Annotated in this window: 36 protein-coding genes, 2 CRISPR repeat arrays and 2 riboswitches; of the genes, 31 read left to right on the top strand and 5 right to left on the bottom strand. The window is 49.0% G+C overall.

Annotated features, from left to right (window positions below; genetic code table 11):
• The first annotated feature begins 109 nt into the window (after positions 1–109).
• The 4 genes from E0L13_RS08795 (at position 110) to E0L13_RS08780 (ending at position 4,981) form a co-directional block, all read left to right on the top strand.
• Positions 110–1,009 carry a LysR family transcriptional regulator gene (locus E0L13_RS08795; RefSeq protein ID WP_095629651.1) on the top strand — a complete coding sequence of 300 codons (900 nt, stop codon included), beginning with the start codon at positions 110–112 and terminating at the stop codon, positions 1,007–1,009.
• A gap of 129 nt (positions 1,010–1,138) precedes the next feature.
• A riboswitch (FMN riboswitch) is annotated at positions 1,139–1,275 on the top strand.
• A 99-nt stretch (positions 1,276–1,374) separates the two neighbouring features.
• A complete protein-coding gene (locus E0L13_RS08790) occupies positions 1,375–2,916 on the top strand; it encodes an FGGY family carbohydrate kinase (RefSeq protein ID WP_240924703.1) in 1,542 nt (513 codons plus the stop codon).
• A 278-nt stretch (positions 2,917–3,194) separates the two neighbouring features.
• Complete coding sequence (locus E0L13_RS08785) at positions 3,195–4,055, top strand: 3-hydroxybutyryl-CoA dehydrogenase (protein ID WP_087477468.1); 861 nt, start codon at positions 3,195–3,197, stop codon at positions 4,053–4,055.
• A gap of 143 nt (positions 4,056–4,198) precedes the next feature.
• Positions 4,199–4,981 carry a short-chain-enoyl-CoA hydratase gene (locus E0L13_RS08780; RefSeq protein ID WP_087477467.1) on the top strand — a complete coding sequence of 261 codons (783 nt, stop codon included), beginning with the start codon at positions 4,199–4,201 and terminating at the stop codon, positions 4,979–4,981.
• Positions 4,982–5,055: 74 nt separating this feature from the next.
• Here E0L13_RS08780 and E0L13_RS08775 read toward each other — a convergent pair whose 3' ends face one another.
• Positions 5,056–6,636: a DEAD/DEAH box helicase gene (locus tag E0L13_RS08775; RefSeq protein ID WP_168061842.1), complete on the bottom strand. Its 1,581-nt coding sequence runs from the start codon at positions 6,634–6,636 to the stop codon at positions 5,056–5,058.
• A gap of 166 nt (positions 6,637–6,802) precedes the next feature.
• Here E0L13_RS08775 and E0L13_RS08770 point away from each other — a divergent pair, with 166 nt between their 5' ends.
• The 3 genes from E0L13_RS08770 (at position 6,803) to E0L13_RS08755 (ending at position 9,961) form a co-directional block, all read left to right on the top strand.
• Positions 6,803–8,956 (top strand): UvrD-helicase domain-containing protein, encoded by a 2,154-nt coding sequence (locus E0L13_RS08770; RefSeq protein WP_168061840.1) that lies wholly within the window; start codon positions 6,803–6,805, stop codon positions 8,954–8,956.
• A gap of 153 nt (positions 8,957–9,109) precedes the next feature.
• Positions 9,110–9,601, top strand: coding sequence for an aminoglycoside adenylyltransferase (locus tag E0L13_RS08760; RefSeq protein ID WP_168061838.1), 492 nt, complete (start codon positions 9,110–9,112; stop codon positions 9,599–9,601).
• Positions 9,602–9,739: 138 nt separating this feature from the next.
• Positions 9,740–9,961 (top strand): hypothetical protein, encoded by a 222-nt coding sequence (locus E0L13_RS08755; RefSeq protein WP_168061836.1) that lies wholly within the window; start codon positions 9,740–9,742, stop codon positions 9,959–9,961.
• Positions 9,962–10,055: 94 nt separating this feature from the next.
• Here E0L13_RS08755 and E0L13_RS08750 read toward each other — a convergent pair whose 3' ends face one another.
• Positions 10,056–10,709, bottom strand: coding sequence for a methionine ABC transporter permease (locus tag E0L13_RS08750; RefSeq protein WP_168061834.1), 654 nt, complete (start codon positions 10,707–10,709; stop codon positions 10,056–10,058).
• Complete coding sequence (locus E0L13_RS08745) at positions 10,690–11,733, bottom strand: methionine ABC transporter ATP-binding protein (protein WP_087477462.1); 1,044 nt, start codon at positions 11,731–11,733, stop codon at positions 10,690–10,692. The genes E0L13_RS08750 and E0L13_RS08745 overlap by 20 nt, the downstream gene beginning before the upstream one ends.
• Positions 11,734–11,828: 95 nt before the next feature.
• A riboswitch (SAM riboswitch) is annotated at positions 11,829–11,926 on the bottom strand.
• A 406-nt stretch (positions 11,927–12,332) separates the two neighbouring features.
• Here E0L13_RS08745 and E0L13_RS08740 point away from each other — a divergent pair.
• The 17 genes from E0L13_RS08740 (at position 12,333) to rlmD (ending at position 36,457) form a co-directional block, all read left to right on the top strand.
• The gene (locus E0L13_RS08740) at positions 12,333–13,841 is read left to right on the top strand and encodes a HAMP domain-containing sensor histidine kinase (RefSeq protein WP_168061832.1); all 1,509 of its coding nucleotides are present in this window, start codon (positions 12,333–12,335) and stop codon (positions 13,839–13,841) included.
• Positions 13,819–14,508 (top strand): response regulator transcription factor, encoded by a 690-nt coding sequence (locus tag E0L13_RS08735; RefSeq protein WP_168061830.1) that lies wholly within the window; start codon positions 13,819–13,821, stop codon positions 14,506–14,508. Before E0L13_RS08740 ends, E0L13_RS08735 begins: the two co-directional genes overlap by 23 nt.
• Before the next feature lie 22 nt (positions 14,509–14,530).
• Positions 14,531–14,947, top strand: coding sequence for an EamA family transporter (locus tag E0L13_RS08730; protein ID WP_240924702.1), 417 nt, complete (start codon positions 14,531–14,533; stop codon positions 14,945–14,947).
• A gap of 186 nt (positions 14,948–15,133) precedes the next feature.
• Positions 15,134–16,066, top strand: coding sequence for an NAD-dependent epimerase/dehydratase family protein (locus E0L13_RS08725; protein ID WP_168061828.1), 933 nt, complete (start codon positions 15,134–15,136; stop codon positions 16,064–16,066).
• 1 nt (position 16,067) lies between these two features.
• A complete protein-coding gene (locus tag E0L13_RS08720) occupies positions 16,068–17,633 on the top strand; it encodes a glycosyltransferase family 39 protein (protein ID WP_168061826.1) in 1,566 nt (521 codons plus the stop codon).
• Between the two features lie 26 nt (positions 17,634–17,659).
• On the top strand, positions 17,660–18,484 hold the full coding sequence (locus tag E0L13_RS08715) for an undecaprenyl-diphosphate phosphatase (RefSeq protein ID WP_168061824.1): 825 nt from the start codon (positions 17,660–17,662) through the stop codon (positions 18,482–18,484).
• Positions 18,485–19,324: 840 nt separating this feature from the next.
• The gene (gene cas3, locus E0L13_RS08710) at positions 19,325–21,502 is read left to right on the top strand and encodes a CRISPR-associated helicase Cas3' (RefSeq protein WP_168061822.1); all 2,178 of its coding nucleotides are present in this window, start codon (positions 19,325–19,327) and stop codon (positions 21,500–21,502) included.
• A 249-nt stretch (positions 21,503–21,751) separates the two neighbouring features.
• Entirely contained in the window at positions 21,752–22,411 is a 660-nt protein-coding gene (gene cas5c / locus E0L13_RS08705; RefSeq protein ID WP_168061820.1) for a type I-C CRISPR-associated protein Cas5c, read from the top strand.
• Positions 22,408–24,171, top strand: coding sequence for a type I-C CRISPR-associated protein Cas8c/Csd1 (cas8c, locus tag E0L13_RS08700; protein ID WP_206081598.1), 1,764 nt, complete (start codon positions 22,408–22,410; stop codon positions 24,169–24,171). The genes cas5c and cas8c overlap by 4 nt, the downstream gene beginning before the upstream one ends.
• Positions 24,172–25,074: a type I-C CRISPR-associated protein Cas7/Csd2 gene (cas7c, locus tag E0L13_RS08695; protein WP_168061818.1), complete on the top strand. Its 903-nt coding sequence runs from the start codon at positions 24,172–24,174 to the stop codon at positions 25,072–25,074.
• Between the two features lie 247 nt (positions 25,075–25,321).
• Positions 25,322–27,352: direct repeats of the CRISPR family, unit length 32 nt; unit sequence GTCATCCTTTGTGCGAGGATGTGGATTGAAAT.
• A 453-nt stretch (positions 27,353–27,805) separates the two neighbouring features.
• Positions 27,806–28,614: a CRISPR direct-repeat array (repeat unit 28 nt; unit sequence GTTATCTGCCGAGTAGGCAGTTTAGAAA).
• Positions 28,615–28,875: 261 nt separating this feature from the next.
• Entirely contained in the window at positions 28,876–29,142 is a 267-nt protein-coding gene (gene rpsO / locus E0L13_RS08690) for a 30S ribosomal protein S15 (RefSeq protein WP_087478628.1), read from the top strand.
• Between the two features lie 136 nt (positions 29,143–29,278).
• Positions 29,279–31,417, top strand: a complete 2,139-nt coding sequence (locus E0L13_RS08685; protein ID WP_168061811.1) for a polyribonucleotide nucleotidyltransferase — start codon at positions 29,279–29,281, stop codon at positions 31,415–31,417.
• A gap of 9 nt (positions 31,418–31,426) precedes the next feature.
• The gene (gene dut, locus E0L13_RS08680; RefSeq protein ID WP_087478626.1) at positions 31,427–31,876 is read left to right on the top strand and encodes a dUTP diphosphatase; all 450 of its coding nucleotides are present in this window, start codon (positions 31,427–31,429) and stop codon (positions 31,874–31,876) included.
• A gap of 74 nt (positions 31,877–31,950) precedes the next feature.
• A complete protein-coding gene (locus E0L13_RS08675) occupies positions 31,951–32,508 on the top strand; it encodes an NUDIX hydrolase (protein WP_168061809.1) in 558 nt (185 codons plus the stop codon).
• A gap of 32 nt (positions 32,509–32,540) precedes the next feature.
• On the top strand, positions 32,541–33,713 hold the full coding sequence (locus E0L13_RS08670; RefSeq protein ID WP_168061807.1) for a phosphopentomutase: 1,173 nt from the start codon (positions 32,541–32,543) through the stop codon (positions 33,711–33,713).
• A 5-nt stretch (positions 33,714–33,718) separates the two neighbouring features.
• On the top strand, positions 33,719–35,023 hold the full coding sequence (locus E0L13_RS08665; RefSeq protein ID WP_168061805.1) for a thymidine phosphorylase: 1,305 nt from the start codon (positions 33,719–33,721) through the stop codon (positions 35,021–35,023).
• Between the two features lie 39 nt (positions 35,024–35,062).
• The gene (gene rlmD / locus E0L13_RS08660; RefSeq protein WP_168061803.1) at positions 35,063–36,457 is read left to right on the top strand and encodes a 23S rRNA (uracil(1939)-C(5))-methyltransferase RlmD; all 1,395 of its coding nucleotides are present in this window, start codon (positions 35,063–35,065) and stop codon (positions 36,455–36,457) included.
• A gap of 90 nt (positions 36,458–36,547) precedes the next feature.
• On the opposite strand, the gene E0L13_RS08655 is transcribed toward rlmD, so the two are convergent.
• A complete protein-coding gene (locus E0L13_RS08655) occupies positions 36,548–37,255 on the bottom strand; it encodes an SDR family oxidoreductase (protein ID WP_168061801.1) in 708 nt (235 codons plus the stop codon).
• Between the two features lie 169 nt (positions 37,256–37,424).
• Positions 37,425–37,637, bottom strand: a complete 213-nt coding sequence (locus E0L13_RS08650) for a nuclease (RefSeq protein WP_168061779.1) — start codon at positions 37,635–37,637, stop codon at positions 37,425–37,427.
• A 1,137-nt stretch (positions 37,638–38,774) separates the two neighbouring features.
• Here E0L13_RS08650 and E0L13_RS08645 point away from each other — a divergent pair.
• The 7 genes from E0L13_RS08645 to vsr all read left to right on the top strand — a co-directional run bounded on the left by E0L13_RS08645 (position 38,775) and on the right by vsr (position 51,228).
• Positions 38,775–40,724 carry a DUF2075 domain-containing protein gene (locus tag E0L13_RS08645; RefSeq protein ID WP_168061777.1) on the top strand — a complete coding sequence of 650 codons (1,950 nt, stop codon included), beginning with the start codon at positions 38,775–38,777 and terminating at the stop codon, positions 40,722–40,724.
• A gap of 1,388 nt (positions 40,725–42,112) precedes the next feature.
• Positions 42,113–43,585: an ATP-binding protein gene (locus E0L13_RS08640; protein WP_168061775.1), complete on the top strand. Its 1,473-nt coding sequence runs from the start codon at positions 42,113–42,115 to the stop codon at positions 43,583–43,585.
• Positions 43,585–46,413 (top strand): Z1 domain-containing protein, encoded by a 2,829-nt coding sequence (locus E0L13_RS08635; RefSeq protein ID WP_168061773.1) that lies wholly within the window; start codon positions 43,585–43,587, stop codon positions 46,411–46,413. Before E0L13_RS08640 ends, E0L13_RS08635 begins: the two co-directional genes overlap by 1 nt.
• Positions 46,397–47,407, top strand: a complete 1,011-nt coding sequence (locus tag E0L13_RS08630; RefSeq protein ID WP_168061771.1) for a PD-(D/E)XK motif protein — start codon at positions 46,397–46,399, stop codon at positions 47,405–47,407. Before E0L13_RS08635 ends, E0L13_RS08630 begins: the two co-directional genes overlap by 17 nt.
• A 1-nt stretch (position 47,408) precedes the next feature.
• The gene (locus E0L13_RS08625; protein WP_168061769.1) at positions 47,409–49,181 is read left to right on the top strand and encodes an AIPR family protein; all 1,773 of its coding nucleotides are present in this window, start codon (positions 47,409–47,411) and stop codon (positions 49,179–49,181) included.
• Between the two features lie 3 nt (positions 49,182–49,184).
• Positions 49,185–50,810, top strand: a complete 1,626-nt coding sequence (locus E0L13_RS08620; RefSeq protein WP_168061767.1) for a DNA cytosine methyltransferase — start codon at positions 49,185–49,187, stop codon at positions 50,808–50,810.
• Complete coding sequence (gene vsr, locus E0L13_RS08615) at positions 50,803–51,228, top strand: DNA mismatch endonuclease Vsr (RefSeq protein WP_168061765.1); 426 nt, start codon at positions 50,803–50,805, stop codon at positions 51,226–51,228. The genes E0L13_RS08620 and vsr overlap by 8 nt, the downstream gene beginning before the upstream one ends.
• Positions 51,229–51,257: the final 29 nt, after the last annotated feature.

Here is a 51,257-nt window from a genome sequence, read left to right as displayed (position 1 = left end):
TGCAGCAGCTCCAAGATTGAATTTTATGGGGAAAAATGATACGATTACGTATATATTTTAAGAATGGCCTTCAAGGTTCGAGGGATGTTTGCCGAAAGGGGAATGGGACATGGAACTGCGCGTGCTGAAGTATTTTTTAGTCGTTGCCAGAGAAGAGAATATTACGAAGGCGGCCAAGATGCTGCACATCACGCAGCCTACCTTGTCGCGCCAGCTCATGCAGATGGAGGAAGAGTTCGGTGTGTCCCTGTTCAAGCGCAGCAAGCACAGCATCATACTGACTGAGGAGGGCATGATACTGCGCCGCCGGGCCCAGGAGCTCGTCGACCTGGCCGAAAAGACGGCGAAGGAAGTGTCGCGGCAGGACGAGGTCATTTCCGGCGAAATCGCCATCGGCTGCGGCGAGACGAAGAATCTGGAGCCTATGGCCAAGGTCATGGCGGCCTTTCAGCAGGCCTATGGAGAGGTGCAGTTTACCTTGTATACGGGCATTGCCGACGACGTGAAGGAGCGCATCGAGCAGGGAACCCTCGATTTCGGACTACTCATTGAGCCCGTAGACGTGAGCAAGTACAGCTACCTGCGCATGCCTCTCAAGGACCGCTGGACCGTGCTGATGCGGCAGGATCATCCCATGGCGGCGAAGGAGGCCGTCGAGCCGCAGGATCTGGCCGGGCAGCGCCTCATCATGCCGGCCCGCTTGTCCGTAAAAAATCAGGTCGAAGCCTGGCTGGGGCGATGGCAGTCCGACGTGCGCCTGGCCGTGTACATGAATCTGTCGGCATACAACAAGATGGTCCTGACGGACAACGGCGTCGGCCTGGCCTTGGGGCTGGACTTCGACACGGTCTTGCCGGGCTTGTGCATGCGCCCTATGAAGCCGTTCATCGAAAACGGCAGCTACATGGTCTGGAAAAAGAACCAGTTCTTGTCGCCGCTGCTGGAACGGTTCATCGAGTTTACGGAAGTATATCTGCAGGAGCACTATGGAGCGCAGCGCGGTGAATAGGGCACCGGCGTCTGGACAAAGGCGTTTCACCGGGCGGGCTTTGCTTTTGCCGTCGTCTTACTTGTTTTTTCCATTCCATCGTAGTATGATATATATGTAAAAAATACATAATATATTTACATTAATATATTTAGTCTTTGAGGCAAGGTGAGAAAGGGAAATCCTTTCAGAGTCCTGACCGGCGGTGATAGTCCGCAACCTCCTGAGGGAGCTGACCCGGCGAAATTCCGGGACCGACAGTATAGTCTGGATGAGAAAAGACTTCGGGCGTGGCACAGGTGTGTTTGCCGTGCCGTTCTCAAGTGCGAAAAGGCTGGATGTATTCCGGCCTTTTTTTGATTTGCCGCAAGATAGAAGGGCAGGTAATGGATATGGAAAAGAAATATTATTTGGGATTTGACGCCGGGACGCAGAGCGTAAAGGTCGCCGTGTACAGCGAGGACATGGAATGCGTAGCTATGGATACGGCCAAGACGACGCTGTATTATCCTCACCCCGGCTGGGTGCAGATGGACGTAGACGAATATTACCGCCTCATCAAGCAGTGCATGGCGTCGTGCAGCCGCCAGCTGGAAGAGAAGGGGATTTCCCCAGCGGCAGTGCGGGCCATTATGGGCGACGGCATCATCTGCGGCATCGCCGGCGTCGACGCCGAAGGGAACGCCGTGACGCCGTACGTCAACTATCTGGACAGCCGCACGGCCGACGACGTAGAAGCGCTGAAAGAACTCAAGCTGGATATCTGGGCGGCCGAAACGGGCAACGCTGAGCCCAACGTCATGTTCCCGGCTATGTTTGCTCGCTGGTTCATGAAGCATATTCCGGCCTTTAAGGAAAAGGGCGTCAAGTTCGTCCACAACTGCCCGTACGTCCTCATGCATCTGGCCGGATTGCAGGGAGAAGACGCCTTTATCGACTGGGGCGCTATGTCCGGCTGGGGCCTGGGCTACAACGTCGTGACCAAGGAGTGGTCCGATGAGCAGCTGCGCATCCTGGGCATCGACAAGAAATACATGCCGCGTATCGTCAAGCCCTGGGACATTATTGGACATCTCTGCGAAGACGATGCTCTGGAAACGGGCTTCCCTGCCGGTATTCCCATTTGCGCCGGCGCCGGCGATACGATGGAATCCATGATGGGCAGCGGCATTCTGGAAGCGGGCAAGGCCGTCGACGTAGCCGGCACGTGCGCTATGTTCTGCGCCGCCACGGACGGCATCATTCCTGAATTGTCCGTACCGGGCAGCGGCCTCATCTTCAATTCGGGCACCTTGCCGGGAACGTATTTCTACTGGGGAATGGTGCGGACCGGCGGACTGGCCCTGCGCTGGTTCAAGGATTCGATTTGCCGCCGCGAAGACGACGACTACTATGCCGAGCTGGACGTGCTGGCAGCACGCCATACGGCCGGCTGCGACGGGGCGATGTTCATTCCCTACCTGACGGGCGGCAACGGCGATTTCCCCCATGTGCGCGGTACCTTCACGGGCCTGACCCTAGACTCGGACCAGGGGGCGATGTGGCGCTGCGTCCTCGAAGGCATCGGCTACGACTACATGGAAGTTACCGACCGGTACCGGGCGGCAGGCATCGACCTGACGACCCTGACCATTACGGAAGGCGGCAGCCGTGACGATTTGTGGAATCAGATCAAGGCTGACATGCTGGACACGCAGGTATCGACGCTGCGCGTCGCCGGCGGGGCCGTGCCGACAAACTGCATCGTAGCCGCCTACGGAGCCGGCGATATTGCCGACCTCAAGCAGGCTCTCCAGCGGCAGCTCGCCGTTCACAAGACCTTTATGCCGAATAAGGACAACACGGCCATGTACAGGCGGCAATACGAACAAAGACGCCATATCTTGCAGGCCTTAAATGTCGGCGAAGGGCAAAAAAATGAATTGTGAAAAATTACATAATCTGGTATGACCAACGTTCATAATATAACGTAGTAAACGGCGCTTTTGGTATCGAATGATGAAATAAAAGTATTGGACATGGTTTATGTATTAAAAAAACGTATACATAATATGCAGTTTTTTGGAAAAATCGCGTTTTTTCGGTAGATTTTTTTGGAAAACGTGATATACTATGAGTGTAAGCAGTGAAACTTATTTTAATATCGCGCGTGAGTTTTTGAAAAGAACTCGTGAAAAAAATCACGCGAAATAAGGAGGAGTTTAACATGTTTTGTAAAAAGGTAATGGTTATTGGCGCAGGCACCATGGGTTCCGGTATCGCTCAGGTATTTGCTGTTAACGGTTGCGAAGTCGTTTTAAATGATATTAAAGACGAATTCATCGCCGGCGGCAAAGCTAAAATTGATAAAGCCTTGACGAAATTGGTCAGCAAGGAAAAAATGACGCAGGAAGAAAAAGACGCCGTAATGGGCCGCATTTCCGGTTTCGTTACCCGCACGGCCGACAACATGAAAGACATCGACCTCGTTGTTGAAGCTGCTATCGAAGATCTGAAAATCAAATCGGCTATCTTCAAAGAATTAGACGAACTCTGCCCGGAACACACGATCCTGGCCAGCAACACGTCCTCTTTGTCCATCACGCAGATCGGCGCAGCTACAAAACGTCCGGACAAAGTTATCGGCATGCACTTCTTCAACCCGGCTCCGGTCATGAAATTGATCGAACTCATCAACGGCATCGCTACTTCTGAAGATACGTTCGCAAAAATCAAAGAAGTATCCGAAGAAATCGGCAAATCCCCGGTTAAAGTTGCAGACTTCCCGGGCTTCGTAGGCAACCGCGTCGTTATCCCCATGATCAACGAAGCTATCCAGGCTTTGATGGAAGGCGTAGCATCCAAAGAAGATATCGACTCCGTATGCAAACTGGGCTTCAACCATCCGATGGGCCCCTTGGCTTTGAGCGACTTGATCGGCAACGACGTTGTCCTTCACATCATGGAAGTTCTCTATGAAGGCTTCGGCGATCCGAAATATCGTCCGTGCCCGCTCCTCAAAACGTACGTCAACGCCGGTTACCTCGGCCGCAAGACGGGCAAAGGCTTCTACGACTACACGAAATAATAGGCGAGCAGTACAAACACAACTCTATAAGCAAGCAATGTAAACTCAAGCGATTTATATTTGTCAGGCAGTGGGCGTGAGTATTCACGCCCCTTGTTTGCACGTCCTACGTGTGAATATATTATTTTGGGAGGGTTCTAATTATGGACTACAAAAACATTCTTTACTCGGCAGAAAACGGTATTGCAACGATTACGATCAATCGTCCGAAAGCTCTGAACGCCCTGAACACGGAAACGGTTTCGGAATTAAGAGACCTCGTCGGCAAAATCGCCGCTGATTCCGAAATTAAAGTCGTCGTTATCACGGGTTCCGGCAGCAAATCCTTCGTAGCCGGCGCAGATATCGTTGAAATGTCCACGAAGAATGCAGTTGAAGGTCGCGCATTCGGCAAAATCGGTCAGGATACGTTTACGGAAATCGAAAACATGCCGCAGCCGGTTATCGCTGCTATTAACGGCTTCGCTTTGGGCGGCGGCTGCGAACTGTCCTGCGCTTGCGACATCCGTTATGCTTCTGAAAACGCTAAATTCGGTCAGCCCGAAGTTGGCCTCGGCATTACGCCGGGCTTCGGCGGCACGCAGCGTCTGCCCCGTGTCGTTGGCCGCGGCTACGGCAAAGAACTGATTTTCACGGCTGGCATGATCGACGCTCAGGAAGCATATCGTATCGGCCTCGTAAACAAAGTTGTTCCTCAGGAAGAACTGATGGATACCGTATATGCATTGGCTAAGAAGATCGCGAAAAACGCTCCGATCGCCGTACAGCTCTCCAAAGCAGCTATCAACCGCGGTATCAACTGCGACGTTATCACTGGTATTGCTTATGAAGACGAAGTATTCGGCCTTTGCTTCGCTACGGAAGACCAGAAAGAAGGCATGGGCGCTTTCGTTGAAAAACGTAAAGCTACGTTCACAGGCAAATAATATCCTTGATATTGCCATATGAATAAGAAAAAACCGTATCCTCGTCAGAGGGTACGGTTTTTTTGATAGGCGAATTAGTCTTTAAAATAGGGCTTGAACACGGAGCGGTTTGGTTCCTTGCGGACCTTCTTTTCTCCGCTGCGGCGGAACGTTCCCGACGCGTTGTCGTTTTGCTTCCGCGGCGCAAAGTGACGGCGTTTCGTATTGCCGCTTCGATAGTCTCCGCTGCGTTCGCTCCGGTCGTTTCGTTCGGAACGGTCGTTCCGGTCGTGACGATAGTCGCGGCGGCGGTTTTTGTCGCCGTAGGGACGGCGGGAGCGGTGGACGCGCAGGGGCGCTTCTTCCGTAATGTTGACCGGCGTCGTGTCCGGCTCCTTCGTGAGCAGCTTGATGGCTGCTGACAGGAGGGCGACAGAGTCGAAGTGGGTGAGAAGCTCTTCGGCGTTGGCCCGGTAGATGCTGTAGTTGTCGTCTTCTGTCGCGGCGACGAGACGGCGGATAGCCGCCTGCTGGGCTCCTTCCAGGGCTTCCGAGAAGGTCGGGGCCTTGCGGCGGGCGATGCGCCGTTTGATGAGCCGTTCGATGGCCCGCAGGTGGTCGATTTCGCGGGGAATGACGAAGGTCGTCGCTTCGCCGCTCTGGCCGGCCCGGCCTGTACGGCCGACGCGGTGGACGTAGCTTTCCGGGTCCTGGGGTAAATCGTAGTTGAATACGTGGGTGACGCCGCTGATGTCGAGGCCGCGGGCGGCGACGTCGGTGGCGACGAGGATATCGATAGTCTTTTCGCGGAATTGGCGGATGACCGTGTCCCGTTTAGCCTGCGTCAGGTCGCCGTGAATGCCTTCGGCGGAATAGCCACGCTTTTTCAGGGCTTCGGACAGCTCGTCGACGCGGCGCTTGGTACGGACGAAGATGATGGCCAAATCCGGCTCCTGCAGGTCGAGAAGGCGGCAGAGGATGTCGAATTTCTGGCGGTCCGGCACTTCGATGTAGGACTGCTCGATGAGGTCGATAGTCACTTCCTTGGCCTTCATGCGGACGATCTGCGGGTCATGGAGGAAGGTTTCCGCCAGCTGCTGAATGGGCTTGGGCATGGTAGCCGAGAACAGCAGGGTCTGACGGGTGCTGGGCGTGGCGGCCATGATGAGGTTGATGTCTTCGATAAAGCCCATGTCCAGCATTTCGTCGGCTTCGTCGAGGACGATCGTCGAAATATGGCTCAGGCTGATGGTGCCGCGCTTCATGTGGTCGATGAGGCGGCCCGGCGTGGCGACGACGATCTGCGGCGATTTGCGCAGGCGGCGCAGCTGTCGTTCCATATCTTGTCCGCCGTAAATCGGCAGGGCCTGGATGTGGGTGAATTGGGCCAGGTGGTTGAGCTCTTCGGCGACCTGCATGGCCAGCTCGCGCGTCGGCGACAGGACGACGGCCTGTATTTCCTTCGACGGCTCGGACGCTAATATTTTTTCTAATACGGGAATGCCGTAGGCTGCCGTTTTGCCCGTGCCGGTCTGTGCCTGGCCGATCATATCGCAGCCCGACATGGCGACGGGGATGGCGTTTGCCTGAATCGGCGTCGGTTCTTCAAAGCCCATTTCGTTTAAGGCGTTGAGAATGACGTCGCTAATTTGTAAGGTTTGAAATTTTTCTAACATGTATGCCTCCTTTTGTATAACTTATTTATTATATCATTAGATAGATTAAAAGAATAGAGGGGGGCTGCGTTTTTGCGGCAGGAGAAATGGCTGGATTTCGTATTGAGCGGCGGCGGAATTCCTGTTATAATGAAAGAAACGAATGTTCGCAGAAAGGGAGGATACGATGATGGATTTGCTGCAGGGGCTGAACGACGCCCAGCGTCAGGCCGTGACGACGACGGAGGGCTGCGTGCGGGTCATCGCCGGCGCCGGCTCGGGCAAGACGCGGGCCTTGTCGCACCGGTTTGCCTTTTTAGTCAACGAGCTGGGCATCTTGCCGGGCCACATCCTCTGCGTCACCTTTACCAACAAGTCGGCGGCGGAAATGCGCCGGCGCATCCACAACCTGACAGGCGACAACGACACGGGCTACGTCAATACGTTCCATGGATTCTGCGTATCGGTCCTGCAGGAAGACAGCCACGCCGTCCAGTATCCCAAGAATTTTCTCGTCCTCGATAATGCCGATATCGACGCCATGCTCCAGATGATTTACGAAGAACGGGGGCTGACGCTGCGCAATATGACCTTTTCCGCCGCCCGGGATATGATAGAAATGCGCAAGCTCGTCCAGGAACCGGAATATTACGCCGACATGATTACGATGTCTCTGGAGCGGCTGAAAAAGAAGTACGACGAAGCCTCGTCGGCTGCGGACATCATCTTCTACGGCTATTTGTATCAGGAAAAGAAATGCTTCGGCCTCGATTACAACGACCTCATCAAGTTTTCCCTGTATATTTTCAAGGAGCACGACGACATCCGGCTGAAATGGCAGCGGCGGCTGGAATACATCATGATCGACGAATTTCAGGATATCGACCTGCTCCAATACGAGCTCATGAGCGTGTTGTGGGGCTATCACAAGAATTTATTCATCGTCGGCGACCCGGACCAGACGATTTATACGTGGCGCGGCGCCAACGTGAAGTATCTCCTCGAATTCGACAAGGCCTTCCCGGGAACGAAGACCATTCTGATGATGGATAATTACCGCTCGACGCCTCAGATTTTGGCGGCAGCCAACTCTCTCATCGACAACAACATGTGCCGTATGGCCAAGTCGCTCCGGCCGACCTTGCCTGACGGCGACGCCGTAGTCTGTCATTTTGCCGAAAGCCCTCAGGATGAAGGGCAGTGGATGGCCGGGCGCATGAAGGCCTTGCGCGAACGCGGCGTGCCTTACAAAGACATGGCCGTCCTGTATCGGGCCCATTACGTGACGCGGACTGTGGAGGAAGCGCTGCTGAAGGAACACATACCCTACGTCATATACAGCGGCGTCCAGTTTTTCAACCGCAAGGAAATCAAGGACGCCCTCAGCTATTTGCGCATCATCGCCTATAAAGACGACTTGTCCTTCCGGCGGATCGCCAACGTGCCGAAGCGCAATCTGGGCAAGCGGCGCATGGCCTTTCTGCAGGAATACGCCGACGCCCGCGGCTGTTCTCTTTATGAAGCCTTGGTCGAAACGATGGATGACGGCCTGTTTAAGGGGACGAAGGCCCGCCAGTTCGTAGATCTCATCGAGTCCTTTGCCGCTGAATACGAGGGCCGGCCCGTGTCGGAGGTCCTGTCGGCAATCCTTGATACCAGCGGCTACGAGAAAGCCCTTCGCACCGAAGGCAGCCAGGAGCGGCTGGACAACCTGGCCGAGCTCAAGCAGGCCGTGTACGAGTATGAAACGACGTGCGGTGAGGAAGTCACGTTGGAGCATTATTTATCCCACGTGGCCTTGCTTACCAACGCCGACGCCGCGCCGGATGACGATAAGGTCAAGCTCATGACGGTTCACGCTGCCAAGGGGCTGGAATTTCCCTACGTGTTCCTGTGCGGCCTGAACGAAGGCATTTTCCCGTCGCGGAAGGTGCGGACGATGCAGGCTATGGAGGAAGAGCGGCGGCTGGCCTTCGTAGCCCTGACGCGGGCTGAAAAGGGATTGTATTTGTCCGAAGCGGACGGGCAGCACTTCGACGGTGCAGTCCGCTATCCGTCGCGGTTTATTCTGGATATGGGCCCGGAAGTGCTGGCCTATGACAATCCGCCGCCGGACAGCCTCGTCCGGGCGACTCGGGACTACATCGAGTACAGCGGAAAATACTGGCCCGACCGGGAAGGCGAAAGGCCCTTTGCTTCGGGCCAGCGGGTACGGCACGCCGTCTTCGGCGAGGGGACTGTCATCGACGCCGATATAGACCGGCAAGCCTACGTCGTGCAGTTCGATGCCATGGATACGGCGCGGATGATTTCGTTCCGCGTGAAGCTGGAAGCCCTGTAACTCAGGGAAAGGGTTGTTGCAGAAGAAAGAAGGAATACGCCTATGAACCCGGAAAAAATCTATCCCCGTACGGGAGATAGGGAGACTGTCTACTTAAAGCATGTCGTAACGAATCTCAACATATAAATTGGAATTTATGGAGGTAATTTTATTATGAGTAATAAAGACATAGCAACAAAAGAAGATTTAATGAAAGTAATAGATATATTTGACACAATTGGAATTGCATATTGGTTGGACGGTGGATGGGGTGTAGATGTTTTAGCAGGTAGACAAACAAGAATTCATAGAGATATAGATATAAATTTTGATGCCCAATATACGGAAGAGTTATTAGAGGTGCTTTTAAATCTGGGCTATACGATTAGTACGGACTGGAGTCCTGTTAGGATAGAATTATATAGTGATGAGCGTGGTTACTTAGACATTCATCCCTTTGTTTTAAATGAGGATGGGACTTCAAAACAAGCGAATTTGGAGGGAGGTTGGTATGAATTTGAAAAAGACTACTTTGGTTTCGCTTTTTTTGAAGGGAAAACAATTCCCTGTACATCCTTAAAAGGGCAAAAAGTTTTCCATTCAGGGTATGAATTACGAGATAAAGATATGCATGATATCTCCATTCTTGAAAGTTTATCAAAATAGCATGGAGGCAACTTCTTAAGATATATTTTATTTTTCTTAATGCCAATCATATGCGGATTCCTGTATTTACCTATCCCTTGCCTGTGATCTGGTTGGTTAGTATTGTTGCTCTATACATACGGCATGGCGAATATTTCTATGACGGGAATGAAAAAGCTGCTGGGAAAGGTAGGTGATGCGCTTTCCAGCAGCTTTTTGACGGATATGTTGTTTTTTTTACGTCGTGATTATCTTTGCGAGCGGCCTGGGAAATTAGGCTCCCAATACGTCGACGGCCTCAGCGGCCATGGGTTCGCCGCGGGTCAGGAAGGGTTCCCGGCTGCCGTCCAGCTCCTTGTTCAGACTGCGAATCCCGGATGAATGGCCGGTGCGTCGCCTATGTCACATTCGGCGCTGCATAAAGATAACCCAGACCATGGCAGGTTCTGCTGCGGTCTGGGTTTGTCATATCTGCTTATTTTTTATTTTTCTTGCGCGAGGCGAAGTCGCCGCAGGCCTGGATGAGGTTGACGCCTACGATGAGGATGATAATCGTCGCCAGCATGACGTCGGCGCGGAAGCGCTGGTAGCCGTAGCGGATGGCGATGTCGCCGAGGCCGCCGCCGCCGATTGCGCCGGCCATGGCCGAGGCGCCGATGAGGTTGACGACGAGGACCGTAATGTTGTTGATGATCGTCGGCAGGGCTTCGGGAATGAGGACCTTGCGGATGATCTGGAAGGGCGTGGCGCCCATGGATTCCGCGGCTTCGACGAGGCCGAAGTCGACGTCGCGGATAGACGTTTCAACGAGGCGGCTCAAAAAGGGAATGGCCACGATGGTCAGGGGCACGCAGGCCGCCGTCGTGCCGATGGACGTGCCGGCGATGATGCGGGTCAGAGGAATGATGGCGACCATGAGGATGATAAAGGGAATCGAGCGGATGATGTTGACGATGGTGCCCAGTATCTGATTGATAAAGCGGTTTTCCAGAATATGGCCCCGGCTGGTCGTGACCAGCGTAATGCCGAGGGGAATACCGATGATAGCGGCGATGACCGTGGAAACGGCGACCATGAAGACCGTTTCCTGAATGCCTTGGAGCATTAAATTAATGATTTCTTGGGACATATCCTAAAACCTCGCTTCCAATAGGTAATTCTTTGATATATTCAAATGCTTTTGCCTGTTGTTCCATAGAACCCATGATGACGACGATGAGATAGCCGAAAGGTTCGTCCTGAATGTAGTCGATATTGCCGTAGAGCACGCTGACGTAGGTGTGGAAGCGTTGTACGACCGATGCGACGACGGGTTCGTTCGTAGCCGCTCCCTTGAAGCGCAGGCGGACGAGCATATCGTAGCCCGGCGCAGGCTGATCCGTAATGCCCATCTTGGCGATGCCTGCGGGCAGTTCCATGTTGATGACCGATTTGACGAAGTCCTTCATCGTCTGGGACTGGGGATTGGTAAAGACGTCGACGACGCGGCCTGCTTCCTTGATGACGCCGCCCTCAATGACGGCAACGCGGTTGCAGATTTCCTTGATGACTGCCATTTCGTGGGTGATGATGACAATGGTAATGCCCAGGCGCTGGTTAATGTCCTTGAGCAGCTCGAGGATGGATTTCGTCGTCTGCGGATCCAGGGCCGACGTGGCTTCGTCGCACAGGAGGATGTTCGGGTCGCTGGCCAGAGCCCGGGCGATGCCGACGCGCTGCTTCTGGCCGCCCGACAGCTGGGCCGGGTAGTTGAACTGCCGGTCCGTCAGTCCGACTAATTCCAAAAGGTCGGCGACTTTTTTCTGGATGGCTTCCTTCGATGCGCCGATGAGCTCCAGGGGGAAGGCGATGTTGTCGAAGACCGTCCGCGACGAGAGCAGGTTGAAATGCTGAAATATCATGCCGATATGCTTGCGTTCCGCCCGCAGCTGGGCGTCGGTCATGTTCGTCAGGTTCTTTTCGTCGATGATGACGTTGCCGCTCGTCGGCCGTTCGAGCATGTTGATGCAGCGGACGAGGGTCGATTTGCCGGCGCCGCTCTTGCCGATAATGCCGAAGATTTCGCCGTCTTCAATGGTCAGGTTGACGCCTTTGAGGGCGTGGACCTGGGCCTTGCCGTCGTAGGTTTTGGTAATGTTTTCCAGTTTTATCACAATATCAACTCCTTGATTCAGTACGAGTTCAACCCGGTGGCAGTACAACTAAAAAAGCCGTCAAACAGATGACGGCTCGGTATTTCGTGTATGTCGCTTCATCTGCCGGAATACTCCGTTGGAATTGGCACCTTCCCTGACGGGGGTTGCCGCAGCGTCATGGGGCCAGTCCCTCAGCTGCTCTGGATGAACTTGTATATTTGGTTGTTGCTTAACATATTATCACTAAGGAACGGGTGTTGTCAAATGCAAGAGGTATCTCGCCGTGTAAAATAATAAGAAAACAAAAGAAATAGGCGCGGCCTGTGGCCTGGGATTTTCGTAAAATTGCAGAATATACACAGGAAAATCGGAATATTTTTCTAAAAATATAGTTGCATTTTAAATGTATTAAGCCCATCAATCGGATGCCTGCTGCAGAAAAGACAAGGGCACGGAGGTTTTATGAAGAATTTTTCCTTCGTTTAATTTTTGTTTATCTTTTCCGCATACACTGCATAGTAATGAATATATTTGCGAACGCATCAAGATATCTGCGGCGGCGTGGTATAATAAAAGACAAGGCGCGTCATGCGGCAGGAAAGCGGGGAGAAGGACAGATGAACCTGAGAGATATACCTATTGGAAAACGATTGCTGTTGTCTAACTTTGTCATGATAGCCATTCCCGTGGCCTTTACTCTCGTCGTCAGCATCGCTATTTTTTTAGGCCTCCACTTCGGCAACATCAACAGGGCGGCGGCCATTTCCTTTCTCTGGCCGGAGAGCAATGGCCCGACCTTATCGGTGCAGTTTGAGCTGAGCCGCCTCTGTGTCCGCGCCGACTGGTATACCGGAGGCATGGGCCGGCTCATGCAGACGAGCGACCACTTGGAGGATCAGGGCCTTACCGTAGCGATTTCCCAGCAAGGACGAATCCTGTATGCGACGGAGTATACTGATCCCTGGGCGACGATCGGCGAGGCGTACCGGCGCAGCCCGGGCAGCGGCGCGGCCCTCAACTGGTCGGACGAAGGCATCGCCTTCCATTATACGTCGCCTGAGACGGGCGTAGCCGTAGCCGTCATCGGGCCGGTACAACTGCGCAAGCACGGCGGCATTTGGGACCTCAGCTCGAAGAATATCGTGAAGGTCGCCTTTGTCGTCTTAGCCGTATTAGCGGTCCTCGTGACGATTGCCGTAGGGCTTTTCTTAGCGCGCCTGCTGGCCCGGCAAATCGTCCGGCCCGTAGAGGAGATGCGGAACATCGCCGAAGACATCAGCCGGGGCAATCTGGACCACCCCGTCGTCGCCGACGGAAACGACGAAATCAGCCAGACCTGCCGGGCCTTTGAGACGATGCGCCGGGAACTGAAGGCATCGCGGGAAATGAGAGATGCCTACGACAGAAACCGCAAGGAGCTCATCGCCGGCATTTCCCACGACCTGGCGACGCCCCTGACCCGCATCGAAGGCTACGCCAGCGGCCTGCGCGACGGCATTGCCAATACGCCGGAAAAGCGCAGCCATTACCTGACCATGATTATCGACACGTCGAAGATGATGACCCGCCTGGTGCGGACGCTGTTCCTCTTTTCCAAGTTTGACCTGGGACAGGTAGAATTCTGCTGGGAAAACGTAGACCTGTGCGGCTATTTGGAAGACTACACGGGCGAGCAGGCCGAGCATTTCCGCAGACAGGGTCTGGACATTTCCTATACGGCGTCTGTGGATACGGCAGTCGTATCTATGGACCGGACCCATTTCCAGCGGGTCGTGGAAAATATCATTGGCAACAGCGTGAAATATAAAGACGGTGATGAAGGCCATTTGGACATATCACTAGACGCTGCCGGAGACAGCGCCGTGCGGCTGACCTTTGCCGACGACGGCCGGGGCGTAGGCGCAGACGACCTGCCCAAGCTGTTCGACTCGTTTTACCGGACCGACAAGGCCCGCAGCGACGTGGCTAAGGGAAGCGGCCTGGGACTGGCCGTAGCCAAGCAGATCATCGATGAAATGAAGGGGAAGATTTGGGCCGAGCAGACCCAGCCCAAGGGACTGACCATTTGTATCGAATTGCCTATACGGAAGGAAGGAACTGACGATGAAATACATATTGATCATTGAAGACGATAAAGGCATTGCCGAATTGGAAAAGGACTATCTGGAAGCCAACGGCTTTGCCGTGTCCATCGAGACCGACGGCATCAAGGGGCAGGAGCAGGCCCTGCGGCAGCCCTTCGATTTGATTTTGCTGGACATCATGCTGCCCGGCCAAGACGGCTTTCAGATTTGCCGCCATATCCGGGAGTACAAGAATATCCCCGTCCTCCTCGTGTCGGCCAAGCAGGAAGACATCGACAAGATACGGGGACTGGGGCTGGGCGCAGACGATTACATCGTCAAGCCCTTCAGCCCCAACGAACTCGTCGCCCGCGTCAAGGCCCATCTGGCCCGCTACGACAGGCTGACGGTCCGGGAGACGTCGAAAAGCGTCCTGCAGTACGGCGACCTGGAAATCGACGAGTCGGCGCGGCGGGTTTTCATCGCCGGAAAAGAAGTGTCCCTGGCTAATAAGGAATTCGAGCTCCTCTTATTTATGGCGAAAAATCCCGACATGGTATTCAGCAAGGAGACGCTCTTTGACCGCGTCTGGGGCGCAGAATCCCTGGGCGAAACGGCGACTGTATCGGTCCACGTGAACCGCATCCGCGACAAGATAGAAAAGGATTCGGCTAAGCCGAAGTATATCGAAACGGTGTGGGGCGCAGGCTATCGGTTCCGCTCGCGATGATAGGCCGAAAGGGAGATGAAGGATGATGTGGGCGCTGTTAGCTCTGGGATCGGCCGTATTTGCAGCCTTGACGACTATCCTGGCAAAAATCGGCATCGAAGGCGTGAATTCCCATGTGGCCACGGCTATTCGGACGGCCGTGGCTTTAGTCATGGCCTTCGGCATGGTCTCCTTGACGGGACACTGGGACGGTTTCGGCGGCATCAGCCGGAAGGGCTGGCTCTTTCTCATCCTGTCGGGCCTGGCGACGGGGGCGTCGTGGCTTTGCTACTACAAGGCCCTGCAGCTGGGCGACGTGTCCAAGGTCGTGCCCATCGACAAGCTGAGCGTCGTCATTACCCTGCTCCTGGCCTTCCTCCTGTTTCATGAAACGGCGACACTAAAGGTCGTCGCCGGCGCGGCCTTCATCACCATAGGGACGCTGCTCATGGTACTATAACTGCATATGGCATATGTGAGAACTGTCGTGCTTCGGCGCGGCAGTTTTTTGCGTTTATGTTCCGGGAAATTTCTTTACCCTCTGTTTATGCTTTCGTAGTCCTTCGTTCAAATTTTGTTTAATTTCTCCTCCTATACTTGGGACAAATGATAAAGACCTGAATTATTAGGAGAAAGAGGGAGCATTATGAAAGTACTCGTCACCGGCGGAGCCGGCTTTATTGGTTCGCATCTCGTACGCAAGCTGCTGTCTATGGGGCACGACGTCCTCGTCGTCGACGACCTGCGCGGCGGCCTGCGGACGAACGTGCCCGAAGGAGCCGGCTTCGTCTGCCTGGATATCAACAGCCCGATGCTGCTCGACGTCATGGACCGAGGGCGGTTTCAAGCTGTCGTCCATCTGGCGGCCCAGACCCGCGTCGACGTGTCCATCAAGGACCCCTACGGCGACACGAGGGACAATATCATGGGCACGGTCAACGTATTGGAATGCGCCCGCAAGACCGGCGTGCAGCGCGTCGTCTTCGCCTCGTCGGCAGCCGTATACGGCGACCCGCCGGAAACAGACCTGCCTTTGTCGGAAGACTATCGGCTGTCGCCCTTATCCTTTTACGGCCTGAGCAAGGCGACCATCGAGTCGTACCTGCGCCTGTATCACAAGTGGTATGGACTGGATTACGTCATCCTGCGCTTTGCCAACGTCTACGGCGAACGGGCCGAGGTCAGCGGCGAAGGCGGCGTCGTCAACGTATTCGCTAAACGGGCGGCCTGCGACCTGGACATTACGGTCTACGGCGACGGCAGCCAGTCGCGGGATTACATCTACGTCGGCGATATTGCCAACGGCATCGTCTGCGCCTTGACGACGGAGCAGGCCGACGAAGTATACCACTTGAGCACAGGCCGGGAATCGTCGCTCCTGGACGTACTGGCCGAGCTGCGCCGCGCTTCGGGTAAAGAGCTGACGCCGAATTTTGCCAGGACGCGGAGCGGCGATATATACCGCTCCGTATTATCGAATGAAAAAGCCCGCCGCTTTCTGGGCTGGGAGCCGTACATGAAACTGAAAGACGGCATTATCCTGACATATCAGTATGCTGCGGGACAAGGGGGACGATGAGATGGAATGCTTACATCGCAGTGAAGAACGCTTGCTGAACGCCGCGCCGGCTGCTGCGCCGAACCTGCTGCAGCGGCTGCTGGACGACATAGGATACGTTCCGATCCTGCTGGCTGCGGCCGTCCTCGTCTGCTTTACAGGCAACGCCCTGATCAAAATTACCGACCCTGTCGAATCGAATTACGCCCTGACGGCGATGGAAATGCTGCAGGCAGGCGATTACGTTTCGCCGCGCATTTTCGGCAATTACTGGTACGACAAGCCCGTCTTGTTTTACTGGGAGCTCATGGCCGCTTTTTCCTTGTTCGGCACGACGGAATTTGCCGCCCGCTTTTTCCCATCCGTCTTCGGCCTCATCGGCGTCGTCATGGCCTATGGCTTCGCGTCGCGCCTGTACGACAAAAAGACGGGCTTCGTCGCGGCTTTGGTCCTCGTGACATCGCTGGAATACTTTTACCTTTCCCACGCCGTCATTACGGATATGACCTTGTTCGTCTTCTTTTCGGCGACGCTCATGCTGTTTTATCTCGCCTACAGTGAAGGGCGGCCGCGCCTGTATTATGGAGCCTATGCCTGCGCCGCCCTGGCCGTCCTGACGAAAGGGCCTGTAGGCCTCGTCCTGCCGGGGCTGATTATCGTCCTGTTTTTACTGTGGCGGAGAGATTTCAAATCTGTTTTCCTGCACATCAAGCTGGGATCGGGGCTGCTGCTGTTCTTCGTCATCGCCGGCCTGTGGTACGTACCCATGTACATGATGCACGGCGGTGATTTCATCAGCCAGTTCATCGGCGTCCACAACGTCCTGCGGGCTACTGTGGCGGAGCATCCCCGCGATGACGTGTGGTATTACTATCTGGTCGTGTTCCTGCTGGGCTTCTTTCCCTGGGTATTCACGCTGCCTCTGGCCGCAAAGAAATATAAACCGGTTCACAAGCTGAGATCTTGTTTGAGAACGGGAGGCCTTGCCGGCCTGCGCCGTATGGCAGATTCCCTGTCCATGAAGGAACAATTCCTCGTGACCTGGGCCGTCGTCGTCTTCGTGTTTTACCAGTGCATGGCTACGAAATACATGACCTATACGTTCCCGTACATGATTCCCGTTGCCATCGCCTTTGCTGCGTACCTGCGCCATCATGAGCGCCTCGTCGCCGTCCTGACGACGGTTGGCGTCGCCTTCTACCTGATCGTGACCCTCTTCGTCGCCGTACCCCTGTGCCGGGAGGCGTCGGCTTATGATGCCGCCCAGGCCGTACAGCGCATGGCCGACGGCCGTACCTGCGTCGCCGTCTACGGCGGGCGCTATCCCGTATCGCTGGCCTATTATTCCGGCTATGACGCCAAGCGGCTGAAATGGGCCGATGAAATAGAAGACTCCCTGCCCGGCGGCATCAACTGGAACGCCAAGAACGTCATGCCCTTCATGGCGATTGAAGACTTGGCACAGCACGACCACGTGCTGCTTCTGGTCCATGAAAACGAAGACGCCAACTTCCGCAAGGCCGGCATTCCCGGCGACTGGGTCGGCGTGAAAAAGGCCGGCCGCTGGCTCATCTATGAAAACCAATAATATCCGAGAGAAAAGAGGCTGCTGTTATGTATGATTATCTCATCGCCGTCGTCCTGGGCATCGTCGAAGGGGCGACGGAATTCCTGCCCGTATCGTCGACAGGCCATATGATTCTTGTCGGCCATATGCTGGGCTACGACGGCATGCGAGCCGGCGTGTTCGAAGTCTTTATCCAGCTAGGGGCCATCATGGCCGTAGCGGTCATATACAAAGAAAAAATCCTGACTATGCTGCATTTCAACGGCTGGCGGCCCTTGCTGCGGTGGGAAAACTGGCGGCGCTCCGATACGGGCCTGACGCTGGTTCACATCGCCGCCGGCGCGGCTCCCGTCCTGCCCGTAGGGTATTTGCTCCATCACTTTATCAAGACCTATCTATTTTCCGTAGAAACGGTCCTCATCGGCCTCGTCGCCGGCGGCGTATTCATGGTGCTGGCCGAAAAAGCCCATCGAAAGACGCTGTGCGACAATGTGGACAAGCTCACCATCGCCCAGGCCTTCGGCATCGGCCTGTTTCAAATCCTCGCCCTGTGGCCGGGCTTTTCCCGCTCCGGCTCGACCATCTCCGGCGGCCTGTTCCTCGGCGTCGGCCGCAAGGCGGCGGCAGACTTTTCCTTTATCATGGCCGTGCCGGTCATGATGGCCGCCTGCTTCTACGACTTGCTGAAAAACATGTACGTCCTGACGGACAACGACTTCGACATGATCACCATCGGCTTCTTTGTCGCCTTCGCCGTGTCCTACGCATCGGTCTATTGGTTCCTGAACTTCCTGAACCGCTCGACACTGACCACCTTCGCCGTCTACCGGTTTATCATCGCCGCCTTAGCTGCCGTGTATTTCTTTGGATGATACGATTTCAGGCAGCTTGTTTCTGTCTAATGGAGGAAGCGGCGATACCCGTTGCTTTCGATGTGTTTCATCAGTTTATCTATCGTATAGAACCATACATTGCCGCCATTTTATACAGTAATATTTACTCCGTAGTAGTTTGCCAAGAACGCAGGGAATTTGGGGAAGCATACCGTGATGGCGAATTGGATAGGACATAGTACGGCATAAGCAAGGATAAAAATAAACGATAGGCAGGCTTCATCTGGTATAATAAAGATAAGAATGCGAATAGTGGGAAAACAAATGCAGCCTGTGCGAATCGAAAGCATGCGGCAGTTTTCCCTTGGTTTCGCACTAAAATGTATGGAAATATTGCTGTTTGTTGATGCGGAAAAACGGTATGCAGTGCCGTATATAGCTGCCAATACCTACATTTGCTAAAGTAGCTTTCATGATATATTAAATGTAGCGGTCCCTTTTCGTACGAAGGTGTGGATTGAAATTGTAATATAGTTTAGCAGATTGAAAATCTCCGTGTGGCCCTTCTCGTACGAAGGTGCGGATTGAAATGTTAATGCTTCTGTTTTGGTCGGCGATGGCGTTTCGTCACTTTTCGTACGAGAGTGTGGATTGAAATAAGTTTAATCGGTGGTATCTCAGAGAAGCGCTTACGTCACTTCTCGTACGAGGGTGTAGATTGAAATCTCGTAGACCATAAATGGTGCTGGGCAAAGATTGGTCACTTTTCGTACAAAAATATGGTTTGAACTGCTTGATTTGTCAGATAGGAATGCCGCATTCCTTTACGGAATATTTCTTTAGTTGATACTAAAATTTACTATTCATGGGAGACTGTGCATGGACAATAAAGACAGCACAAAGAAATTCATTGGGCATAAAAATCAAGAGACGGGAGAAGTACAGCCGTTGCCCGTTCATTTAGAGAACGTCGGAAAAATCGCCGAAGCATTTGCCGATGCTTTTGGCGCAGGGAAAGCTGGACGGATAACGGGTACCTATCATGATGTCGGAAAATACGCAGAGCCGGTGCAGCGGCGTATGGAGACGGGCCAGGGGCGTCCGTACGATCATTCGACGGCCGGTGCGAAAGAATTGTATCAAGCCGGCTTATTTCCGGAGGCTGTGTGCGTAGCGGGACATCACAGCGGTCTGCTCGACGGGGGCAGCCGCGTCAGCAGCAAATATGACGGGACCTTTTTAGGAAGAATGAAAAAAGAAGTTCCCGACGATATTCCCGATTACCAGGCCTATAGGCAGGATTTTCCTAAGCCCCAGGCCGCAGCATCGACGGACGTATGTGAAGAAATACAAAGGTCGGCATTTAACGCCATGTTTTACACGCGCATGCTGTTTTCCTGTCTGGTCGATGCGGACTTTTTAGATACGGCAGCCTTTATGCAGGGACGCCAAGCTGCTGAAACGGATATGTTTGACCGATTAGATACGCTGAAGGAGCGATTGGATGCTTATATACAGAAGTTTTTGAAATCACAGCATACAGAAATTCAGCGCAAGCGTACAGACGTGCTGCGTCAATGTATCGCTATGGGCGAAGCGGCTGCCGATACGTTGTATACGTTGACGGTCCCGACGGGCGGAGGCAAGACGATTTCCTCTATGGCCTTTGCGCTGCACTACGCTTGCCGGATGAAAAAACGGCGCATCATTTATGTGATTCCTTATACGAGCATCATCGAGCAAAATGCCGCCGTGTTCAAAGACATGTTGGGAGAGAAGAACGTCATAGAACATCATATGAACGTCATGTATGATGATGCAGACGAAAGCAGTACGATGAAGCGGCTAGCCGCAGAAAATTGGGACGGGCCTGTTATCGTGACGACTAACGTGCAGTTTTTTGAATCCCTGTTTCATAACAAGCCGTCTAAATGCCGGAAGCTTCACAATATAGCGGACAGCGTAATCGTGTTTGATGAAGCGCAGATGATACCTGTCGGATTTCTGAAACCGTGCATGCAGTGCATCAACGAGCTGACGGCAAGATATACATGCGCTGCCGTATTGTGTACGGCTACGCAGCCGCCGTGGCAGCAGTTTTTTGGCGGCAGGCATATTCAGGAAATTTATGGTCAAAGCAGGGAAATGAATCCTTTGGGGCAGCGAGTAGCGATACGAGTTATGCCTAAAGCTATGTCGGTCAAGGAATTGGCCGCGGCATTAGAAACACATCATCAGGCTCTGTGTACTGTAAATCTTAAAAAGACGGCCCGCCGGGTGTTTCGGAAGATGCAGGGGGAAGGTATATATCATTTGTCGACAAATATGTATCCAGCGCACAGGATGGCCGTGCTGAAGGAAATACGCGAGCGGTTGCGGCGCAGGGAACGATGCATTGTCATCAGCACTTCATTACTCGAGTCAGGCGTTGACATCAGCTTTCCGTATGTGTATCGGGAAATGGCTGGTTTGGACAGTATCATTCAGGCGGCGGGGCGATGCAGCCGTGAAGGTGAATGGACGGCTGAAGAAAGGGGCGTTTTCGTTTTTTCTTTTAAAGCGGAGGACGTCAGGCCGGCTGCCTATATGCGGCAGGAACGGGAAGCGGCGGAACGAATTTGTTCTGCCTTTGCCGATGATATCACTTCGCCAGAAGCCGTTCGGGCGTATTTTGAGCTGTTGTATACTATAAAAGGCGATGGATTAGATAAAAATCGGATTATGAAACTGATCCAAGAGAGAGTTCTTCCCTTTGCGCAAGTTGCTGATGCGTTCAAGATCATTGAGCCCGCAGGCATGGCGGTACTGATTGCTCATCGTGATGAACATGCCATGCATATTGCCGAGCGATTGCGGAATGGCGAACGGAGTAAAGAGCTGCTGCGCGAAGCGGGCCGGTATTCGGTACGTACAGCGTGCGGTTCTCCTAATGCAGCGTATGAACTGCTGTGCGCTCGGTTGCAAATAGAAATATTAGATGAAGGTATCAGCATATTGACAGATGCAGAAGCTTACGATGAACAGATGGGTTTGCTTGCAGAGGATATATACCGGTAACATACATATTAGTTTTATACAGCAAAAATGGGCAGCCGAAGCTGCCCTATTTTTGTGTCCCAGTAAGACACTATTTCAATCCATATTGCATTTTGAAAAATGCAATGACTGTTATTATTATAACAAAAATTAGTTTTTATTTACAGAGTGTCGGACTATGTACATTATTTTGTTAGGAATTAATTGACTTGTATGTAAATTTGATGTTAAAATTTAAACAGTAAAACACTGAAAAAAGAAGGTGAAAAAATGAGCTATGGAGTAAGCGTAGAGGTTTGGGGGGAATACGCTCTGTTTACTCGCCCTGAGTATAAAGCGGAGAGAGTTTCTTTCGAAATTCTCTCGCCATCTGCTGCGCGAGGCATATTAGAGGCCATTTTCTGGCATCCTGGGATGACATGGATCATAGACTGTATCTATGTGTTAAAGCCTATCCAATTTGCTGCTGTCAAGAAAAACGAAGTGCGGTCAAAGATCAATGCCCGGACGGTTTCGGCAGCGATAAAGAAGGAAAAGGGTTCCCTGTATTTAGCGGCTTCAGAGGATCGGCAGCAGCGGGCTGCTGTCATGCTGAAAGATGTGCATTACGTCATTAAAGCCCATTTCGAACTGACGGACAAGGCAAATCCTTCCGACAACCACGGGAAATTTTCCGATATCATCAAGCGGAGACTGCGGCGCGGGCAGTGCTTTCATCAACCTTACTTTGGGATCAGAGAGTTTCCCGCCCATTTTCGGGAATGGGGTGGTACGGAAATTCAAACGGCCTATCCTAATGAGACAAGGGATTTGGGATATATGCTGTATGACATGGACTATTCGGACCCGATGAATATTAAGCCTATCTTTTTTCACGCCGTATTGAAAAACGGCGTCTTGGACCTTCGGGACTGCGAGGTGCCGCGATGATATTACAAGCGTTAGTTCAATATTATGAACAATTAGTAAAAGAAGATAAAGTCCCTCCTATGGGCTGGGCCAAGGCAAACGTTTCCTATGCCCTGGATATAGGGACGGACGGGCAGCTGCTGCAAGTTTACACGTTGATGGAATCCCGGCCCAGAGGGAAAAAGGTAATCGATGTGCCTCGGCTGATGACGGTGCCGCAGCCGCTGAAACGGTCTTCCGGCATTGCGCCGCAATTTTTATACGATAACGCGGCCTATCTTTTAGGAATCGACGGGACTAAGCCGGAACGGGCGAGGCAGTGCTTTGCTCAGGCAAAACGCCTGCATGAAGACCTGCTGAGACCATATTCAGGAACGGCTGCAGAGGCTATCAAGCGTTTTTTTGCTTCGTGGAATCCTGAGACGGCGAGAGAGCATCAAGCCGTGGCTGCTCATTGGGAGGGCCTCGTCAAAGGCGGCGGCATCATATTCTTCGTCAATGGCCGTAATGTGATGCAGGACGCAGAACTAACGGCGGCCTGGAACGGGCGGAAGCGTCAGGATGAGGCCGTCGTCATGCAGTGTCTGGTGACTGGCGAGCAGGCTCCCATTGCCAGACTGCATCCAAGCATCAAAGGCGTGCGGGGAGCCCAATCCAGCGGCGCTTCCTTGGTTTCCTTTAATGCGCCGGCCTATGAGTCCTATGGTCATGACGACGAGCAAGGCGTAAATGCTCCCGTATCAGAATATGCTGCCTTTGCCTATGCGACAGCTCTGAACTATCTGTTGTCTGGAGAAATGAATCGAAATGCTCAGTATATTGGCGACATGACGATCGTGTATTGGGCTGAAAAACAATGCGAGGCGTATCAAAATGCATTCAGCGAATTCCTATTTGCCCAAAGGCCCGATGAAGAAGGGATGAGCGACAAGGTGCTGCGAAGCGTTTTCGACGATATAAAACGGCAAGGCTGGTTTGATTATAAAGGCTTGCGAATGGAATACAGCAATCCTTTTTATATCCTGGGATTGTCTCCTAACGCAGCCCGCCTTTCCGTACGGTGTTTCCTGGCCGGGACATTTGGAGATTTTATGATCCATATTGCCAATCACATGGAACGAATGGCGATCGTCAAGCCTTTTTTTGAAACTGGCGAATGCGTGCCCCTTTGGGTCTTGCTGCAGGAAACGGTATCTCCGAAATCACAGTATAAGACCGTTTCGCCGGCATTGGCCGGAGCCGTTTTACAAGCCATCTTAACGGATCAGGCCTATCCGGAAGCTTTGTATCAGGCGATTATCCTGCGGATTCATGCCGACCAGGGTCCCGGGAAGGTGAATTATCGCCGCGCGGCCTGTATCAAGGCCTATCTCATAAAAAATAAAGGGAGGAATATGACTGTGGGACTTAATGAAGCATCGACAGATAGAGAATACGTTTTGGGGAGATTGTTCGCCGTACTGGAATATGTGCAATATCAGTATGATTCCAAGATCAATACGACGATTAAAGACAGCTACTTCGATTCGGCTTGTACCTATCCGGCCGTTGTATTCCCTGTACTGCTGAAGCTGGCCAATCATCATCTGGCAAAACTAAGAAAAGAAAAAGCCGGAATAGCGAGAGATATGGACCGCCTGATTTGCAGCTTGCTGAAAAAATTACCAGGCGGGGAACAGGTCATACCGACGCATGTATCGCTGAGTAAGCAGGGAGAATTCATTTTAGGATATTATCACCAGCGAGAAGTCCTTTTGGCAAACCGTAAGGAGGAAGAATAAATGGCTGACGTAATTAAAAACAGATACGAGTTCGTCATACTTTTTGACGTGGAGAATGGGAACCCTAACGGCGACCCCGATGCAGGCAATATGCCGCGCATGGATCAGGAAACGGGACACGGCATCGTAACAGATGTTTGCCTTAAGCGAAAGATCCGCAATTACGTAGAAATCGCCTGCGAAGACCAGGAAGGGTACCGAATTTACGTAAAAGAAAGAGTTCCCTTAGAGCGAAATGACACGGAAGCATTTAATTTTTTGGGGATACAAAAGAATAAAGATCAATTAAAAAAGTTGAAGAAAGATAATCCGGAACTGGATATGCAAATCCGGGATTTCATGTGCCGGAATTTTTATGACATCCGCACCTTTGGCGCCGTCATGACGACCTTTGTAAAAAATTCGCTGAATTGCGGACAGGTTCGCGGACCGGTGCAGATTGGCTTTGCCAGAAGCATAGACCCCATTATTCCGCAGGAAATAGGAATTACCCGCGTCACGCATACGACGGAAGCCGACGCGGAGGCCAAGGATGCGCCGGGAACGATGGGCCGAAAATATATTGTGCCCTATGGATTGTATAAGGTTGAGGGCTACGTGTCGGCCAACTTGGCTCGCAGGGTGACGGGATTTACAGAAGAAGACTTGAAGCTTCTGTGGACGAGCATTATCAATATGTTTGAGCACGATCATTCGGCAGCTCGCGGCAAGATGACTGTACGGGAGCTCATCGTATTTAAACACGACAGCGAATTGGGAAATGCGCCGGCCCATAAGCTGTTTGAAACCGTTTCAGTTCAAAAAAAATCTGATGAAGTCGTTCCGCGCTCATATGATGACTATGAAGTGTGCGTGCATGAAGATAAAGTGCCGGCAGGCGTAACCTGTATGCGAATGATATAAGGAACCAGCAGATTCAATGATAGTAAAAAGTGCACTCTTGCAGTGGCAAAGGAATAAGGCCTAGCGCATAAGAACGTAGCAGGTAAGAGTGCGAATGTAAAGCATGGGCTATTTCTCCAGTGCATTCGCACTCAAAACCTTTAATGGTATTAAACTTTGCGGCCATTTGTTATGGCCAGAAGCAAGTATGCTGCATAAAGATATCTATATTTGCTGTATGAAAAACTGTGGTATACTATATGTAGCGGTCATCCTTTGTGCGAGGATGTGGATTGAAATTATGCGAAAGAAATCGGCGTGTACGCGAAACTCGAGTCATCCTTTGTGCGAGGATGTGGATTGAAATGAGTATCTTGGTGGATGCAGCACCCCCATTAGCATGTCATCCTTTGTGCGAGGATGTGGATTGAAATCCGAGATTTATCAAGCCGACAACCGATGCAACGACGTCATCCTTTGTGCGAGGATGTGGATTGAAATCTCGAGCTAATATTCCTCGCAGCCGTTTTGACAGGGTCATCCTTTGTGCGAGGATGTGGATTGAAATATCATTACAATAAATAGATTTCTTCTTAGGACTCAGTCATCCTTTGTGCGAGGATGTGGATTGAAATGATATACTTATTATACCATACAAAGGAGTTATTTTGTCATCCTTTGTGCGAGGATGTGGATTGAAATCATGCGCTCTCGATTCAACGGTACAATAGACTTAGGTCATCCTTTGTGCGAGGATGTGGATTGAAATAATAGTGGAGTAATATAGTGCTGTTTGGGACTAGGGTCATCCTTTGTGCGAGGATGTGGATTGAAATAATACCATCATAACTAGCCGTATCAATCATAAAAGGTCATCCTTTGTGCGAGGATGTGGATTGAAATTGCTGTTGTACCGGCTGTTTGTGAATAGCCTTATGTCATCCTTTGTGCGAGGATGTGGATTGAAATAGCAAAAAATTTGCCATCGGAACGATCAAGCTGCGGTCATCCTTTGTGCGAGGATGTGGATTGAAATATTCGTACAGCTGGCGTTGATGGCGCAGCTAGCTGTCATCCTTTGTGCGAGGATGTGGATTGAAATCTGTATCTAGCTTTGCGCAGACTTCGCGCGGGCTGGTCATCCTTTGTGCGAGGATGTGGATTGAAATCCGTCGGCCAGCGTGAGCTTCGTTTCTACGTCCTGTCATCCTTTGTGCGAGGATGTGGATTGAAATCTTTTTTGAAAAGGGCTTATCCCAGCGTGTTCAAGTCATCCTTTGTGCGAGGATGTGGATTGAAATGCCACCATACTTATCAAGCCATTCCGACGCAATAGTCATCCTTTGTGCGAGGATGTGGATTGAAATTTTCCGCTCTGCTGATTCCGGCGATTTGGCTGTTGTCATCCTTTGTGCGAGGATGTGGATTGAAATTCAGAGTGTTGTTTGTCTAATAAAGCAATATATCGTCATCCTTTGTGCGAGGATGTGGATTGAAATCTGCAATTCTTCTGCTGATATTCCCCAGGCCTGTCTGTCATCCTTTGTGCGAGGATGTGGATTGAAATGGAAAATCATGAGAGAAAATTATGGGCGAGATGATGTCATCCTTTGTGCGAGGATGTGGATTGAAATTATGATGTCGTCAATCACTTACAGAACACGGCTTGTCATCCTTTGTGCGAGGATGTGGATTGAAATCTCCGGTACTCCGTAGTATCCCTCCAGTACCAAAACGTCATCCTTTGTGCGAGGATGTGGATTGAAATGTACCGTACTCACCACAATGCAAGAAACGAATACGTCATCCTTTGTGCGAGGATGTGGATTGAAATTACCAGAAAAATAAGAATTGGGAACAAAGAAAACCGTCATCCTTTGTGCGAGGATGTGGATTGAAATTGTGCTATAGTGGAATTGGAAAATTATTTTTGTTGTCATCCTTTGTGCGAGGATGTGGATTGAAATCTCCGGCACCACAGTCTTTTAGTAAGCACTGGATGTCATCCTTTGTGCGAGGATGTGGATTGAAATTGTTTTGTTTCCAGCTCGTTTTTATGGGTAATATGTCATCCTCTATGCGAGGATGTGGATTGAAATATGGCCTATGTCTGCCGCGGCGAAGCCATGCCGGCGTCATCCTCCGTGCGAGGATGTGAATTGAAATGGCTCGAACCGCATCGATATTGCGATTGGTTTCACGTCATCCTCCGTGTGAGGATGTGGATTGAAATTTTCAACAACTTGCGATATTGCCATGCCGGCTTTGTCATCCTCCGTGTGAGGGCGCTTTGCTGATTATTTTCACATCAAAAGCATACGAAAAGACATCCGTTTGAGTAGATTCAATAATTATGTTATATACAGCAGATATTAGTTAGATTTTTCTGGACATCAAAAAAAGCAAGACGGTACAGCTAGTGTTATCCAGATATTTCACAGAGCAGGCGCTGCAGCTTATGAAATCAAAGGATTGGGTAGCGAGATTACTGTGTATTCAGATGCACAGTATTACGAGCCGTACTCCATTTAGATTGTTCAGGACGAAAATTGAACTAGGAGAAAAAACATGATGTTGAAAGCTATGGATTAAGTCTTGCATTCCGTTGTGCCAGAATTTTAACCCAAATAAAATGGGCAGAGGAAAACCATTGGAAATATGCGGTTTTTGCCAACCGGAAAAATTTAGGGTAAAATAAGGTAAACCCACTGCCACGCTAGTAAGTATGCCGTATGGCAGTATGTTTTCTTACAGTTATCTGCCGAGTAGGCAGTTTAGAAATTGCGCATCATACATTCGCACAATATAGTTAAGTTATCTGCCGAGTAGGCAGTTTAGAAATTGCGCATCATACATTCGCACAATATAGTTAAGTTATCTGCCGAGTAGGCAGTTTAGAAAATAATTTATTTTCTCCAGCAAAACAATCCAAAGTTATCTGCCGAGTAGGCAGTTTAGAAATATGAAGGAAAAAGTGACGGCCGCTGCTACGTGTTATCTGCCGAGTAGGCAGTTTAGAAAGTATACTGTATGTATACGGGGGTTCTTTTTTAGTTATCTGCCGAGTAGGCAGTTTAGAAAAATACAACCTCTTTGATGATGTCTTTCAAGTCGTTATCTGCCGAGTAGGCAGTTTAGAAAATAAAACCTCACTACGCTTCTTCCTGTGGATTGTTATCTGCCGAGTAGGCAGTTTAGAAAGGATATCCCAGCCTGCGCAGTGCGCTCTTATAGTTATCTGCCGAGTAGGCAGTTTAGAAAATGTAGATAGCGTCGGTTTCGGCTTTTGTCTTGTTATCTGCCGAGTAGGCAGTTTAGAAAATATCGACGAGGTTCCATCCTACGTCGGTATGCTTGTCTGCCGCACAGGCAGCTTAGAAACACGACCAACAGATCACGTTACAAGAAGCGGCGTTGTCTGCCGCACAGGCAGTTTAGAAATTTCATTGCGTCAAGTCGTGACATCGTTTCTCGTTGTCTGCCGCATAGGCAGTTTAGAAAATAACTCGTCAACGGGTATCCGCAAATAGAAAGTTATCTGCCGCATAGGCAGTTTCAGAATATTGCGGCCAAGGAAATGCTGATGTAACGTTGTTATCTATTGCACTGGCGAATTGGGTTGTTTTGCTTTTGTGTGCTCCTATATACTTTTGAATCCTATGTTAATTACAGTCCGGCTCATAATTTTCCGCCAAAAATCTTTACACTTCTCCTGCCATATAGTATAATAGTCATTGTCGTACGGGCGCTCAGTGAATCGAAGACTCCGACGTTCACTTAGCGGTTTGCGAATAGATTATAGTCACAAATGGAGGAAGACAGATGTTAACAGTTGATCAGAAAAAAGAAATCATTGCTAAATTTGGCGCTAACGAAAACGATACGGGTTCGCCGGAAGTACAGATCGCGCTGCTCACGAGCCGCATCGTGTATTTGACGGAACATCTCCGCAGCCACAAAAAGGACCATGCGTCCCGCCGCGGCTTGCTGAAATTGGTCGGCCAGCGCCGCAACTTGCTGGCATACTTGCAGAAACACGACCTCGAACGGTATCGTGCGATTCTCGAAAAATTAGGTTTGCGTAAATAATTGCATAGTTGAGGCTGATGTACATGCATCAGCCTCTTTTTTAAGGAAGCGCAGGGTGGTAGGTTGTAGCGCGCGGACAGGGGCTGTCCGTACGCTAGTGCCTATCACCTGCGGGTATGATGAAGGAGGTACACGAATGGAAGAAAAGAAATTCCAAATGGATTTTGCCGGCCGCCCGCTGATTATCGAAGTCGGCAAATTGGCGAAGCAGGCCAGCGGCGCCGCATTGGTACGCTACGGCGACACGGCTGTATTCGTTACGGCGACGGGCTCGAAGGAAGCACGCGAAGACGCAGACTTTTTCCCGCTCACTGTCGATTATGAAGAAAAAATGTATTCTGTCGGGAAGATTCCCGGCGGCTTTATTAAACGGGAAGGCAAGCCGCCTGAATCGGCGACGCTTTTTGCCCGCCTCATCGACCGTCCTATTCGGCCGTTGTTCCCGAAGACCTATCGTCATGACGTGCACGTCGTCGCCTACGATTTCTGCGTAGACCACGACAACGCCCCGGAAATCGCTGCCATGATCGGCGCGTCCGTATCGCTGTGCATGTCCCATATTCCCTTTGCCGGCCCGATTGCCGGCGTCCGCGTAGGCCGCGTAGACGGGCAGTATATCATCAACCCGACCGTAGCCCAGAGCGAACAGAGCGATATGGACATCGTCGTCGCCGGTACGAAGGACGCTATCCTCATGGTTGAAGGCGGCGCCAAGCAGGTTCCGGAAGAAAATATCCTCGACGCCATCATGTTCGCCCATGAAGAAATCAAGAAGGTCGTCGAATTCCAGCTCAGCTTCCTCGACGAAATCAGCGTTCCCAAGCAGGAATTCGTAGAAAAAGAACCGCCGGCCGACATCGTCGAAGCTGTCCACGCCTATGGCGAAGAAGCCATGAAAGCCGCTATTTTCACGGCTGACAAGATGGAACGGGAAGAAAAGATGAACGCCGTCGAAAGCGATATTTACGAACACTTCGCGGACATTTATCCTGAAGACGGCGACGTCGTCGCGGAAATCACCCAGAAGATGATCAAGGAAATTGTCCGTCATATGATCGCCGTCGACAAGATTCGTCCCGACGGCCGCCGCGTCGACGAAGTGCGCCCTGTCAGCTGCGAAGTCGGCTTGTTCAAACGCACTCACGGCACGGGCCTCTTTACCCGCGGCCAGACGCAGATCATGAGCTTTGCCACTTTGGCTCCTCTTTCCGAATCCCAGCATATCGACGGCGTAGGCCTTGAAACGGACCGCCGCTACATGCATCACTATAATTTCCCGTCCTTCAGCGTCGGCGAAACGAAATCGTCCCGCGGACCGGGACGCCGCGAAATCGGCCACGGCAAGCTGGCTGAACGGGCGTTGGTACAGGTATTGCCGAAAGAAGAAGATTTCCCCTATGCGATCCGCGTCGTGTCGGAAGTCCTCGAATCGAACGGCTCCAGCTCCATGGGCAGCGTATGCGGCAGCACCTTGGCGCTCATGGATGCCGGCGTTCCTATCGAAGCTCCCGTAGCCGGCGTGGCTATGGGCCTGGTTACGAAGGGCGACGACTTCACGATTCTGACGGACATTCAGGGCATGGAAGACGCTCTCGGCGATATGGACTTCAAGGTCGCCGGCACGATGAAGGGCATTACGGCCATCCAGATGGATATTAAAATCAAAGGCCTCAGCCGCGAAATCCTGGCCCAGGCTTTGAAGCAGGCGCACGAAGGCCGCATCCACATCATGGGCAAGATGCTCCAGGTCATCAGCGAACCGCGGAAGGAGCTGTCTCCCTATGCGCCGCGCATCATTACCATGCAGATCGACCCCGATAAGATTCGCGACGTCATCGGGCCGGGCGGCAAAATAATCAAGCAGATTACGGAAGAAACGGGCGCTAAGATCGACATCGAAGATTCGGGCCTCGTATACATCGCCTCCGTCGACGCTGCCGGCGGCGAAAAGGCGAAGGAATGGATTGAAACGCTGACGAAGGACGTCGAAGTAGGCGAAACGTACGTCGGCAAGGTTACGCGCATCATGAATTTCGGCGCCTTCGTAGAAGTGCTGCCCGGCAAGGAAGGCTTGGTCCATATTTCCCAGCTGGCTAAGGAACGGGTAGAAAAGGTCGAAGACGTCGTCCACATCGGTGATGAAATCATGGTCAAATGCGTGGAAATCGATAGCCAGGGCCGCGTCAACCTGTCCCGCAAGGCATTGCTCGGCGGCGGCAGCCCGGCTCCGTCCCATCGCGGCGGCGGCCGTCGTGGTCCCCGCGACAAGAAATAAGGTGCGTATATGACTGGCAGAGGATTTGAAATCGTAACGGCTTATCGTGATAAAGGCTTGACGCTTCCGGTCCGCAAGACGGCTGGAAGCGCCGGCTACGACCTGGCGGCGGCAGAGACTGTCGTACTGCAGCCTCACGCCGTGACTGTCGTGCCGACGGGGCTGAAGGCGTACATGGAAAAGGACGAGTACTTGTCCATTTTTATCCGCTCCAGCCTGGCCTTCAAAAAGGGCCTGATGCTGGCTAACAGCACGGGTATTGTAGACAGCGATTACTACAATAACCAGGACAACGAAGGCCACATCATGATAGCCTACTATAATACAAATGATGCGCCCTATACAATTGAAAAAGGCGAACGTATCGGTCAGGGCATCTTTATGAAATATTTGACTGTCCATGACGACGCTGCGGAAGCTGTCCGCACCGGCGGCATTGGCAGCACGGGAAATAAATAAGGTATGCAGAAGGGCGCTTGCAGGCAGGGAATATCCTGCCCTGGCGTCCTTTTTGCGTTGAGGAGGAACGCGTTATGAGCATCAGCACGGAAACATTAGTATCTCGTCAGGAAATCATGAAGGGGAAGGTTCTCCACGTCACGGTAGATACGGTTGAAATCGACGACGGCCAGGGCGGCGAAAAGAAGACGGCCGTCCGCGAAGCCGTATGGCATTTCGGCGCCTGCGCCATCCTGCCGGTAACGGACGACGGAAAGATCATCCTCGTCCGCCAATACCGCTATGCGGCAGGCGAACCGATGCTGGAAGTCCCGGCAGGGAAAATCGAGCACAACGGCGAGTCGCCGGATATCTGCGCAGCCCGGGAGCTGGAAGAAGAAGCGGCCGTCACGGCAGGAGAATTGATTCCCCTGGGCTACGTCTACACGTCGCCGGGCTTCTGCGACGAACGCATTTATTTGTATCTGGCTCGCCAGCTCCACAAGGGAGCCCAGCATCTGGACGACGACGAATTTATGAATATCGAGCGCTACACGCCGCAGGAAGTAGAAGAACTAATTGCGTCGAACAAAATCGTCGACGCCAAGACGATTGCCGCCTTTGAAAAATCGCGCAAATATTTAGGAATATAAGGGCAGGAATCTGCTGCAAGGAGGGATGAACCATGAAATTCAATCGGATTATCGTCATCGTAATGGACAGCGTAGGAGCTGGCGACGCGCCGGACGCTGCGAAATTCGGCGACGCCGGGGCGGATACGTACGGCCATATTGACGCCGCCGTACCGCTGGCCGTGCCGAACCTGCGCCGCCTCGGCTTAGGGAAGGTCGCCCATATCCACAGCGTACCGACAAATGTCGTCGGCGCGTACGGCCTCATGCAGGAAATTTCCGCCGGAAAGGACACGACGAGCGGCCATTGGGAATTCATGGGAAATCCCGTAGACAACCCGTTCCCGACCTTTCCCGACGCGTTCCCAAAAGAGCTGATGGACTTGTTCATGGCCAAGACAGGGTACGGCTATATCGGCAACGAAATCGCTTCGGGCACGGAAATTATCGAACGCCTCGGGCCGGACCATTTCCGCACGAAGCAACCCATCGTCTACACGTCGGCAGACAGCGTGTTCCAGATTGCCGCCCACAACGACGTCATTCCGCTGGAAGAGCTGTATCGCATCTGCGATATTACGCGCCGCGAAGTCTGCGTCGGCCCCTACGAAGTGGGGCGTATTATTGCCCGTCCCTTCGTCGGCGAGCAGGGCCATTTCGTCCGCACCGGCGACCGCCGCGACTACAGCCGCCTGCCGAAGCGGAAAATGGTCTTTGAATACTTGAAGGAAGCGGGGTTCTGCGTCGTCGGCGTCGGGAAAATCGGCGATATTTATGCCCATATCGGCCTGACCGAATCATACCACACGTCCAATAATGGCGAAGACATGGCCGAGCTGACGAAACAGCTTCTGGCCCATCGCCGGGACAAGGGACTGCTCATGGCGAACTTCGTCGATTTCGACAGCCAGTACGGCCACCGCCGCGACGTCGCCGGCTATGCCAAATGTATTGAAGACTTCGACGCCGCCTTAGGCGATTTCCTGCCGCAGCTGCAGGACGACGAGCTGCTGGTCATTACGGCCGACCACGGCAACGACCCGACGTGGCGCGGTACGGACCATACGCGCGAACGGGTGCCACTGCTCCTGTACAGCCCGGCCTTTACGGCGGCTGTGAACGTGGGGGTGCGGCAGACCTACGCCGATTTGGGCATGACGATTATGGATAACTTTGGACTGACAGGACTGGAATTCGGGTCGAGCTTCCTGAGCGAATTGAGGTGAGGCATATGTGGCCCATAGACTGCATTGAACATAAGAGGGATGGAAAGGTTCTGACGAAGGAGGAAATCCATCGCTTTATTGACGACTACACGGCCGGAAGGATTGCCGACTATCAGGCGGCGGCCTGGCTTATGGCCGTATACCTGCGCGGCATGACGGCAGAAGAAACGACGGAGCTGACCATGGCCATGGCCCGTTCCGGCGACATCGTCGATTTGTCGTCCATTCCCGGCGTCAAGGTGGACAAGCACAGCACCGGCGGCATTGCCGATACGACGACGCTCATCGTCGCGCCGCTCGTCGCTGCAGCCGGCGTGCCCGTGGCGAAAATGAGCGGCCGAGGTCTGGGATTTACAGGCGGCACGGCGGATAAGCTGGAAGCCATTCCGGGATTTCGCATCGAGCTGCCGGAAGACCAGTTTCTGCAGCAGGTCCGCCGCATGGGTTTATCCCTCATTACCCAGTCCGGCGACATTGCCCCGGCAGATAAGCTGCTCTACGCCCTGCGCGACGCGACGGGGACCGTCGAAAGCATCCCTCTCATTGCCAGCTCCATTATGAGCAAGAAGATAGCCTCCGGAGCTGACGCTATCGTGCTGGACGTAAAATACGGCGACGGCGCGTTCATGAAGACGAAGGAAGACGCCCGAAAATTGGCCCGCATGATGGTGGACATCGGCCGCCTGGCCCATAAGCCGACGAGAGCCGTCATTACGTCTATGGAAGCGCCCCTCGGCACGGCTATCGGCAACAGCCTCGAAGTAGACGAAGCTGTCGACGCCTTGTCCGGACGGGGAGGGCGGCGGCTCATGGAAGTCGTGCGGGCCATCGGCGCGCAGATGCTCCTCGTCGGCGGCAAGGCCGGCAGCGAAGCCGAAGGCGAACAGATGATTGACGACCTCGTCGCCAGCGGCAAGGGATTAGCGAAATTCAAGGAATTCGTCAAAGCCCAGGGCGGCAGCGCGTCGTGGATCGGAAAACGGCCTCTTACGAAAGCGCCCCAGATGTTTACGGCCGTCTGCACTGACGAAGGCTATATTACGGAAATCCACGGCCGGGCCTTGGGTGAAATCGCCATGGCTATGGGCGCAGGCCGGGCCCGCAAGGAAGATCCCATTGATCCTATGGTAGGCATCCGCCTGTTCAAGGAGCTGGGAGATTCTATTAAGGCCGGCGAGCCCTTGTTTACCTTATACGGCAAGGCCGACGCCGACATGGCTCGCATTGCCCAGGAGATTGCGTCTCACATCATCGTGCAGTCCCGGCGGCCGGACCATATAGAACCCGTTATCAGCGAAATCATTACGTAATACCAACGCTGCACGGCGCAGCGCGAAAGGAAGGAATTCATGAAACAGCACCGGTCTGTTCCTGTTGCAAAAGGAAATATATATACGATTGATATACTCCGCCTCGGCTCCAGCGGCGAAGGCGTAGGGCGGTATGAAAACTTTACGGTCTTTGTCAAAGGGGCCCTACCCGGCGAAACGGTGCAGGCCAAGGTCGACGTCGTCAAAAAGCAGTACGCCACGGCTATACTGCAGGACATCGTCACGCCGTCGCCGCAGCGCGTAGCGCCCCTGTGTCCTGCATACGCCCAGTGCGGCGGCTGCCAGCTTCAGCACATGAGCTACGACGGCGAGCTGCTGGAAAAACAGGGACAAGTACGGGACGCCTTAGAGCGCATCGGCCATCTGACGGGAATCGACGTTCTTCCGACTCTGGGGGCAGCGACGCCGTGGGAATACCGCAACAAGATGCAGTTCCCCGCAGCGGCTGCAAAGGGGAAAGCCGTCGTCGGCTGCTACGCCGCCGGCAGCCACCGGGTCATCGACGTCGCGTCGTGCGCTATTCAAAAGGCTGGCAACAACGACATCCTGCGTATCGTCCGCCAGTGGATGAACGACTATCACGTACCGGCCTATAACGAGCAAACCCACACGGGTATCGTCCGCCACGTCATGGGACGCGTCGGCGTCCGGACAGGGGAACTCATGGTCTGCCTCGTTACAGCCCAGGTGGATGTGCCTCATACAGCAGAATTAATCGGCATGCTCCGCAATGAACTGCCCAATCTTACCAGCGTCGTGCAGAACATCAATACGCGCCGCACCAACGTCATCTTAGGCCCGGAAACGAAGGTCTTATACGGCACGCCGACAATTCACGACTCCATCGGCCCCCTGACCTTCAACATTTCCGCCCAGTCCTTCTTTCAGGTCAACAGCGAGCAGGCACAGCGCCTGTATGAAACGGCTTTGGAATTTGCCGACTTGCAGGGCGATGAAACCGTAGCCGACGTGTACTGCGGTACCGGCACGATTACCCTGTTTTTAGCCCAGAAAGCCAAGAAGGTCTATGGCATTGAAATCGTCGCCCCGGCCATTCGCGACGCCGTGAAAAACGCAGCTGATAACGGCGTGACAAACGCAGAATTCATCCTCGGCGACGCCGTAGAAAAACTGCCTGAACTCATCAAAAGCGGCGTCCACCCCGACGTCATCGTCCTCGACCCGCCCAGAGCCGGCTGCGGCGAACCCGTCCTCGCAGCCATCGCCCAAAGCCAGCCGAAGCGCGTTGTCTACGTATCGTGCAATCCGGCAACCCTGGCCCGCGACCTGGCCTACCTAAACGACCACGGCTATCAACCTGTCAAAGTCCAGCCTGTCGATATGTTTCCGCGGACGCATCATGTGGAAACGGTGGTGCTGCTGACAAGACAAGAAAACGGCGCTGCGGTGTAATGCGTTTATAATCGGTTATCACAATAAAAAACAGCCGCTTTTCTGTAAGAATCCTCTTTGCAGAAAAGCGGTTGTTTGTCGTGGTATAACTCATGGTTCCTGCAGCGTCCAGCCGCAGTCGTTATGGTAAATCATTTGGCGGGTCATGCCGCCGTCGATACAGATGTTTTCGCCGGTAATAAATCCGGCTTTGTCTGAACACAGGTACAATGCCATATTGGCGATGTCCATAGGATTTCCTACGCGGCCAGCGGGATGCTGGGCGGCGTCGGCTCCATCATAGACCGTATAAGCTGTGTCAATCCAGCCGGGAGAGATGGAATTTACTCGTACTTTTCCGGCCAGGCTGACGGCTAGGGCGTGGGTCAGGGCGGCAATTCCTCCTTTTGCAGCTGTATAGCTTTCCGTTTCGGCCTGGCTCATGCGGTCCCGGGACGATGAAATATTCACGATGGCAGCTCTCGGCGCAAAGTACGACATAAAGAGCTTCGTCAAATAAAATGGCGCGGCAACGCCGACTTGCAGGGCATAGGTAAATTCTTCATAAGAGCATTCGTGAATGCCCTTCATCAGGGGCATAGCATTGTTGATGAGGTAATCGACCTTGCCGTAGTCGGCAATAACTTTTTCGGCAAAGCGCTGCAGCACGGCTTTATCGGCAATATCACCGGTGAAATACTCGTTGTTCTGCTTATCTATAACACAGACGGCAGCGCCGTTTTTCTGAAATTCTTCGGCAATGCATTTGCCGATGCCTTGAGCGCCGCCGGTCACGACGGCTACTTTATGTTGAAACATACAGCATCTCCTCGTATTAGCGTAGTAGTTATTAGAACTTCTCTGTCTACTGGCGGAATGGAGTGCGATACATGTTTCGCAGCACCGCATGAAAGCCGGTAGCTGTAAGGAGAAGGCGGGAGCCGGTGCCTTCCGTTAGAAGAAATTCCGTTTTCTGTTAGGCGGCATGTTACGGTTTGCAGATGCCGCAGGGCGTATAGCCGGCATTGATAGCTTCTTCACGCGATTCCAAATACACGCGATGGTCAGCCCGGATTTTCTGTTCGGCCCGACAGCCTTCAGAATGGAACTTCATGCTGTGCGAATTACCTACATAGGCCAGAGCCATAGCCGATAGCCCCAATGTCAGCAGACAACAAAGGACGATAGTCTTTCGTATCATCTGTATCACCTTCCATTTATAATCTCTCTAATAGTATCCAACACGCTGGGGCAGAATGCAATAGGGATACGATAGAATATGTATGATTTTTTATTTAAAAGGTGTACAATATATTATAAGAAATGAACGTGATAAAAAAATCCTGCCGACAAGCAGGAGACGTCAAATCAATGGGAGGTGATGTATGAGGCATATCGGGAGTGTCCGGGGAGCAGCTGGTTCGTGCTGTACAAATGCTGTTTCTGTGGCTGCGAATACACGGAGAAGCCGACGTACTTTTTCTGATGCGGACGAAACATGTCAGTTTATCCGGAAGAAATTACATCTGATGAAGATATCGTGCGCAGGGAAGCAGAATATAATCTATGGATTAGTGCTATCAGCCTTCTTATGTTCCTGATCCGGAAACACAGATTTGGTCCCGATGCCATCAGGACATGTGCATGGATCTACCAAAAGAAAACTTTGGACATGCTGGCTGCTTACTAGCAGGATTAGTTCTGCTTATGTTCGAGACATTCATGTATTTGATTGGTGTAAAGGGGTGTATCGTTTTGTTGAGTTTGCTGGTGCTGGTGTGGGGGTATTAAGCTGTTGTAAGATATCCTTAATTATAAAGATGCAGCGATATTCAACCTGAGAATACATTCGTATCAAAAGATCCTTACGCAGAGAGCGCTGCAGGTCATGACGGCAAACAAAAAGATAATGGATTTATACATTTGCTTTGTGATTGATGAACTCGCATAGGGGTGGGTAATATTAAAATTTGTACAGGGTAATCATATAAAGTACGTGCAGTGTGACGAACGTATCAGTGATCTCGTCTTAGGGATGATTGCTATGTACCATAAATTAAATCTTTTGCTTTTATTCTTGATGACAGTCGGGATGATCTTCTTTGGAGACAAGCTGTATTACAGATATAACTATGGTGTTGACTATAGAAATTCGTTATGAAGCGGACGAAATAGTAATTGATGAGTGGAAAGTTTACATCAGAAAATATAGAAAAAAAGCAGTCATTTAAGGAGGCCGCGTTGCTTTGACTTAACTAAGACATTAAGATTATAATTGACATATACCATTTTGAACTGATTGAAAATGCCTGATTAAAATTTTATTTGGAGAGATAAAATGGTTCGTGCATATTATTTTGCCCCAGCTTTAGATTTTTTAGGTTTAAAAGATGAAGATATACTAGGAAAAGTATTAGTTAACAATGAATTTGAAACTACTGATCTACAGAGAGTTGCATGGAAACAAGAAATAAATATCTTGAAAGAACAATTGATGGAGGTTAATTCTGGAGATATTATTCTGGAATATACGATACCGCGAATTGGTCATAGAATAGATGCTGTGTACATATTTCAGGGTATTGTTTTTGTTTTGGAGTTTAAAATAGGAGAACATCAATATAGAAAAGCTGATGCAGATCAAGTTATGGATTATGCGTTAGATCTAAAATATTTTCATGAAGAAAGTAAGAATCTTTATATTGTTCCAATGCTTATTGCATCAGAGGCATCTGATAAAATTGTAGAGGCTGAATTTGTGTCTGATAAAATTTCTAATGTAATTTTATGTAATAAGAATAACATTGGTCAGTATATAACGGCCATTTCTAAAAATATCAGTCCATCTGTAGTTTCTATGAATAAATGGGTTAACTCCAGGTATTTTCCTGTTCCTACAATTGTAGAAGCGGCACAATTTTTATATCAAAATCATACTGTTGAGAATATCTTGCAAAACGAAGCTGGCATACAGAATTTAACTAATACGACTGCAGCAATAAATAGAATTATTGACGATTGCAAACGTAATCATAAAAAGGCTATTTGCTTTATAACCGGGGTTCCTGGCGCTGGTAAAACTTTAGCCGGTTTAAATATAGCGTCTGAACGTCATTGTTTTCAGGAGGACGAACATGCTGTATTCCTTTCAGGTAATGGTCCTTTAGTTGATGTTCTTCAAACGGCATTGGCAAAAAACCAGAATATTCATAATCATGTTTCATTAGCTGAAGCAAAGCGAGAGGTTAAATCCTTTATACAAATTATACATAAGTTTCGTGATGAAGCTTTAATAACTGAAATGCCTCCTATTGAAAAAGTAGTTATATTTGACGAAGCGCAAAGAGCTTGGGATGCCAAGGCATTATCTAGCTTCATGGCTCAAAAAAAGGGGATTTCTGATTTTAACAAATCAGAACCAGAATTTTTGATTGATATTATGGACAGACATAAAACTTGGTCAGTTATTATATGTTTAGTTGGGAATGGACAGGAAATTTATAAAGGTGAAGCTGGAATTGCCGAGTGGTTTTCTGTTCTTAAAAATAAATTTTGTCACTGGAATATTTATTTTTCGGATAAAATGGCTTATTTAGAAAATTCTAAAACTTTTTTTCCGAATTCTAACGGTCATATTGTTTCTTCGCTTCATCTAGGCGTATCTTTGCGTTCTTTCCGAAATGAAAAAGTTTCTTTATTTATTAAACAGCTGTTAGATAACAAACCTCATGAAGCAGCGGGTATTTATTCTGACATCAAAGAATTATATCCTATTTTTGTAACTCGAAACTTGGAAAAAGCAAAAAAATGGGTGCGTTGCCAGGCAAGAGGAAATGAACGCTTTGGAATGCTTGCAAGTTCAGGCGCAAAGCGTTTGCGAGGAGAAGGAATATGGGTGCTTCCTAAGATTGATCATGTTGCTTGGTTTTTAGGAGAAAAAAGCAATGTAAATTCTTCTTATTTTTTAGAAGTTCCTGCATCTGAATTTAAGGTTCAAGGATTGGAAATTGATTTCTGTTTGATTGCTTGGGATGCTGATTTGCGTTATGTTCAAGGGAGGTTTGATTTTTATAAATTCAGAGGCTCATCTTGGCAGCATATCAATCTATCTCAGGATCAGGTTTATTTAAAAAATGCATATAGAGTCTTGCTTACAAGAGCTAGGCAGGGATTTGTAATATATGTTCCTGCAGGGGCAAATGTATTGGAAGATGTGACAAGAGATTCTGAAATTTATGACAGCATTTTTGAATATTTAAAATCCTGCGGCATACAAGAGATTGATTAAACTAGATTTAAAATTAGTAATGCAAAAAGAATTGATATATTTAATTTATAGTCTAATTATACAATAGTTTGCAATGTTTAACAGCCTTTTCATTGTTTGCTGTTAGACTGTACAATAGCGGAATTGCCAGAACATTTTCTGCTCGTAATAATTTATCTTAATACTTCAATTAATACCTCAATGGAGTTTATAGATCCGAAGTGAATAGAATTTTATTTCCGTAGAACTGATGCCATAAAGAATGTTGCCGGCATATTATATGATGCTCATATGCAGCTAGGTTTTCTTGCAAAGAGCCGATACAAGCCGATTTTATTTATCTTTGTATCAGCAAAAACGGCGGTTGTCCAATTGTTTGATTTTCATGATGTGGTACCCCGTTAAAGAATTGCTCTGTCAGGCAGGAATCGGGATATATATGTTTGTGTAGTTCATCAGTTTTAGCTTGTTTTCCATGTTTCCGCAGATTATTTAACTGATGTTGCCGGCTGATGATAATTCAGATAACTGAAAATCACGGCAGGCATTGCGATGATGTCTAAAATATCATATTTCAGGGTATGCTGAATCAGCTTTTTTAGCATATCAGCTGTTAAACCGCAGGATAACCTACTGTCAATGGTGTGTAGTTATCACCTCATTGAGATGTTTTGCCGTTGGATCCAGCTTGAGAACTGTATTATTTCCCAAAGCCTAATTCAACGGCATTATTAGATAGCCAATGCAGGATTTGCCGTTTTTCTGTTTCGATATGGGCTTATTCATAATTATGATGAAAAAATGACTGAAGACATTTTTCTTGTTGTTGGGATGGGCATGGTTAGAGGGGATAGATATGTCATTGAAGCATTTTCCGAATTTGAAAATAGACGCAACGCTTTAGTAGTTATGTTCTGACGAATGGAGTCATTGGTGACGTATTTCGTTGAATAGGGATGGCATGCGAAGTCAGCACTTGGTACATTTGCTCTAACAGAAAATGCTGATAAAGGAAGCAGTCGGACGAAGTTGACTCTGGATCTAAAAGGCATATAAGAAATTATATTAGTAGATCACGTATCGGTTTAGATACGGATAAGAAATGTGCAGAGAAAACTTTAAGAAGTCTACCAATGACCGGAGTCTCGGTGTATAATAAAACAATATTGCATTGCACTTGTTGGTAGGGATGAGATTCACTTTTTGCAGGGATCTCAGAGTATATGTAGGGATTATAGCAAGATATTATTCAATTCAGCAGATTTCTAAGAATAGAAAAATTTTGTTTGCTGCTTTATGTAAATGGGTGTGTTTATGGTAAGCTGAATATTTATGGGGAATTTCTGGGGATTTTGAGACATTAAAAGATGACGAAGTAAAATCTGAATAAATATAAAGAGGAGTAGAGAATGGAAGAAAGAGTTCAATCCGTTCCAGAAGCAAGATTGCTGCTGGCCTCCCTGCGTTCTGTAGGGTATAATGAAGAAACTGCGATTGCGGATATTATAGACAATTGTATTTCGGCTCAAGCCCATGAAATCAAGATCCACTTTGACTGGGAAAAGAAACGAATCGTAATTTCTGATGATGGCTTCGGCATGAGTGAAAAGAACCTGATTGAGAATATGCGTATAGGTTCTTCTGATCCCCGCAAAATTCGAGGAAAAGACGATTTGGGTCGATTTGGCATGGGTATGAAGACAGCAGCCTTCTCTCTTGGGAAAAAGCTAACGGTCATAACAAAAGCTGATTCTGCTGTGAGCAACGCCTCTTGGGATCTGGACCAGATTCCAGAGATTGGGTGGAACCTGATTATTCGAGACAAAAGCGAGATTTCTGAGTTTTCAGCTCAGATTGGTGAGCAGGGAACAATTGTTGTCATTGAAAGTCTGGATCGTATGATTGATATTGATGACGAGAAGAAGGCTAAGAATAAATTTTATAGGGTTGCAAGTAAAACGGAAAAACATTTAGCACTTACATTTCATCGATTTATTGAGGAAGATGATCTTGTTCTAGAACTGAATGGAAATCAAATTAAAGCATGGAATCCATTTATTTTGGAAAATAGTGCAACTCAGGAACTGCCGGAAGAATCGATTTTCTCAAATGATGGCTGTGCAAAGGTGATAATTCAGCCTTATGTTCTGCCGCATAAAACAAAATTTGCATCTGATGACGACTATCAAGCAGCAGGCGGGCCCAAAGGATGGAACTATCACCAAGGCATCTATGTTTATAGAAACAGACGATTGATTATTTGCGGAACATGGTTTGACTATATAAAAAAGGAACCTGCATACAATCTGGCGCGTATTAAAATCGACATAACATCGGCCAGCGATGAGGATTGGAAGATTGATATTAAAAAGTCCACCGCATCTCTGCCCAGTTATGTCAGAGATACAGTGGAACGGGAGATTGATCTCTGTACTGAAACCTCAGCTCGCGTATATAATTCCCGGGGAAGCTACTCAAAGTCCAATGTTAGTACTCCTAATCTGGATTATGTATGGGAGCAACGAAAAAAGAATGGCCGATATTCTTTTCATATTAATAGGAAACACTCTCTGTTGAATGATATCAAAAAGCAACTGGATGACCGAGGTAAATCAATTCTATCAGCATATCTTACTCTGGTTGAAAATTTTGCACCGTTTATGCAGTCCGGAATTTCAGATTCTCTGCAGAATGGAAAAGTTCATGCAGGGCCTGATAAGACTTCTTTGGAATATCGCGTACAAATCAAAGAATTAACAGATATGATTTCAATCTTCTTGTCGCAGGGCTTTACTAAAGAAGAAACACAATCTACGCTGCTGGACATGCCTAATTATAGACACCTTCAGGAGGATATTATCAGACTAGTGGAGGAAGCATAATGATTAACACGCCGAAAGATTTAAATGATATTGAAGTTGGTTTATATAAGAGTGGATATGAGTATTGTGAGAAATGTGTAAAAGAAAAACATCTGGCTATTGCGGAAGCAGTTGAAGAGACTGCATCAAGATTTGGCGTCTTAAATATGATCTCTGACATGGAATGTTTCAAGAAATTCCTGTTTAGCGAAGTAACTGCTTACACGGAACCTTCTGTTGGTGTGTGTGATCCCAATCTGGAAGACAGGACTTGGTGGGATAAGCTTAAACATGATCATGCATTTAAACCGGAATACTGGACTCGCTACTATAACTATCTGCTGAAGAAACCTGCTTGGAGTATTACGTCAGTGGAAGAGATTAACTCTTCTACTGACGAGATTATGAATGCTTTGACCAATCCCAGAAAAGGGGCGGCCGGCGAACGGATGGGTATGGTATTCGGCTATGTTCAGTCTGGCAAAACTGCACATTATATAGGCATGATCAATAAGGCCTACGATGCGGGATATCGTATTGTGATTGTGCTGTCCGGCATTCATAACAGCCTCCGCAGCCAGACTCAGTCCCGTATTGATGAGGAAGTCCTGGGATATGAAACAAGTCTGGAAAATATCGGGGATATGACTCGTGAGCGCAATGTGATTGGTGTTGGTATAGGTCCTCGCAACCAGGTTGAAACTGTTGTCCAGTCTATTACGACACGAGATGAAAAGGGTGATGTCAATAAAAAAACGGAAGGGGTATCTATGATGCCTCCGTTTATGATTGTTACCAAAAAGAACGCTTCTGTTCTGAGAAGGATTTTGCGCTTCTTCCGCAAAAATCATTGTGCAGAAATCATAGATGGGAAGAAGAAAATCCCAGCAAAATATCCTGCACTTATTATTGATGATGAAGCAGATCAGGCTTCTATCAATACGAATGAAAGCTATGATGATCAGGGAAATGTTCTGAACGACTATAATCCTACAACTATCAACGGCTTGATTCGGGATCTGCTGGGCGTATTTGAATGCCGTTCCTATATTGGCTATACAGCCACGCCTTTTGCAAATATCTTTATTCCACCCCACATTGACGACAAAACATATGGAACTGATCTCTTCCCCAGAGATTTTATTTTTAGATCTCCGAGGGCAGATCAGTATATTGGCGCAAGAGAGTTTTTTGGGTTAGGCGATACCGAGGATATCCCCGCGATGCCGCTTTATCGGAAAATCGTGGATGGAGCATCTTATCTCGGCAAGGGCACTAAATCTACCGATGAGGTTGGTGAACTGCCCAATGAACTTAAACTGGCTGTGAAATACTTCCTTCTGTCTACTGCGCTTAGGAACTGCAGAGGGCAAAAGAACAGGCCTAATACGATGTTAATCCACATTGTCCGCTTCGTTAGACAACAAAACAAGGTCAAGCAAAAAGTTTTAAAATATTTCAAAGAAGAGATTGCGCACTATATTCGTTATGGAGATCTCACCATCAAAAGTGAGCTTAAATCGATTTGGGAAGGAGACTATCTCCCGTCTACTGATAAAATGAAAGCACAGTTCAGCAAATATATGTCTGACTGCAGGGATGTCAGCTGGGACTGCATTTGGAGTGAGGTTAAGCGCCTGATTACGGATAAGGAAATCGTTGTATACAGTGTCAATGGTAAGAGCGAGGATGTTCTTCTCTATAAGAACCACGAAGGAAAGCCGTTCAACGTCATTGTGATTGGCGGCGATAAGCTCTCCAGAGGCTTGACGCTGGAAGGACTGACAATAAGCTATTTTACCCGCAGTTCTAATACATACGATACGCTGATGCAAATGGGCCGATGGTTCGGTTTCCGCCCTGGTTACTTGGATGCCTGCAGACTATTTACTACACCGGCTCTTTATGCAAGTTTTTCTCATATTTCCATGGCTACTGAAGATCTTGCTGCACAATTTGACTTTATGAACAGTGTTGTTCAGACCCCGAAAGATTTTGGCTTGCGAGTTGCATCTCATCCGATACTGGAAATTACCAGCCGGAATAAAATGAGAACTGGTCAGGAATTTAAACGTGACTTCAGCTGCAAGCTGAGCCAAACTCGTGTATTCGATATTGATGGAGAACAGTATGACAGAAACTTTGAAGCTGTAGAAGACTTTTTGGATGCGATCAAAAGTTGCCGCATAACGGCAGAACAATATCAGCAGATATTTGGCAGGAAAGCTCCCGGTGAGCATTTCTTCTATCGAAATGTGTCAGCCCATGATGTTGTTAACTTCTTTGAAAATTATGAGACATCCAAAACTGCAACTAGAGCAAAGAGCAAGTATATGGCAGATTATATCCGTACTATGAATGCGGATGGAATCGGCGGCGTTAAATCATGGACGGTCTGCCTGGTCAATGTCAGCGGTCATGGTAGAAATTTTGATATTGCAGATCTTAACGATGTAGGCGGAGGTATTTACAGAAAAGAAGGGTCTGGTGTAGATTCCTACGAGACCACCTGTTCCATTCATACGATGACATCTGCTGATCATGAGTATTGGGATTATAACAAGTCCATATATGACAAAGTTCAGGAACTGAAGGAAAAGTATAAAAATGACCCTTCTAAAACAAAAGTCAATGAAATTATTCGGAGAGAAACAAGACCATTTTCGAATGGACTGCTAATCCTGTACCCTATTGGAAATGCGGGAAAGCTGACTGCTCAACAGGGAGAACACAAGACTCCCTTTGGGTTTGCGGCGGTATTCCCTGACCGCAAGGGCAAGGGGGATCTCAAGTCCTATCGAATGAATGACATTGCATTGGAGAAAGATAGCGATGAGCTTTACGGCTGATATTTACAAAAGCATATTGCGCGATATAGCATTTGCAGAGGCAAACCAACCATCCCCTTTTGCGATGCGTTTGGTGAAGTTTGACAATGACATTATGGTTGCTTTTGCAGTCAATATTGCTACAAGAATGCGTTCAGCGTTCTTATCTGTAACCTCAGAAGTACCTAAGAGCAAATTTCCCCACTGGAAAGGCGTTGAAATTGAGACAGTTACACTGCCGGCGTATGGAATTGATACGCCTTTTGTTGGACTGTCTCAACTGCCGAATAGTGCCAGCGATATTTTTGAAATTGTTGTTGAAGACTTGAGAACACAGCTGGAATCAGCAGAAAACACCGAGGAGTCCCTATCTGTCATTATCAGAGTTCTGATAAAATGGAAGGAGTTTTTTGCTGCTGATAAAGAGTTGCTGATGTCTGAAAAGCGTCAGCAGGGGCTTTATGGTGAGCTGCTGTTTTTGAGTGAGTGTCTGGATTCACAAGGCCCGTCAGCAGTGTTGCACTGGGCCGGCTGCGAAGATGAGGTCCATGATTTCTACTTTGGTCCTCATGCAGTTGAAGTAAAAACCACCTCTGCACAGGCTCCCTATTTTGCTAGTATCAGCAGTGAATATCAACTGGATAATGATGATATTCCGGGGAAATTGTTTCTGCGCTTCTATGCGCTTCGTAAAAGTCACAGCGGAGGTGAAAAACTGCCGGAACGAATTTCTGCCATCCGCAGCAAGTTGTGTGAAGATATATCAGTTCTGCAGAAGTTTGATGAAAAGCTAAAAAAGTACGGTTATTTTGATGAAGCTGCAGATAACTATATTGTTGGCTACTATCAGCGAGATCGTTATTGCTTTACAGTAGAAAATGATTTTCCTAAGCTCACAAAAGAAGCAGTACCGCTGGGTGTTGCAGATCTTACATACCGAGTCAGTATCATGCTTTGTATGCCGTATGCTCAAGATATAAACTCTGTATTTGAAGTGTTAAGAGGAGGGGCCTAACGTGGTAAACGAGAAGATTCTTGATTTCTATAAGGAATTTCGAGATGAGATTCTTGGGTATGTGAAAGAAAATGGTCCTATTTCGACAAATATGGCTTTCAAAGCTTTATTCCTATCCTACCTTACGGAAGCGGGAGAAACTCTTGTTTCAGACTGCACGCTGGTGGACTTTAAAAAGGACAGCGACAATATGAAGCTGGACGGCTATGCATTTAGTGAGTATTTCCATTCTCTTACCTTGCTGGTGAGCAAGTATCAGGCTAAGGCGAAGCCGGAAAAGGTGAAGAAGACTGAAATTAACAGGCTTTTGAAAAAAGGTCTGAAGTTTTACAAGACTTGCGGCAATGACTCGTTTGAGGCTTTAGAGGAATCCAGCGATGGTTATCAGGCGTATGAGTTTATTAAAGCGCATAAGGCAGATATCGAAACGGTTAATGTCATTTTATTGACTAATGATGAAACGATCCAATATGTTCCGGAAGATACTCGCCAAGGAAAGGTAACCATTCGTTTTGATGTCTGGGATATTGAAAGACTGTATCAAAGTATTCTTGGCGGTGCGGCTGTGGAGCGTCAGCTTGTTGTAAAGTTGAAAAAAAAGTATGGTGCTTCTCTGCCTTTAATCAAAGTTAGATGTGATAATGAGGTTTATGACTGCTATATTGGCATCATTTCGGGTGAGCTTTTAGCACGGATTTATGAAGTTGAGGGACAGGATCTTATTCAGAAGAATGTTCGCTCATTTCTGCAGGCAACCGGCAAGGTTAATAAAGGGATCAAGACGTCGCTAGCCAATGAACCTCAAATGTTTATGGCCTACAATAACGGCATTTCAACTGTTGCGGACAGTATCACTGCTGACGAAAACCAAAGTTATGGAGATATTGTAGCTATTACGGAAATTACCGGTTGGCAGATTGTGAATGGCGGTCAAACAACAGCGTCGATTTACAACGCCTATAAATCAAAACTTCCTCTGGATCAGGTGAATGTGCAGATCAAGTTGTCTGTTATCAAGCAAAAAGATCAGGCAGAAGCTATTATTCATAATATTTCCAAATATGCAAATAGTCAGAATAAAATCAATATGTCTGACTTTAATGCCAATGACGCATACCATGTCAAAATGGAACGTCTGTCCAGGGCTATACCGATTCCAGCTGCAAAGGGAAAATCCACAGACTATTGGTTCTATGAAAGAGCCCGAGGTCAATATTTAGTTGAATTAAATCGTCAGCCTACCGCGGCAGCTAAAAAGGAATTTAAGAACCGATGCCCGAAGAGCCGTTGCATTTCCAAAACTGTAGCAGCAAAGTGTATGATGGCTTATCAGGGGTATCCTAATATTGTCAGCAAAGGCTTAGAAACTAGTTTTATCTACTTTTCGGATATGGTTTCCAAGGATGGATTTCCTGAGCCATCTGAACAGAGCTATATTGAGATGATTTCCAAAGTAATACTGTTCAATTGTTGTGATGAAATAGTTAAAAGTTTGAAATTTGGAGGTTTTAAAGCGCAACAGGATTACTATACTGTGGCACTGATTGGAAAGTATTATTCGTATTTAATTAAGCCGCAGGAAATTTGGAATAATCAGACAATCAATGCGGAGACCGCGAGGATAATAGAAAAATTGGCTTATTTTGTGTGGGATCATTTTCAAAATCCTACGGTTCCCGGTGTTAATATTAGTCAGTGGTGCAAAAAGGCAGATTGCTGGGAACTGCTTCAGCACCGTTATGAAGCGAAAATGAAAAAGCAGGAGAATAGATAAGGAATGCCATATTCAGTAGTGGATTTGTTTGCAGGAGCTGGCGGATTGAGTTTGGGGTTCAGGCAGACAGAAAAATTTGATATAAAAGTTGCCTTTGAAAACAATCCTATAATGCAGAAGACATACAAAAAAAATCATCCAGGAGTAGAGGTTTGCGGTGATGTCTGTCAAGCGGATTATGGGCAAATTGAAAAAAAATACGGAAAAATAGATGTAGTTATTGGGGGGCCGCCTTGTCAGGGATTTTCAAATGCAAACAGGCAAAAAAATCATGCCATAAGTCGGAATAATTCTTTAGTAAAACAATATATACGAGCTATTCTTGAGTTAAGGCCTAAAGCATTTGTTATGGAAAATGTCAGCATGCTGAAATCGGATGTACATAGATTTTATCTTTGTTCGCAGGACCTTTCTATGATAACGACGAAAGACATTAAAACAGAAATTACTCCTATAGTGTTGCTGGAGAAAAAATTTATTTTTAATGGAGTTTTAGCTATTATTAAAAACTCAGCAAGAATTAAACAGTACTTATGGCCGGAGGATGATTATCTGAAGCTTAATGTAATTTATAAAACGGCAAAGAATATAAATAAACTTGAGACAGCCCTTGAAAAGCATAAACGAAAGCTTTCCCGTATTTCAGAAGCACATATACATGAAGGTACGAATGATATTATATTGCAGGCAGATTCGAGAGCTTTTGAGGCATTATTACTTTATTATGATGGAACTCTGAATATAGAAAATGTGAAAGAAAATATTGAAGCTGCAGTTATGTATCAGCGTATGCTCAGCATCGCATTAGAAATTATCGATAACGACATTGTTGTAGAACAATATAATACAGAAAAAGATTTAAAAGCTGAGGTTAGATCTTTTGCAGTGTTTGACTATTTACGAGCGAAACTTGCAGCGGATGAAGATGTAAATGGATATTATATTAAAGCTGATGTTCTTTCTGCGGCACAATTTGGAGTACCTCAAAAAAGGATGAGGTTTATTGTGATGGGAATTCGGAAAGATATTTCTGATAATGTTAATCTTCCGGAAGGCCAGTTTAGTGACGGGGAGTATAGAACTGTAAGAGATGCTATAGAAGATTTAGCTGATATTGAGCCGATTTATGATGTTAATAATGACAACGGCATAATACTCAAAAAGAAAGATAATCTTGGCGAATTGGCAAAAGTTCTCAGAGATGCAAATGTTCTTTATAATCATGTTATTACAAAGACCACTGAGGTTGCTATGCAGAGGTTTAAAGTACTTAAACAAGGGCAGAATTTTCATGCTTTATCAGAGGAACTAAAAAAGAATACATATACAGATACAACACGTACTCAAAACACAATTTATCTGAGGCTAAATTATGACGAGCCATCTGGTACTGTAGTTAATGTGCGTAAGTCCATGTGGATTCATCCAACCCAGGATAGAGCTGTAAGTATTAGAGAAGCTGCTCGTCTGCAGTCTTTTCCAGACAGCTTTATTTTTATAGGAACAAAAGACAAACAGTACCAGCAAGTAGGAAATGCAGTGCCGCCTTTTATGGCAAATGCAATTGCTGAAAAATTAGCAGAACAATTGAAAAATGTGCTTTCGAAAGAAGATGATTTGAATGGCTGATATGCATTCAAAAGAAGTTCGAAGTCGTAACATGTCTCATATAAGAAGTACTAACTCGAAGCCAGAAGAGCTTGTTCGCAAATATCTTTTCGCAGATGGATTTCGGTATAGGAAAAATGTGAAGACTCTGCCAGGAAAGCCAGATATTGTATTGTCTAAGTATAAAACCGTTATATTTGTAAATGGATGCTTCTGGCATAAGCATGATTGTCCTAAATTTGTATGGCCATCGTCAAATACTGAATATTGGATACCAAAAATTCAGCGCAATGTTGAACGAGATCAACGCAATTATGCTGAATTGCAAAAACTTGGATGGAATGTAATTATTGTATGGGAATGTGAATTAAAAAAGAAAATCCTTGATGAAACAATGAATCGATTGGAAAAAGAAATTTTAAAAGGCGGAAAGAAATAATACTGCAAAATATTTTCTCTTTGTACAAT

Origin of the sequence: Megasphaera sp. SW808 (assembly GCF_012027795.1) — a bacterium.
Taxonomy (GTDB): domain Bacteria; phylum Bacillota; class Negativicutes; order Veillonellales; family Megasphaeraceae; genus Megasphaera; species Megasphaera stantonii.
This window is presented reverse-complemented; position numbering and strand designations above follow the sequence as displayed.

Excerpts from the sequence above, each read along its gene's own strand:
- E0L13_RS08670 (WP_168061807.1), top strand. The coding sequence starts at position 32,541 with ATGAAATTCAATCGGATTATCGTCATCGTAATGGACAGCGTAGGAGCT.
- E0L13_RS08720 (WP_168061826.1), top strand. The coding sequence starts at position 16,068 with ATGGAATGCTTACATCGCAGTGAAGAACGCTTGCTGAACGCCGCGCCG.
- E0L13_RS08650 (WP_168061779.1), bottom strand. The coding sequence starts at position 37,637 with ATGATACGAAAGACTATCGTCCTTTGTTGTCTGCTGACATTGGGGCTA.
- cas3 (WP_168061822.1), top strand. The coding sequence starts at position 19,325 with ATGGACAATAAAGACAGCACAAAGAAATTCATTGGGCATAAAAATCAA.
- E0L13_RS08640 (WP_168061775.1), top strand. The coding sequence starts at position 42,113 with ATGGAAGAAAGAGTTCAATCCGTTCCAGAAGCAAGATTGCTGCTGGCC.
- E0L13_RS08750 (WP_168061834.1), bottom strand. The coding sequence starts at position 10,709 with ATGTCCCAAGAAATCATTAATTTAATGCTCCAAGGCATTCAGGAAACG.
- E0L13_RS08635 (WP_168061773.1), top strand. The coding sequence starts at position 43,585 with ATGATTAACACGCCGAAAGATTTAAATGATATTGAAGTTGGTTTATAT.
- E0L13_RS08685 (WP_168061811.1), top strand. The coding sequence starts at position 29,279 with ATGGAAGAAAAGAAATTCCAAATGGATTTTGCCGGCCGCCCGCTGATT.
- E0L13_RS08735 (WP_168061830.1), top strand. The coding sequence starts at position 13,819 with ATGAAATACATATTGATCATTGAAGACGATAAAGGCATTGCCGAATTG.
- E0L13_RS08655 (WP_168061801.1), bottom strand. The coding sequence starts at position 37,255 with ATGTTTCAACATAAAGTAGCCGTCGTGACCGGCGGCGCTCAAGGCATC.
- rpsO (WP_087478628.1), top strand. The coding sequence starts at position 28,876 with ATGTTAACAGTTGATCAGAAAAAAGAAATCATTGCTAAATTTGGCGCT.
- cas7c (WP_168061818.1), top strand. The coding sequence starts at position 24,172 with ATGGCTGACGTAATTAAAAACAGATACGAGTTCGTCATACTTTTTGAC.
- E0L13_RS08755 (WP_168061836.1), top strand. The coding sequence starts at position 9,740 with ATGACGGGAATGAAAAAGCTGCTGGGAAAGGTAGGTGATGCGCTTTCC.
- E0L13_RS08785 (WP_087477468.1), top strand. The coding sequence starts at position 3,195 with ATGTTTTGTAAAAAGGTAATGGTTATTGGCGCAGGCACCATGGGTTCC.
- E0L13_RS08760 (WP_168061838.1), top strand. The coding sequence starts at position 9,110 with ATGAGTAATAAAGACATAGCAACAAAAGAAGATTTAATGAAAGTAATA.
- E0L13_RS08770 (WP_168061840.1), top strand. The coding sequence starts at position 6,803 with ATGATGGATTTGCTGCAGGGGCTGAACGACGCCCAGCGTCAGGCCGTG.
- E0L13_RS08740 (WP_168061832.1), top strand. The coding sequence starts at position 12,333 with ATGAACCTGAGAGATATACCTATTGGAAAACGATTGCTGTTGTCTAAC.
- dut (WP_087478626.1), top strand. The coding sequence starts at position 31,427 with ATGACTGGCAGAGGATTTGAAATCGTAACGGCTTATCGTGATAAAGGC.
- E0L13_RS08730 (WP_240924702.1), top strand. The coding sequence starts at position 14,531 with ATGATGTGGGCGCTGTTAGCTCTGGGATCGGCCGTATTTGCAGCCTTG.
- vsr (WP_168061765.1), top strand. The coding sequence starts at position 50,803 with ATGGCTGATATGCATTCAAAAGAAGTTCGAAGTCGTAACATGTCTCAT.
- E0L13_RS08645 (WP_168061777.1), top strand. The coding sequence starts at position 38,775 with ATGGTTCGTGCATATTATTTTGCCCCAGCTTTAGATTTTTTAGGTTTA.
- E0L13_RS08725 (WP_168061828.1), top strand. The coding sequence starts at position 15,134 with ATGAAAGTACTCGTCACCGGCGGAGCCGGCTTTATTGGTTCGCATCTC.
- cas5c (WP_168061820.1), top strand. The coding sequence starts at position 21,752 with ATGAGCTATGGAGTAAGCGTAGAGGTTTGGGGGGAATACGCTCTGTTT.
- E0L13_RS08675 (WP_168061809.1), top strand. The coding sequence starts at position 31,951 with ATGAGCATCAGCACGGAAACATTAGTATCTCGTCAGGAAATCATGAAG.
- E0L13_RS08665 (WP_168061805.1), top strand. The coding sequence starts at position 33,719 with ATGTGGCCCATAGACTGCATTGAACATAAGAGGGATGGAAAGGTTCTG.
- E0L13_RS08790 (WP_240924703.1), top strand. The coding sequence starts at position 1,375 with ATGGATATGGAAAAGAAATATTATTTGGGATTTGACGCCGGGACGCAG.
- E0L13_RS08620 (WP_168061767.1), top strand. The coding sequence starts at position 49,185 with ATGCCATATTCAGTAGTGGATTTGTTTGCAGGAGCTGGCGGATTGAGT.
- rlmD (WP_168061803.1), top strand. The coding sequence starts at position 35,063 with ATGAAACAGCACCGGTCTGTTCCTGTTGCAAAAGGAAATATATATACG.
- E0L13_RS08780 (WP_087477467.1), top strand. The coding sequence starts at position 4,199 with ATGGACTACAAAAACATTCTTTACTCGGCAGAAAACGGTATTGCAACG.
- E0L13_RS08795 (WP_095629651.1), top strand. The coding sequence starts at position 110 with ATGGAACTGCGCGTGCTGAAGTATTTTTTAGTCGTTGCCAGAGAAGAG.
- E0L13_RS08630 (WP_168061771.1), top strand. The coding sequence starts at position 46,397 with ATGAGCTTTACGGCTGATATTTACAAAAGCATATTGCGCGATATAGCA.
- E0L13_RS08775 (WP_168061842.1), bottom strand. The coding sequence starts at position 6,636 with ATGTTAGAAAAATTTCAAACCTTACAAATTAGCGACGTCATTCTCAAC.
- E0L13_RS08715 (WP_168061824.1), top strand. The coding sequence starts at position 17,660 with ATGTATGATTATCTCATCGCCGTCGTCCTGGGCATCGTCGAAGGGGCG.
- cas8c (WP_206081598.1), top strand. The coding sequence starts at position 22,408 with ATGATATTACAAGCGTTAGTTCAATATTATGAACAATTAGTAAAAGAA.